The 57,671-nt window shown below is 69.8% G+C and carries 36 protein-coding genes and 6 pseudogenes; 29 read left to right on the top strand and 13 right to left on the bottom strand.

The features are described 5' to 3' along the window. Positions 1–191: 191 nt before the first annotated feature. Positions 192–518, bottom strand: a complete 327-nt coding sequence (locus tag ACZ6R9_RS13700) for a MarR family winged helix-turn-helix transcriptional regulator (protein ID WP_465538300.1) — start codon at positions 516–518, stop codon at positions 192–194. A gap of 247 nt (positions 519–765) precedes the next feature. Between ACZ6R9_RS13700 and ACZ6R9_RS13695 the strand changes: the two genes are divergently transcribed. Then, positions 766–1,728, top strand: a complete 963-nt coding sequence (locus ACZ6R9_RS13695; RefSeq protein WP_465538299.1) for an ABC transporter permease — start codon at positions 766–768, stop codon at positions 1,726–1,728. Here ACZ6R9_RS13695 and ACZ6R9_RS13690 read toward each other — a convergent pair. Further along, positions 1,686–4,343, bottom strand: a pseudogene (locus ACZ6R9_RS13690) (SpoIIE family protein phosphatase); the annotation flags it as partial. The gene ACZ6R9_RS13695 and the pseudogene ACZ6R9_RS13690 sit on opposite strands and share 43 nt — an antisense overlap. 525 nt (positions 4,344–4,868) lie before the next feature. On the opposite strand from ACZ6R9_RS13690, the gene ACZ6R9_RS13685 reads away from it, so the two are divergent. From ACZ6R9_RS13685 to ACZ6R9_RS13670, 4 genes and pseudogenes are all read left to right on the top strand, one after another. Then, positions 4,869–5,219: a BP74-related protein gene (locus ACZ6R9_RS13685; protein ID WP_465538298.1), complete on the top strand. Its 351-nt coding sequence runs from the start codon at positions 4,869–4,871 to the stop codon at positions 5,217–5,219. Positions 5,220–5,514: 295 nt separating this feature from the next. Further along, a complete protein-coding gene (locus ACZ6R9_RS13680) occupies positions 5,515–6,204 on the top strand; it encodes a CocE/NonD family hydrolase (protein WP_465538297.1) in 690 nt (229 codons plus the stop codon). A 37-nt stretch (positions 6,205–6,241) separates the two neighbouring features. Next, entirely contained in the window at positions 6,242–6,949 is a 708-nt protein-coding gene (locus ACZ6R9_RS13675) for a CocE/NonD family hydrolase C-terminal non-catalytic domain-containing protein (protein ID WP_465538296.1), read from the top strand. Positions 6,950–7,189: 240 nt separating this feature from the next. Continuing rightward, a pseudogene (locus ACZ6R9_RS13670) lies at positions 7,190–7,348 on the top strand (IS110 family transposase); the annotation flags it as partial. Between the two features lie 1,764 nt (positions 7,349–9,112). Here the strand turns inward: ACZ6R9_RS13670 and ACZ6R9_RS13665 are convergent. Next, a pseudogene (locus ACZ6R9_RS13665) lies at positions 9,113–9,883 on the bottom strand (AfsR/SARP family transcriptional regulator); the annotation flags it as partial. A gap of 416 nt (positions 9,884–10,299) precedes the next feature. On the opposite strand from ACZ6R9_RS13665, the gene ACZ6R9_RS13660 reads away from it, so the two are divergent. The 12 genes and pseudogenes from ACZ6R9_RS13660 to nrtS all read left to right on the top strand — a co-directional run. Beyond that, the gene (locus ACZ6R9_RS13660; RefSeq protein ID WP_380478249.1) at positions 10,300–11,064 is read left to right on the top strand and encodes a hypothetical protein; all 765 of its coding nucleotides are present in this window, start codon (positions 10,300–10,302) and stop codon (positions 11,062–11,064) included. After that, positions 11,061–12,089 carry a GNAT family N-acetyltransferase gene (locus tag ACZ6R9_RS13655; protein WP_380478250.1) on the top strand — a complete coding sequence of 343 codons (1,029 nt, stop codon included), beginning with the start codon at positions 11,061–11,063 and terminating at the stop codon, positions 12,087–12,089. The genes ACZ6R9_RS13660 and ACZ6R9_RS13655 overlap by 4 nt, the downstream gene beginning before the upstream one ends. A gap of 477 nt (positions 12,090–12,566) precedes the next feature. After that, positions 12,567–13,328, top strand: a complete 762-nt coding sequence (locus tag ACZ6R9_RS13650) for an ATP-grasp domain-containing protein (protein ID WP_465538295.1) — start codon at positions 12,567–12,569, stop codon at positions 13,326–13,328. Positions 13,329–13,389: 61 nt separating this feature from the next. Beyond that, positions 13,390–14,622, top strand: coding sequence for an ATP-grasp domain-containing protein (locus ACZ6R9_RS13645; protein WP_380478252.1), 1,233 nt, complete (start codon positions 13,390–13,392; stop codon positions 14,620–14,622). An 87-nt stretch (positions 14,623–14,709) separates the two neighbouring features. Next, on the top strand, positions 14,710–15,000 hold the full coding sequence (locus ACZ6R9_RS13640; protein ID WP_465538294.1) for a 7-cyano-7-deazaguanine synthase: 291 nt from the start codon (positions 14,710–14,712) through the stop codon (positions 14,998–15,000). 581 nt (positions 15,001–15,581) lie between these two features. Then, a complete protein-coding gene (locus tag ACZ6R9_RS13635) occupies positions 15,582–15,725 on the top strand; it encodes a hypothetical protein (RefSeq protein WP_465538293.1) in 144 nt (47 codons plus the stop codon). A gap of 228 nt (positions 15,726–15,953) precedes the next feature. Continuing rightward, positions 15,954–16,745 carry an alpha/beta fold hydrolase gene (locus ACZ6R9_RS13630; protein WP_465538292.1) on the top strand — a complete coding sequence of 264 codons (792 nt, stop codon included), beginning with the start codon at positions 15,954–15,956 and terminating at the stop codon, positions 16,743–16,745. 684 nt (positions 16,746–17,429) lie between these two features. Then, positions 17,430–17,840: pseudogene (locus tag ACZ6R9_RS13625) on the top strand (PAS domain S-box protein); the annotation flags it as partial. Between the two features lie 29 nt (positions 17,841–17,869). Beyond that, positions 17,870–18,490: pseudogene (locus ACZ6R9_RS13620) on the top strand (PP2C family protein-serine/threonine phosphatase). Positions 18,491–18,620: 130 nt separating this feature from the next. Further along, complete coding sequence (locus ACZ6R9_RS13615) at positions 18,621–19,280, top strand: DUF1326 domain-containing protein (RefSeq protein ID WP_465538291.1); 660 nt, start codon at positions 18,621–18,623, stop codon at positions 19,278–19,280. Between the two features lie 270 nt (positions 19,281–19,550). After that, on the top strand, positions 19,551–20,174 hold the full coding sequence (locus tag ACZ6R9_RS13610) for a DUF1326 domain-containing protein (RefSeq protein WP_465538290.1): 624 nt from the start codon (positions 19,551–19,553) through the stop codon (positions 20,172–20,174). Then, positions 20,171–20,422: pseudogene (gene nrtS, locus ACZ6R9_RS13605) on the top strand (nitrate/nitrite transporter NrtS); the annotation flags it as partial. The gene ACZ6R9_RS13610 and the pseudogene nrtS, both read left to right, overlap by 4 nt. Positions 20,423–20,453: 31 nt before the next feature. On the opposite strand, the gene ACZ6R9_RS13600 reads toward nrtS, so the two are convergent. Then, the gene (locus tag ACZ6R9_RS13600) at positions 20,454–21,254 is read right to left on the bottom strand and encodes a DUF2182 domain-containing protein (RefSeq protein WP_465538289.1); all 801 of its coding nucleotides are present in this window, start codon (positions 21,252–21,254) and stop codon (positions 20,454–20,456) included. Positions 21,255–21,636: 382 nt separating this feature from the next. Between ACZ6R9_RS13600 and ACZ6R9_RS13595 the strand changes: the two genes are divergently transcribed. Continuing rightward, positions 21,637–22,287 carry a DUF1326 domain-containing protein gene (locus ACZ6R9_RS13595; RefSeq protein ID WP_465538288.1) on the top strand — a complete coding sequence of 217 codons (651 nt, stop codon included), beginning with the start codon at positions 21,637–21,639 and terminating at the stop codon, positions 22,285–22,287. A 17-nt stretch (positions 22,288–22,304) separates the two neighbouring features. On the opposite strand, the gene ACZ6R9_RS13590 is transcribed toward ACZ6R9_RS13595, so the two are convergent. Continuing rightward, positions 22,305–22,616 (bottom strand): sulfurtransferase TusA family protein, encoded by a 312-nt coding sequence (locus ACZ6R9_RS13590; protein ID WP_465538287.1) that lies wholly within the window; start codon positions 22,614–22,616, stop codon positions 22,305–22,307. Beyond that, positions 22,613–22,894: a rhodanese-like domain-containing protein gene (locus ACZ6R9_RS13585; RefSeq protein WP_465538286.1), complete on the bottom strand. Its 282-nt coding sequence runs from the start codon at positions 22,892–22,894 to the stop codon at positions 22,613–22,615. Before ACZ6R9_RS13585 ends, ACZ6R9_RS13590 begins: the two co-directional genes overlap by 4 nt. On the opposite strand from ACZ6R9_RS13585, the gene ACZ6R9_RS13580 reads away from it, so the two are divergent. Then, positions 22,869–23,006 carry a hypothetical protein gene (locus tag ACZ6R9_RS13580; protein WP_465538568.1) on the top strand — a complete coding sequence of 46 codons (138 nt, stop codon included), beginning with the start codon at positions 22,869–22,871 and terminating at the stop codon, positions 23,004–23,006. The genes ACZ6R9_RS13585 and ACZ6R9_RS13580 overlap by 26 nt on opposite strands. Positions 23,007–24,034: 1,028 nt before the next feature. Then, positions 24,035–25,144, top strand: coding sequence for a site-specific integrase (locus ACZ6R9_RS13575; RefSeq protein WP_465538285.1), 1,110 nt, complete (start codon positions 24,035–24,037; stop codon positions 25,142–25,144). Positions 25,145–25,156: 12 nt separating this feature from the next. On the opposite strand, the gene ACZ6R9_RS13570 is transcribed toward ACZ6R9_RS13575, so the two are convergent. Further along, positions 25,157–25,474 carry a hypothetical protein gene (locus ACZ6R9_RS13570; RefSeq protein ID WP_465538284.1) on the bottom strand — a complete coding sequence of 106 codons (318 nt, stop codon included), beginning with the start codon at positions 25,472–25,474 and terminating at the stop codon, positions 25,157–25,159. Positions 25,475–25,533: 59 nt separating this feature from the next. On the opposite strand from ACZ6R9_RS13570, the gene ACZ6R9_RS13565 reads away from it, so the two are divergent. After that, positions 25,534–25,782, top strand: coding sequence for a hypothetical protein (locus ACZ6R9_RS13565; protein WP_465538283.1), 249 nt, complete (start codon positions 25,534–25,536; stop codon positions 25,780–25,782). A gap of 24 nt (positions 25,783–25,806) precedes the next feature. On the opposite strand, the gene ACZ6R9_RS13560 is transcribed toward ACZ6R9_RS13565, so the two are convergent. The 3 genes from ACZ6R9_RS13560 to ACZ6R9_RS13550 all read right to left on the bottom strand — a co-directional run bounded on the left by ACZ6R9_RS13560 (position 25,807) and on the right by ACZ6R9_RS13550 (position 38,315). Further along, positions 25,807–29,973 carry an Eco57I restriction-modification methylase domain-containing protein gene (locus ACZ6R9_RS13560; RefSeq protein WP_465538282.1) on the bottom strand — a complete coding sequence of 1,389 codons (4,167 nt, stop codon included), beginning with the start codon at positions 29,971–29,973 and terminating at the stop codon, positions 25,807–25,809. After that, the gene (locus ACZ6R9_RS13555; RefSeq protein WP_465538281.1) at positions 29,970–32,921 is read right to left on the bottom strand and encodes a helicase-related protein; all 2,952 of its coding nucleotides are present in this window, start codon (positions 32,919–32,921) and stop codon (positions 29,970–29,972) included. The genes ACZ6R9_RS13560 and ACZ6R9_RS13555 overlap by 4 nt, the downstream gene beginning before the upstream one ends. Before the next feature lie 123 nt (positions 32,922–33,044). Continuing rightward, positions 33,045–38,315, bottom strand: a complete 5,271-nt coding sequence (locus ACZ6R9_RS13550) for a DEAD/DEAH box helicase (protein ID WP_465538280.1) — start codon at positions 38,313–38,315, stop codon at positions 33,045–33,047. 223 nt (positions 38,316–38,538) lie between these two features. Here ACZ6R9_RS13550 and ACZ6R9_RS13545 point away from each other — a divergent pair, with 223 nt between their 5' ends. Together ACZ6R9_RS13545 and ACZ6R9_RS13540 are read left to right on the top strand one after the other, a co-directional pair. Then, a complete protein-coding gene (locus ACZ6R9_RS13545; RefSeq protein WP_465538279.1) occupies positions 38,539–39,552 on the top strand; it encodes a serine/threonine-protein kinase in 1,014 nt (337 codons plus the stop codon). 179 nt (positions 39,553–39,731) lie between these two features. After that, positions 39,732–41,783, top strand: coding sequence for an HsdM family class I SAM-dependent methyltransferase (locus tag ACZ6R9_RS13540; protein WP_465538278.1), 2,052 nt, complete (start codon positions 39,732–39,734; stop codon positions 41,781–41,783). A 28-nt stretch (positions 41,784–41,811) separates the two neighbouring features. Here ACZ6R9_RS13540 and ACZ6R9_RS13535 read toward each other — a convergent pair whose 3' ends face one another. Further along, on the bottom strand, positions 41,812–43,266 hold the full coding sequence (locus ACZ6R9_RS13535; RefSeq protein WP_465538277.1) for a serine/threonine-protein kinase: 1,455 nt from the start codon (positions 43,264–43,266) through the stop codon (positions 41,812–41,814). Positions 43,267–43,475: 209 nt separating this feature from the next. On the opposite strand from ACZ6R9_RS13535, the gene ACZ6R9_RS13530 reads away from it, so the two are divergent. The 4 genes from ACZ6R9_RS13530 (at position 43,476) to ACZ6R9_RS13515 (ending at position 53,374) form a co-directional block, all read left to right on the top strand. Continuing rightward, positions 43,476–45,221: a PD-(D/E)XK nuclease family protein gene (locus tag ACZ6R9_RS13530; protein ID WP_465538276.1), complete on the top strand. Its 1,746-nt coding sequence runs from the start codon at positions 43,476–43,478 to the stop codon at positions 45,219–45,221. Beyond that, entirely contained in the window at positions 45,214–46,482 is a 1,269-nt protein-coding gene (locus tag ACZ6R9_RS13525) for a pPIWI_RE_Y domain-containing protein (RefSeq protein WP_465538275.1), read from the top strand. Before ACZ6R9_RS13530 ends, ACZ6R9_RS13525 begins: the two co-directional genes overlap by 8 nt. Next, positions 46,475–50,245 carry a pPIWI_RE_Z domain-containing protein gene (locus ACZ6R9_RS13520; protein WP_465538274.1) on the top strand — a complete coding sequence of 1,257 codons (3,771 nt, stop codon included), beginning with the start codon at positions 46,475–46,477 and terminating at the stop codon, positions 50,243–50,245. Before ACZ6R9_RS13525 ends, ACZ6R9_RS13520 begins: the two co-directional genes overlap by 8 nt. Positions 50,246–50,326: 81 nt before the next feature. Then, positions 50,327–53,374: a pPIWI_RE module domain-containing protein gene (locus ACZ6R9_RS13515; RefSeq protein ID WP_465538273.1), complete on the top strand. Its 3,048-nt coding sequence runs from the start codon at positions 50,327–50,329 to the stop codon at positions 53,372–53,374. Between the two features lie 103 nt (positions 53,375–53,477). On the opposite strand, the gene ACZ6R9_RS13510 is transcribed toward ACZ6R9_RS13515, so the two are convergent. Together ACZ6R9_RS13510 and ACZ6R9_RS13505 are read right to left on the bottom strand one after the other, a co-directional pair. Next, positions 53,478–53,825, bottom strand: coding sequence for an IS3 family transposase (locus ACZ6R9_RS13510; RefSeq protein ID WP_465538272.1), 348 nt, complete (start codon positions 53,823–53,825; stop codon positions 53,478–53,480). Next, positions 53,822–53,962, bottom strand: coding sequence for a hypothetical protein (locus ACZ6R9_RS13505; protein ID WP_465538271.1), 141 nt, complete (start codon positions 53,960–53,962; stop codon positions 53,822–53,824). Before ACZ6R9_RS13505 ends, ACZ6R9_RS13510 begins: the two co-directional genes overlap by 4 nt. Before the next feature lie 1,031 nt (positions 53,963–54,993). Between ACZ6R9_RS13505 and ACZ6R9_RS13500 the strand changes: the two genes are divergently transcribed. Beyond that, positions 54,994–56,115, top strand: a complete 1,122-nt coding sequence (locus tag ACZ6R9_RS13500; protein WP_465538270.1) for a tyrosine-type recombinase/integrase — start codon at positions 54,994–54,996, stop codon at positions 56,113–56,115. Between the two features lie 726 nt (positions 56,116–56,841). Further along, the gene (locus ACZ6R9_RS13495; RefSeq protein ID WP_465538269.1) at positions 56,842–57,216 is read left to right on the top strand and encodes a VOC family protein; all 375 of its coding nucleotides are present in this window, start codon (positions 56,842–56,844) and stop codon (positions 57,214–57,216) included. Positions 57,217–57,671 lie beyond the last annotated feature (455 nt).

Genomic DNA, 57,671 nt, shown 5'->3' with positions numbered 1-57,671 from the left:
ACGGGCTCGGCGACGGTCCCCCGCGGGCAGCCGGGCGCCTGTCGACCACCCCGCTGTCCCGCAGGGTGAAAGTCACCGGGTTCGCCTGCGGCGACCGTCGCGATCGGCCGCGAGCCGCTGAGCTCGGAGGCAGACGCAAGCCATCGAATCAGGCCGTGACCTCGCCGTTCGCTCGGGCGTGTCGGGTCCGGTCAGGCGGCCGCGTTGTAGCGCTCAAGATGACGACTGAACTGCTGGAGATCCTCTTCCGCCCAATCCGCGAGGCGCTCCAGAAAGGCCAGGCGGCGGTACTCGTTGGCCTGCTCCCCGACCTTGCGGCCGACAGTCGAGGGGTGCAGGATCCGGCCCCGATGGTCGTCGGGATCGGTCTCACGAACCACCAGCCCCAGCTTCTCGAGCGCGCCGACCTGCCGGCTGACGGTCGATTGGTCGAGCATGAAGTAGGTGGCGAGGTCCGTCGCCCGGCAGTCGCCGCGCTCGGTCATGACGTCGAGCATGCTGCAGGCGACCGGCGACATTCCGGGGTGCAGGCCCCCGGCGCGGCCGCGGGAACGCCGGGCGAAGGCCGTCAGCTCCCGCTGGATCGACTGCAGGGTCTCCTCGAAGGTTGGGGCACATTGGTCTCATTGGTTGTATTTACCAACAGCACCTCGCCGCCAGGACGGACCGCCCGATCATGAAGACATCAGACGGGGCCGAATCGGCCCAGCCCACCGCCCCCACCATGCCGCACCGAACCGCTGGCACAGCATCGGGCACCTGGCCGTGCACCTGCTCACGCCGCTACTGATGTGCCTGGGCATGGCGCTCGCCTACCAGGGCGCCTTCCACCAGCCGGAGCCCCACCACCTGAAGGTCGCCGTGGTGGGCACCACCGCGCCGGACCAGGTGCTGGCGCAGACCCTCAAGGACCGGGCGGGCGACGTGCTCGACGTCACCACTCTGCCCGACCGGCAGAGCGCCGAGCAGTTGCTGCGCGACCGGGACCTCGTCGGCGCGTACGTTCCCGACGCCAACCGTCCGGAACTGCTCGTCGCCAAGGGCAACTCCGACACCTCCGCGATGGCCGCGGAGGCGGTGTTCCAGCCCGTCGCCGCGCACCAGGGCGTGCCGCTGGCCGTCACCGACGTGGCCCCGCTCGCGGCCGGCGGCCCGACGGGGCAGGGGATCTTCTTCCTCCTGGTCGCCCTCAGCATCGGCTCCTACGCCAGCGTGCCGGTGATCGGCACGGCAGGCGCGGCCCTCGGCATCCGAGTGCGCGCACTGGTCGGGCTGGCGACCTCGCTCGTCGTCAGCGCGATCGGGATCGTCACCGCGGGACCCGTGTTCCACATCGTCGACCACCAGCAGGTCTCGATCTGGGCGCTCGGCTGGCTCTACTCGGCGGGCATCGTCGCCATCGGCACCGGCCTGCACGCCTTCCTCAAGCGGTGGACCACGCTGACCATGACAGCAACCGAGTGGATTCCTCGACACCGGAGAATTCCCGGCGCGCAGCCCGCGGCACCCGCGGCACGGTCTCCTCACACCGACGCGTGCCGGCGTGCCGGGCGTTCGCGGGCTCACGGGTGCAGCTCGCCGAAGCCCTCGAACCGGAACTCCGGCGCGACCAGCGACTGTTCGGCCCAGATGACCTTGCCCCGGGCCGAGTACCTGGTCCCCCACCGTTCGGCCGTCTGCGCCACCAGGAACAGGCCCCGGCCGCCCTCGTCCGTGGTGGCTGCGTAGCGCAGGTGCGGGGCGGTGCTGCTGCCGTCCGAGACCTCGTGGACGAGGCTGCTGTCGCGCAGTATGCGGACCCGGACCGGCTCGGTGCCGTAGCGGATGGCGTTGGTGATCAGCTCGCTGAGGATCAGTTCGGCGGTGAAGGACAGGTCCTCCAGTCCCCACGCGGACAGTCGGTCGGCGCACTCCTTCCGGATGCGTGACACCGAGGCGAAATCGAACGGCACGTCCCAACTGGCCACCTGGTCGGCTTCGAGCAGCCGGGTGCGCGCGACCAGGAGCGCGATGTCGTCGGTGGGGCGCGACGGCACCAGCGCGTCGGACACGGCCTGGCAGATGTCGTCCGGGGAGTGCCGGACATCGGCACCGGCCAGGGAGCGGCGCAGTGCCTCCAGTCCGGTTCCCAGGTCGCGGTCGCGGTTCTCGACCAGCCCGTCGGTGTAGAGCACCAGGGCGGTTCCGGGGGCCAGTCGCAGCCCGGTGGTTTCGAAGGGCAGTCCGCCCACGCCGAGCGGCGGCCCGGCCGGCAGGTCGACGAACTCGGCGCTGCCGTCGGGCTCCACCAGCACCGGCGGTGGATGTCCGGCCCGCGCCATGGTGCATTCGCCGGACGTCGGATCGTAGATCGCGTACAGACAGGTGGCGCCCGTGACGGCAGCCCGCTCGCCCTGGCCCCCGATGTCCCGCTCTCCCCCGGAGTTCTCCGCCGGGTCGAGGCGGGTGACCAGTTCGTCGAGGCGGGCGAGCAGTTCGTCCGGGGGCAGGTCGAGGGCGGAGAGGTTGAGGACGGCCGTGCGCAGGCGGCCCATGGTGGCGGCGGCGTGCAGGCCGTGGCCGACGACGTCCCCGACGACGAGCGCGACGCGGAAGCCGGGCAGCGGAACGACGTCGAACCAGTCCCCTCCCACCCCGTGCAACGCCGGCAGGTAGCGGTAGGCCGCCTCCAGGGCGCTCTGCTCGGGCAGTGCTCCGGGCAGCAGGCTGCGCTGCAACGCCTCGGCCATCGTGCGCTCACGGGTGTACCGGCGGGCGTTGTCGAGGCAGACCGCCGCGCGGGCGGCCAGCTCGTCGGCGAAGGAGAGGTCGTCCTCCTCGAACGGTGGCGACCCCGCCCGCCAGAAGTGGACCGTGCCCAGGGTCGTGCCACGTGCCCGAAGGGGTGCGCAGATCAGCGAGTGGACCCCGTACGAGAGCACCCGGTCGGCCGCCTCCTGGCCGGGCGCCCGCCAGGCGTCGGACCGGCGCAGGTCGGCGACGAGCGCGGCGCGCCCGGTCTCCAGCGCGGTCTCCTCCGGGGTGCCGGGGCACGGATCGAGCCGCGAGCCGACGGGGAGGAACGGCCCGTCCTCGCCGACGCCGCCGACCGCGACGCGGCGGATCCGCGGGCCCTGCGCGGTGCCGGGGTCCGGGGGCTCCTCACCGTTCAGCACGGCGTCGGCCAGCTCGACCGTGGCGAAGTCCGCGAAACCGGGAACGGTCACGTCGGCCAGCTCCTGCGCGGTCTGCGCCACGTCCAGGGTGGTGCCGACCCGTAGCCCGGCGTCGTAGAGCAGTTGCAGTCTGGCCCGCGCGGTCTCGGCCTGCCCGGCCAGTGCGCGCAGTTCGGTGGTGTCGCGGACGGTCGCGACGCTGCCCGGCTCTCCGCCGAACGGTGCGGTGGGGCGGTTGTTGACGGCGAGCAGCCTGTCCCCGGCCCGGTGCACCTCGTCGGTGGCGGCCCGCCCGGACGCCAGCAGCTCGGCCAGCGCGGGATCGAGCCCGAGTTCGGAAGCGGCCCGCCCCTCCACGTCGGGCGGCAGTTCGAGCAACCGGTGGGCCTCGTCGTTGGCCAGCAGCACCTGTCCGTCCCCGCCGACGATCAGCACACCCTCGCGGACGGCGTGCAGCACCGCGTCGTGGTGCTCGTACATCCGCGTCATCTCGGCCGGGCCCAGGCCGTGCGTCTGGCGTCGCAGCCGCCGCCGGGCCAGCGCCGCCCCGCCCGTGCCGACCGCGAGCGCGGCCGCCGCACCGCCGATCAGGATCGGCAGCTGCCGGCCCACCGCGCTGCCCACGTGGGCGACGGTGATTCCGACCTGGACCACGCCGGCGACCGAGCCGTCCGGCCGGTGGACCGGCGCGCCGGACTCGACGACCCGCCCGACGGGCGTCCGGAAGCTGTCGGTGGTCGGCCCGGCGAGGGTGTGCTCGAACGGACCGATGACGTGTTTCCCGATCAGGTCGGGGCTCAGGGCCGTGTAGCGGATCCCGGCCGGGTTGGCGAACACCACGTAGTCGACGTTGCCCTCGTGCTCGACCTTGTCCGCCAACGGCTGCAGCACCGCGGTCGGATCGGGACCGTCCATCGCGCTCACCACGCCGGGGGCCCGCGACAGGGCGACGGCCACGGCCCGGGTGCGGCCCGCGGCCTCACCGGTGGCGGATCGCCGGGCCTGCAGCACGAGCGCCGTCAGCGCCACGCCGACCAGCAGCAGCACGACCACCAGCAGCACCACGAACACCTGCCCGGCAACGGTGCGCACCCGCAGCCGCGAGCGCACCCCGCTTCGGGCGGATCGCTGTCCGTCCGACCCGCCCGGTCCGGCACGCCGAGCGGCATTGCCGTCCGCTGCATTCATCCAGGCCATCCCCGCGCGTTCGGGTCCCAGCTCTCTCCACGCTGCCACCCCGCCCGATGTCGCGCACAGCGGGAGAAGGACCGGAGGTCCGACGAGGATCCCGACCGGGTCCGAGCCCAGGGTGCACGGCATCCTCGTCCCGGCCCGCGTACTGCGGGCCACGCCACCGTGCGCGGACGCCCTCGACGACCCTCGGGGGCGACGCGGCAGTTCGCGCAGCCCGGGTGACCGGTCGATCGCCATCCGCACCGGTCCCGAGTCGCCCCGCCGGCGCCGCGCGCTGTCCCCGGCCGCGGCTGGTTCGTCATTGTCCGCTTATACGGCCCCGGGAGGCCTTCTTCGATCGCCAGTACACCCCGGCGACTTCGAGAAGCTCCCGGCGTCCGGCGTCCGACCGGAGTGCCGCACTCGGGCCGGGGACCCGGCCGGGTGGTGTTTCGAGCCGATCCGCGATCCCGGAACGGCGCTGCGCTACTGTCCGGAGCCGAAGAAACCTCGTGACCAGTACTCGCACCGGAGCACCCCATGGCGACTGCCCGATTCGGTCTCGAAGCGGCCCCGGACGATGACGAGTTCGTCTTCCGGCTGGACGACGAGGAGAAGATCGGGCAGGCCCGGGCCATCCTCGCGGGTACCGAAAGCTCCAAGGTCCACGCCCAGGGCCGGGTCGTCGCGGAGACGGCGGACCACAACCCGGACTGGAACTTCCATCTGGACCCCGGCAGCATCACGTTCTTCCAGGAGGCGGACGCGGACTGCGACGCCTCGGCGCACTACGTCGCGACGCAGCTGGACGACATCGGCCAGGAGGGCTTCCTGCCGGACAACATCTGGGCGCCCGCACGCTCGAAGATCACCCGCGAGCTGGACGGCTGAGCACGCCCGCCACGCCGGTGCGACCTCGTGGTCTCGCTCCGAAGCCGGGTGGGTACGGGCGACTCCCACCGTCTGGCGATCGGCGAAGCGGCGGGCGTCCAGTTACGTCGTTACGTAGCGCAGGCGGGGCGGGAGCGCGCTTCGACCTCACTGCTTTCAGTGAATGCCGACGATGCGTCAGTTCCCTTCTCTGTGAGCCGACCATGATGCCGATCGGTATCCGTTCGCAGAGGAGGTGGTTCCGAAATGACCAGTGACCCGACTCCGTTGGTCACCGAAGCGACGCTCACCGACATTGCCAGCGCGGTACCACGTGCTGGCCTACTCGCCGCGCGGCATCGGCATCAAGGGCTGGCCGTCGACCTCCGAGGGCTTCGTCGACGTGGCCGGGCCCAACGACTGGGCCGACGGCACGTTCGTGATCGACTACGCGCAGCAGTTCTTCGAGCCCAGCAGGCTCGGGTTCCTCGGCGAGTCCTACGGCTCCGGGATCAGCCAGCTGGTCGCCGCGCACGACCCGACCGCCCGCGTCGCCGCCGTGGTCGCGCTGAGCACCTGGGGGAACCTCGCCACCAGCCTGTACAACAACGGCACCCGGCACCTGGAGGCCGTGCAGACGCTGATCGACTTCACCGGCGGCCCGCTGGAGGAGAAGTTCGACGAGGGGACGCAGCGAATCCTCGAGGACTTCCTGAGCGGCCGGAACCTCGACGAGCGGGTCGCGTGGGGCACCCAGCGTTCCCCGGAGGCGTACGTCGACCGGACGAACGCGCGGGGCATCCCGACGTTCCTCTCGAACACCTGGCACGAGACGCTGTTCCCGGTCAATCCGGTGGTCGAGCTCTTCGAACGGCTCACCGTGCAGAAGCGGATGAACCTGTGGATCGGCGACCACGGCGCCCCTGCGGGCCCCGGACTGGCCGACCTGGTGACCGGCCTGCCGTTCCCCGGGCTGGCGGAGCCGACGCGGGAGGCCTACGCGTAGCTGGACCACCACCTACGACGTGCCGAACTGGCCGGCCGTGAGCAGCCAGAGCCTGTTCACCTACCGGACGGCCACGGTCCCGGGCGGCACCGAACGGATCACCGCCCCGGCCCGCCGCGAGACGTACGAGGCCTGGCACGAGTTCACCACCAGCAGTGAGGACTGGTACCTCACCGGTGCCGGTGCCGGCGGCGACGGCGCGCTGACCGACAAGCCGACCGTCGGCTGGTCGCGGGACTTCGCGGCGGGCGCCCTGACCTCCTCCGTCGCGGGCGAACTGCTCAAGAGCGGGCAGCGGGAGTGGTTCGGCAACCCCAAGGCGTACGAGCCGGCAAAGTTCGAGCGGAACCAGCTGCTGGTCTGGTCGACCGAACCGCTGACCGGCTCCGACGAGGTGGCCCGGCGGATCCGGGGCGCCGCCACCGTGCATCTCACCGTGCGGAGCAGCACCGACGCCGCCACGGTGATCGCCTACCTGTACGACATCGCCCCGGACGGCACCGCCCGGATCATCACGCACGAGCCGTACACGGCCACCGACCTGACCCCGCAGGCCGGCGCCACCATCGCCTGGCTCCTCCAGGCCGTCTCCTACGACCTGCCGACCGGCCACCGCCTTGCCCTGGTGGTCAACAGCCGTGACCCGCTGTACTCGTACGCGGGCTCGGACCTCCCCGCCCTCACCACCACCACGGTCAGCTCCGTGAGCGGGAACGAGGCCCGACTGGAACTGCCGCTGGCCTGACAGGCCCCCCGTTACCTTCTTCGTGGCCCCGCAACGGGGCTCCCGGCCTCCGGCTCGGCATGACTGTTCCCCCCTGTAGTTCGCATGATCCGGGGGGTGGTGTCACCGGGCCGGAGGCACCGGTAGACCGCTGATAGAGGCAGGACCACCAGCTCGCTGGGAGGCTCTTCGTAACGTGGATGCCGGCAACTGGTGCCACGCCAACGAGGCCGGGACAGCACGACCTCGTAAGGGAACAGCGTGATCGACACCGGCGACGTGGACGTCTTCCTCGGCCTGGACGTCGGCAAGGGCGAGCACCACGGAACCGCCCTGACTCGGGCGGGCAAGCGGGTCTTCGACAGGCGGCTGCCGAACAGCGAGCCCAAGATGCGGGCCATGCCCGACAAGCTCGAAGCCTTCGGCGGAGCGACCCAGTTCCCTGCAGGTAACCCCGAGGTTGTTGTTGAGTGCCGCGCTCAGTTCGGGGTCGGAGAGGGTTTCCACGATGTCCAGCGCTGAACGGAAGCAGTGGTAGGCCTCGACGAAGTTCTCCTCGTTGACCTTCAGGACTCCGAGTTCGGTCAACTGGTACATCTCAGTGGACCGGTCACCCACGCGCCTGCTGATGGCGAGGGCGGCCTCCATGGCAGTGCGGGCGTCTGAGATTCGGCCTCGTTCCCGCAGGGCACCGGTCAGCCCCATGAGGCACAGCGCCTCACCGGGCTCGTCTCCCGCTGTTCGTGCTGCTTCGACGGCGCTCTCGAACAGTTGGAGTGCGATGCCGGCGTAGTTGGTGCGCCGCAGGAACGGCTGCATGGCGCAGACCAGCTGCCAAGCCACCTCCGGTGGGCCGTCCTTCAGAGCGGCCCGGGCGACCTCGACCAGGTTGGAGGCCTCCCCCGTGAGCAGTTCGATCGCCTCGGTCACCGAGGACGGCACCGGTATACCGGTGAACGAGTGAGTGATGTCCCGCACGGGACGGAAGGGGCCCTTCGCCAGCGGAGCGCACCAGGACCCGGCCAGCTGAAGGTGGTAGTCGATCAACCGCCTGCGAGCGCCGTCCCTGTCTGCCTCGCTGTCGTGTTCCGCGCACACGCGCACCGCATAGTCACGGACGAGGTCGTGGAAGTGGTAGCGGCCGGGCTTGTCCTGAAGCAGGAGGGCGTCGTCGAACAACGACTCGAGGATGTCCTGAGTCCGGTCAATCGGAAGGTCGGCAAGCACGGAGGCGGTTCGCGCGTCGAAGGCGGTCCCCGGGTGGAGGCTCAGCAGCCGGAAGAGTCGACTTCCGCCACCCGACAAGTGCCGGTACGACAGTGCGAGTGCGGCCGATACGCTCCGCTCCCCGAAGTCGAGGAACCTGGCTCGCCGCTCCTGGTCGTTGAGCTGCTCGATGAGGTACTGCACGGTCCAACTGGTGCGGTCGCGAAAGCGGGCGGCAGCGATCCGGATGGCCAGCGGCAGGCGGCCGCAGAGCTCGACGACCTCGGCGACTTCGTCCGGGTAGGGGGCCACGCGCCGGGCCCCGACGACACGGGTGAACAACGTGACCGCGTCGTCCAGCGGCATCAGGTCGAGGGACAGGGGTACGGCACCCTCCAGAGCCGACAGCCGGCGTCTGCTGGTGATGAGCACGAGCGGTCCGTTCGTACCGGGCAGCAGCGGCCGCACCTGCTGGACATCCACCGCGTTGTCGAGAAGGATCACCGCCCTCTTGCCGGCCATGGCACCGCGCCAGGCGACGGTCCTGCCCTCCAGGCCGGGGGGGATGAGCTCGTCGGGCAGACCGCACTGGCGCAACAGCATGCCGAGGGCGTCTCCCGGATCGAGTGGCTCCACGCCGGCGGCGAAGCCTCTCAGGTCGACGAAGTACTGCCCGTCCGGGTAGTCGGCCGAGACGGTGTGTGCGAATCGCACCGCGAGGGTGGTCTTGCCGATTCCGCCCATCCCGTTGATCGCCGAGATCACGAGGGACACCGAGTCGGACTGTCGGCCGTCCTCCATGAGCTGGAGCATCTCATCGTGACGCCCGGAGAACTCGCGCGGATCGTGCGGCAGGAACTGCCGCAAGGTCTCCCTCTCGGCAGTAGTGGTGTCCGACGCCCGCACAGGCGGCACCGGAACAGGCGACCACTTCGATGCAGATGTCTCCGCCACGGGAAGCCCGTGCAGGATGCGCTCGTGCAGAGCCTTGAGGTCGTCGCTCGGGTCGAGGCCAAAGCCCTCGGCCAACTGCTGCCGGCCTTCCTCGTAGACCTCCAGCGCGTCGGTCGTCCGCCCGGTCGAGTGAAACGCAGTCATCAGGGTCGCCCGGAGCGACTCGCGCGACGGGTTCAATGCAACCAGTTCGACCAAGTCACCCGCCACGAGTGCTCCGTCGCCTCGCCGTACGCGCAGTTCCAGCAGCGACTCGATCGCCGAGAGGCGCTCCTCCTCCAGCCGGGTGGCGACATTGCCGAAATAGTGCCCGTCGAGACCGGCCAGCGCCGCTCCGCGCCACAGCGCCCTCGCGCTCGTGAGCAACGAGATCGCCGTGGTCGTATCCCCTGACGCCACGGCTTCGTTGGCGCGCCCCACAGCGGACCGGTATCGGACAAGATCGATCAGGTTCTCGTCGAGGTCGATCCGGTAGCCGACCTGGCTTGTGACGATGTCCAGCTCCGGCACCTGCGCGACAATCCGACGCAACGCACCCACTGTGTTGTGGACCTGCTGGCGGGCCGATCGCGGGGCGACCTCCCACGTGACATCGATCAGCCGGTCCGTCGGGAACCATGGTGTTGGCGTTGAGCAGAAGCGTAGCCAGCAGACGGCATGAACGAAGGCCACCGATCGCCAGCAGCTCTCCCCCGGCTTCGACTTCCAACGGCCCCAACAGGCGAACGTCGAGCTCCATCCGATCCCCCCACATGTTCTTGTCCGCGCCGGTCGCGATGTCGACGACGTGTCCATCCCACCCGTACGACCACCTTGGTCCCACCCGGACCGCACGAAAGGTTCCGGCAACAGTGCAGCCGGAGGAAACTCCCAAGGTCAGCCGAACAGTAGTCGGGCAATAGCGGTGCTCAGTACGTTCGGCCACGTCCGGTGACGGACGCAACACCCGGAATGTGTACTACTTCAGATAGGGGAGATGTCGCATGCGTTTCGCAGCGATTGGCGCCGTCGTCGGTTTGGTCCTGATCGGAGCCGTATGGACCTCTACGGACAACTCTGCGCCGGTACGGCCCAACGCCACCTGTCAGTCGTGCGCGGTGTGACAGCACCCACATGGCACCGTCCGGCACGAAGCCGCCGCTGACTACGCACCGGGTCTGCCGGAGGGCATGCGCTGCTACGGCGCACACGCCCTGTCGCTGTGGTGTCGAATGACCGCGATCGTCCTGCTCACCGTCGCCGCGTCCGGATACCGACCCCGGTGGACGTGCGTGCCCCAGTGGTTCGTCACCTGGAGCCTGGCGGCCAGCATGACACTGCCCGACGGTGGCGACGAAGCCGCGCTCATCACAACCATGCTGCTCATACCGGTACTTCTGGGAGATCGCCGCGTCTGGCACTGGACCGGGCCGCAGGAACCCCTCGCTCCGGTGTGGGCCGGCAGCTCCTGTGCCGCCTGGTACGCCATTCGCTGCCAGATCGCGATCATCTACCTCGTCGCCGCCCTCTCGAAACTCTTCACGCCCCAGTGGCGGGACGGCACTGCGATGTATTCGGTCTTCGTCGACCCCAACTACGGTCTCCCGCTCGGGATCCGGCAGTTCCTCGGTCCAGTGATCGCCTCTGACGTGGTCGTCGGATCGCTCACTTGGGGTGTGCTCGCCATCGAGCTGGCCCTCGCCCTGTCCGCCCTGGCGCCGCGAAAGGCCCGTCGCGCGGCCGTCTGGCCAGCAGTCCTGCTCCACGGCGGAATCATCGCGACCATGGGCTTGTTCAGCTTCGGACTCACCATGATCGCGCTCGTACTCTCGCTGCGGATCGGCGACCGTGCATCGTCACTCACGCACCGGCGGACCGGCGCGCAGACAGTGGAAGCTCGTCCCGATGTTGTTCCCCGGCAGGCTCTGCGGCTTCCCGCACCCCGTTCCGACTCGTCCCCTCCGAACGACCCTACCGCCGACTTGGAGCTCCGTTGACCCTCGACATTCGACCACTGGATCCGCGAACCGCGTCCGAGCCGCTGCTGTCCGACTACCACCTGATGCGGGCGGCGGTCGTGGCGGAGGACTTTCCCGAAGACCCGCCGCTGACCTACGAAGGGGCAATCGGCCGCCTTCGCACACCTCCGGTCGAGGACGGCGTGTGCCGTTTCTGGACCGGCCACCTCGACGGAAGGGTGGCTGGCTCGGCCAGGGTGTCGCTGCCCGAGGACTCGAACAGCGGAATCGCCGGCGTCGAGGTCCACGTCCACCCGGAACTGCGCCGTCGCGGGATCGGCACCGCCCTCATCCGCACGGCACTGGCCGCGGTCCGGGAATCCGGGCGCGGCACCATACTCGGTGTTCCGATGAAGCCCGACTCGCCCGGCGCACACTGGGCGGCCCTGATGGGCTTCAGGGTGACCCACAGCACCGTGATGCAGGTTCTGCTCGTCGCCGAGGCCCCCCGGGCACTGTGGGACGTACCGGTCCCGGCCCGCTACCGCCTGGCTCACTGGAACGGCGCCACACCCGAGCAGTTCATCGACTCCTACGCGGTGGCCCGGCAAGCGATCCACGATGCCCCGTTGGGGGACACGAGTTACCGCGAAACGGTGTGGACCCCCGAACTGATCCGCGCCAACGACCGCGAACTCCTGGACGCGGGCGTGGAACAACGAGTCGTCATCGCCATCGACGACGCCGAGGACCGGGTCGCCGGCGTCCACGTCATCCACAACTACCCCCATCGCCGCGAGTTCGGCTACATCCACGACACCTCCGTCCTGGTCGGACACCGCGGCCACGGTCTCGGCCGAACCGTCAAGGCCGCCATGATGCGCTGGCTCGCCGACGAACGACCCGACGTGGAGCGCATCTTCACCACCACCGCCACCACGAACACCTTCATGATCGACATCAACCACTCGCTCGGCTACCGAACAGCCCGCACGATGAACTGGGTCGAGACCACGACAGCCGACCTTGCCAACCGGCTCGCCGCCTCCTCGCACAACCGCTGACACCTGACCGCCCCCCGGCCGACCGGCCACCACCGCGGCCTTCTCCCCTCGGAGACTTCCGCAACACGTTCCGACCCGACGATCTTTTGCACACAGAGGCGACGGCCCGCACCGCACGGTGCAGGCCGTCGCCTCTGTTGCAATCGACTTCTCTCGAAGAACTCGCCTTGCCCAGAAGCAAGTTCAGGAGGTGAGTGGAGAACCTGCCGCTACTTTCCCCCTACTGGCGGCCGGGTGCCCATGAGTATTCCTCGGGTATGGCAGTGCCTCATGTTTGACACAGGGACGATTCCACCGGGAAGCGCTCTCGAGTCGAGCCACTGCCCTGAAGGGGCGGCGCCGATTCCATGACTGGTGAAGAACCAAGGGGGGAACCAGGTGATCAGGCCATCGGCCGTCTCCAACGTGCTGTTCGTCGGGGGGAGGCGCACAGAGGCGATGGAAGCAGCGCACAGCGCGGGAATGACAATCGGCTACTTGGGCTCCAAGAGCGCCCTCTCCGAACGCCATCGGGAGCTGGCCGAGACCGTCCTCCTGGTTCCCGACGTCTCACCGGACCGAGTGGTACAGGCGGCAGTAGCCCTGCACGGTGTTCAGCCGTTCGACCTCGCGGTCACCATGAACGACACCTACCTGCAGGCGGTAGCCCAGATCAATCATGAACTGGGGCTCACCGCCAACCCGTTGGAGACCACCACAGCGGTCAACGACAAGGTGTTCATGCGCGAGCAGCTGCGCGGCGGTGAGGTCGGCCAGGTCGCCTTCGCTGAGGTGCGCAGCACGCAGGACCTCCTCGCGCTGGCCGGCGCCCTGGGCTTCCCGCTGATACTCAAGCCCTCCCGGGGCACCGGAAGCCAGCAGATCCACGCTGTGCACGACGAAGCCCGACTGCGGGAACTGGCCGAAGAGTTGGACTTCTCCGTCCCAGCCAGCGAGCCTTCGGCACCGTGGCTGGCGGAGGAGTTCCTGACCGGCCGCGAATTCAGCGTGGAGACGTTCAGCGCGGCCGGCGAGCACCATCTGCTGGCCGTGACCGAAAAGTTCAAGACGGCGACCTTCGTGGAGATCGGCCACCTGGTGCCGGCCCGGATCACCGCCGAGCAGCAGGACGTGATCGCCACCGAGGTACGGCGGCTGCTGACTGCGCTCGGCGTGCAGGAGGGCCCGGCCCACACCGAGATCGCCCTGAGAGTCGGCCTGTTCGCGGTCGAGGTCGCACCGTCCGCCGCTAAGGCCTGACGGCCACCAGCCTTCGCCTGGTGGCACCACCCGTATCCCCGCACATCGAACGGTGACCCACATGAACAACGGAGCCAAGCCCCTATTGCTGCTCATCGGCAGTGGGGCCCAGATCTGGCGCGAGTACATGCTGCGCGCCATGGCCACCCGGTACCGGCTGCACCTGCTGTCGCCGACGGCCCCCACTTGGGAGTCGCCCTACATCGCGGCGCACTCCGCGGTGAACACCCTGGACCCCGAAGCAATGGTCAGGATCGCCAAGGAGAGCCCAGAGGACTACGCCGGGGTGCTGACCTACGAGGAGACCCGCGTCGAGTCGGCCGCCGCAGTGGCCGCCGCCCTCGGGCTGCGGACAAGCCCGGTGGCGGCGGTGCATGCCTGCCGGGACAAGTTCGCCGGCCGGCAGGCGCTGAAGGCTGCTGGCGTCCCACAGGCCGAGTCGATCGCGGTCGCCGACTTCGAGGAGGCACGGCAAGCCGCCGAGCATCTCGGCTATCCCGTGGTGGTCAAGCCGCGGGCGCTGTCCGCAAGCAACGGCGTGTCGCTGGTGCGGGCCCCGCAGGACCTGGTCGAGGCGTACCGCGAGGCCACCGCCATCTGGTTCGACGAGGTCCCGACCTTCGACCGCCCAGTGCTGGTCGAGCAGTACCTCGACGGACCAGAGATCAGCGTGGACGCAGTCTGTCGGGACGGCCTGGTCACGATGCTCTTCGTGGCCCGGAAGCGAATCGGCTTCGCGCCGGGGTTCGAGGAGGTCGGCCACGTGGTCCGGGCGGACGACCCGCTGCTGGCCGACCCGATGCTGCTGCACGTCCTCCAGACCGCCCACACCGCCGTCGGCCTCACCGACACGGTGACCCACACTGAACTGCGGCTGACCGCGTCCGGCCCGCGGGTGGTGGAGATCAACGCGCGGGTCGGCGGCGACCGGATCCCCTACCTGGGAGGGCTCGCCACTGGTGTCGAGGTCGGGCTTGTCGCCGCCGACTTGGCAGCGGGCGCAGTCCCCAGGACCACGGCCTCCCGGCAGCAAGTGGCGGCCATCCGTTTCCTGTACCCCGAACACGACCTGACGGTGGAGTCCGTGGAGGTCGACCGGGACCGGCTGCCCGCCGAGATCCACGACGTACAGGTGCTCGCCGGGCCGGGCCGACAGCTCCGGCTGCCGCCGACCGACCACGTTCGCTGCCGGTACGCCCTGGTGGTGGCCGTCGCCGCCACCGAGCAGGAGTGCGAAGTGGCTCTCGACCGCGCCGCGACAGCGGTTGTCGTCCGTGGCATCCCGCTCACCTGAGCCGAATCCCAGCACCGCCGCGGCCGGACCAACGCTCGGCCGTGGCCATCGAACGAGACAAAGCACTGACACAACAGGGGGAACACGGTGTCGAAAATCATCGCCATCGTCTCGGGAGGCATGGACTCCGTCACGATGGCGCACCTGCTCAAGGGGCAGGGCCACGACCTGCACCTGCTCTCCGTCGACTACGGGCAACGCCACCGAGTTGTCCAGCACCGCCCACCATCAGGTAGCGTTCCCAGGCCGATCAGGGCGCGACCACCATGCGACCACCACCCTGCGACAAAAGGCGCTCCCATCATTTCGATGGAAGCGCCTTCCGACCTGCGAGAACTCGCGGTCGGGACGACAGGATTTGAACCTGCGACCCCTTGACCCCCAGTCAGGAAGGGTTTCCCTATTCCTGCCTGAAATGCGCTCACACACACGTCGTCCGTGTGCAGATGAGAGCGTTTCGCGCACCTCGTGCGGCAGCGCGCATGACGTGTGGTCCCCAGCTGGTCCCCAGGCCAGGGGCTTGACGGAGGGTCCGGACGATGCTCATGAGTCCAGGCTGGCGCCACTTTGGTGGAGAATCCAGCGATTCCATCCCGCAGCCATAAATCCCCGCCCAGGGATACCCACCGCCGCCGAGATAAACCATCGCCACCCCAACCGAAGGCGAGTCAAGAATATCCGCCACAACTCCCAGTCCAACCTGCCTTCGGCCAATTTCCGGAATCCAGGGAGCCGATGGCTGCGCATCTCAATCAACCGACCTTCGGCCCGATGCGGCCGCGCTGCACTTCAGTCAGGTTGTGCAAGCCCTACAGTTCATGGCCGTCCAGCAGTTCGCCTTCTCCAGCCGGGCACCGCTCATCGGGGCCAACTTCGCGGTGGCTGACGCTGCACGTCAAGCCGACCTACCCACTGCGGCTGCTTGGGGTCGCGAGCGACGGCCAGTCACGCACGAGCGCATGCACGAGGGCCTCGCGCCGTGCACGGCCACCATCGAGGTCTCGCTCGTGGCCGGCGGGACGACGTGGTTCCCAGCCGTGGACCACTCCACGCACAACACCGGAAGCACCGAGGTCCGCTCGCTGCTGTTCGAGCTGAAGTAGCGGCCCGCACCACCGACAGAACTGCATCCCGATCGCCCTCATGGCCGACACTCCGCTCTCCCCGGTCAACAGGGGTCGGTAATCTTCACGGACACCGCCACAGCTGTCACCTTGGTGCGGGTCGCGGTCATCTACCTGGGGCGGCCCCTTCACCCAGCCCATGCCTGCGCGAAGTCGGCACCCCGGTTACGTTGATGGGATCTGCTGTCAACCCGTCAGAGGTGGGCGATGAAACCGAGGGTCCTGGTCAACGAGGTGAAGGGCGAGGGATCGCCGATCGTCCTGGTGCCCGGCGGGCTCACCGGATGGGTGTCGTGGACGCCGCTCGCGGACGCCCTGTCGGCGAGACGGAGGACCGTCAGGGTGCAGCCGATCCACAACGAGCTCGGCTCGGCCGGCGAGCGCGGGGACGCCGGATACACCGCGGCGATCGAGCGTGAATCGCTGCTCATGACCGTGGACGCCCTCGGGCTCGAGACGGCCGACTTCGCGGGGTGGTCCGGCGGTGGGCGAGCCCTCATCGAGTTCGCCCTGGCCCATCCGGAGCGGGTGCGGACGCTGACGCTCGTGGAGCCCGCGGCGTACTGGATCCTCGACGGCCTCGGCGAGTCCGACCCCGAGGTCGCCCGGTTGAACCGGTTCCTGCATGCGCTGGCCGGTCAGGACGTGAGCGAGGACGACCTGGCCGAGTTCCTCGTACTCGCCGGACTCGCGCCATCGAAGGACCAGGCCCGCGACCATCCCGCCTGGCCGCGCTGGGTCCCGCACCGGATGGCCCTGTCCTGGAGCTCGGAGCAGGCCGACCGGCCCGACCGTGACGTCTCCGAACTCGCCGGCATCCGGTGCCCTGTCCTCCTGGTCCACGGCTCCGCGACCACCGACTGGCTCAAGCGGGTCGTCGCCACCCTCGACGAACGACTGCCCGATACCCGGGTTCTCGAACTGCCCGGCGACCACGCCTGCCACCTCGAGAACCCGGACGCGTTCCTCGCCGCGCTGGAGCGATACCTGGTCCGGTGAGCCGAGGTCGAACCACCGCTGGAGCCGAGGGAAGACGAACAGCACCGCGAACGGCCCCTGACTTGCGGCCGGATCGACGCATCAGGCGGCGCCCGCATACGGAGCCCGGGTCGCCCACGGTGTGGATGCTGCGGCTCGGCATGCAACCCGTCGATGCCACCGCTGGCGGGTCCGGCTGCAACTCCCCCACGAGCACAACCGGACCCTCCGGCTGACGGCCGGGCCCGGACGCAGCTCCCCCACGGAGCAGCAACTGGGCCCGCATACTGTTCGACCAACGACACGCAGCCCACATGCCATCTCCACGCAGCGCTACCACGGTGCCGATGCTGTTCTGGGGCGTGCCGGGGAATCGCCGGGAGGGGCCTGGCGGTGATCACCGCGTCGTCGCGGGTCATGTCATCTGCCGATCGAGGGTGCCGGTGGTGCGCCGCCGGCCGGCTTCGGCCACCTCGACGGGGCGTTCGGCAACTGTGCCGTCCGGGCCGGCGCCGGGTCCTCGGCCGGTGACCTAGACGGACCGGCCTGCCTACGGAACCGGACTGAGGGGCGATGGTGAGACCCCTTGCCGTTCGGACGCCCGTTACCGGGCAGGCGGGGGCGGCCTCCCATCTCCCAGCCGGGCGACCGAGCGGAGGGCAGCGGAAGGACGCCGCTGACGAGCTCAACGAAGGACCGACGCCGGTGTATCTCGGCCCGTCCGCGCCGGGCGGACTGCTGGACCTGCTGAGAGTGGCCGCGGTCGTCCTCGACAGTGACGGACAGATCGCGTTGTGGAGCCCACAGGCACGGGAACTGTTCGGCTGGACCTCCGAGGAAGCGCTCGGCCGGCCAGCGGCGAAGCTTCTGGTCTCCGAGGAACACGTGGGCCTGGTGCTGGAGCTGTTCGCCACCGTGATGGCCAGCGGGGGGAGCTGGGCCGGGGTATTCCCCATCCGGCACAAGGACGGCTCGACGCGCCTGGTGGAATTCCGCAACATGCGGCTTCGGGACAAGGACGGCGCGCGTTACGCGCTCGGGATCGCGGCCGACGAGGCCGTCGTACGCGGTGTGGAGCGCGATCTGGCCCTGTCCGCCCGCCCGGTCGCCCAGTCCAGGAGACCATCGCCACCTGCGTCTGCACCGTGTGCGACCCGGATGACGGACTGACCCTCGTCGCCCTCGCCGGACACCTGCCGCCCGTCCTCGACCGGGCGAGCCACCGCCCCGTCCTGCTCGACCTGCCCACCAGCGCTCCGCTGGGCACCTGAGGGCTGGTCCCCTTCACCACCACCCGCCACCACCTGGCGGCCGGGGACCGCCTGGCCCTCTACACCGACTGCCTCGTGGAACGACGCGGCCAGGCACTCGACCAGCGCCTCGCCACCCTCATCGGCATCCTCGCCGGCCCAAGGACAGACCTCGAAACGACCTGCGACCACCTCCTCGCCGCCCTCACCTTGCCCACCGGCGACGACGACGTCGCCCTCGTCATCGCCGAGGTCGAAATCCGCACACGGCTCCGGCAGCCGGTCCGCGCGGCAGCGGCTCAGCCTGGCCCGAACGTCCCGCCAAAGCCCTGCGATCGGGAGCACGCGACGATGGCCGCAGTTCCCAGGCAGGCCCGGGTGGTGGTGACCGAGAGAGCTCGGTGCGCGGGTCGACGGTCATCCGACACCCGTTCTACCTTCGCCCCCCTGGCTTTGGACCAGGTGACTTGGCGCGACGAACCGGGCGATCCGACCCATCGGCTCACGGCGGCGTGAGTCGGCGTGCCTTCCCCGAGCCGTCCGGAGAGGGCACGCTGGAAGGGAGGCCGCTCCGGTGATCCCGGGAGTGGACTCGGGACAGCGGCCTCGCCGGACCGACGCCCTCGGGTGGCGGGAGGGAAGCGAGATGACCGAACAAACCGCTACCACCGATACGCGCTGGCATGTCGCCGGTGATTGGTTCGACACCTGCAAGTGCGCCATCCCCTGCCCCTGCACGTTCGCCCAGCCGCCCACCTACGGCGACTGCGACGGCATCATGGCCTGGCACATACGTGAGGGCAGCTACGGCGACGTGCGGCTCGACGGCCTGAACGTCCTGATGGTCGTCACCTTCGTCGGCAACGTGTGGACCGGCGAGCACACCGACCCGTACGCCGCCGCGTTCTTCGACGAGCGTGCCGACGAACCGCAGCGGGCCGCACTGGGCGCGATCTTCGGCGGACAGGCCGGCGGATGGCCGGGCCAGTTCGTCGAGGCGTTCCACCCCGAGATGCGGGGCATGGAGTTCGCGCCCATCGAGGTGACCGTCGACGAGGACCTCGCCACCTGGAGCGCGGAGATCCCCGGCCGGGTCAGCGCGGCTGCGGAAGCGCTCACCGGGCCGACGACGCCCGAAGGCGCACGCGTCCAGGTCCACAACGCCCCCGGCGCGGAGGTCGGGCCGGGCCAGACCGCCACCTGGGGACGCGCCACCACCCACCGGGCGAACGCGTTCGGCTTCAGCTGGGACCGCACCGGAACGTCCAGCAAGCACTTCCCGTTCGACTGGAGCGGCCCGAACTGAGCGGCATCCCCTGCTCCGACGCTTCGAGGCGCGACTGCCCGGTGACACCGGCCGCGCAAGGTCCGCCGGAGTCGTATGGCCGACCGCGTGGACACCGGAGGTACTTACGGACTGCGCCGCCCCCGGCTAGCGTGGAAGTACGCCGCTCCTCGGCCGATCCCGCGGAGCGGAGTCGGCCATGAACACCTCCCGCTCACCACCGCCACCGCCAGCCCCGACGCCGTCCGGAAGGACCGGACGACGGGGCCGCGAGTGAAAGGGAGGAATTTCATGACGTACACAATTTCCGGAAACTACCTGGCTGCCTGCTCCTGCGCCGTGGTCTGCGGCTGCAGTGTCGACGCGCAGCCCAGGGACCCACAGGGCGGCACCGAGTGCCGCGGCGCTGCGGTGTTCCACATCGCCGAGGGGCGTCTGGACGACACCGACCTCGCGGGGGTCGACTTCGCCTTCTACAACGAGTTCCCCTCGCATCTGACCGCCGGCAACTGGAAGGTCGGCGTGGTGATCGACAGCGGCGCCAGCGACGCGCAGGCCGACGCGGTCGGTCGGATCCTCTCCGGTGGCGAGGGTGGTCCGTTCGGCGAACTGGCCCAGTTCATCGGCGAGTTCCTCGGCACGGAGCGTGGCGAGGTGTCACTCACGGACGGCGAGAAGCCGGGCGTGGAGGTGGCCGGGCACAGCCGGCTGTCGTACGAACCGCTGCTCGGTGTCGACGGCACCCCGACCACCATGAAGAACGCGATGTTCGGCTTCTCCTCCGAGTACGGGATCGGCAAGGCCAGCGGCACCTCCAGCGCGTTCGGCCTGACCTTCGAGCCGGTCTACGGCGAGAAGGCCGAATTCGTCTTCAGCAGCGAACAGGAGGCGGGAGCACCCAAGGGCCGGGTGTGAGCAGCCCCGGCGCACCGCGGAGGAGGTCTTCGCGGCCTCCTCCGCGGTCCGATCCGCCGCCGCGCCTGCTGGCGACCGTGTTCTCGCGGGAGTCACTGGCGAAGTGCGTACCGATCGCGCTGGTGGTCGGCACGCTGCTCTCACTGGTCAACCAGGGCTCGGTGATCCTCTCCGGTGATGCGACTGCGGTGACCTGGATCCGCGTCCTGGTGAACTACCTGGTGCCGTTCTGCGTCTCCAGCGCCGGCTTCTACGGCGCCCGCCGCACCCGGCGCCGAGCTACATCATGCTGCTCGGCGCCAGCCCGGGCAGCAGCCAGCTCTGGAACGGCGCCAGCGCCGCCAGCGCCAGGAACGCCACCCCGGCCACCCGGGCCAGCAGCGGCCCGCGCCGCCACAGCTTCTCCAGGAAGATCACCACCGCGATCCCCGCCATCGCCGCCACGTTCATCACCCCGAGCGGCACCAGCACCACCATCAGCGCCCAGCAGCAGCCCAGGCAGTACGCGCCGTGGTGCAGCCCGACCCGCAGGTCCCGCGCCGACGGCCGGAAGGACGCGTACCGCATCAGCTGGGCCATCGGGCTGCGGCAGTGCCGCAGGCACACGTACTTCAACGGACCCAGCTGGTACAGCCCCGCCAGGGCGAAAGCCGCCGCGCCGATCCACTTCCCGGCGTCCGGATCGCGCTGCACCAAGTGGCCGGTGAGCGCCAGCCCGCCGTACGCCAGCAACCCGAACGTCGTCCACACCAGCAGGTAGCCGCCCAGGAACTCCGTCGTGCGCACCGCCCGCTCCGCGCCGCTCGACTGCCGGCCGATGCCGCGGGCCCAGGTCACCGCCACTGGCGCCACCGAGGGCAGCATCATCGCCGCCATCATCGCCAGCCACAGCACCAGGAACAGCGGCAGCGCCATCCCCATCGTGCCGGACCCGATCCCCATGTCCCGGGCCTGCCCGACAGTGAACACCCAGGCCAGCGCCGCGATCACCACGATCAGCGCCCACGCCACGGCCAGATCCCTGACGGGCATCAGCACCCCGGTCCGTAGCGGCTGCTTCTCCACGGTGACGGTACGCATAGCGCTCTCCTGCCTGGTCCTTCCAGGACAGCACACGTGCGCCGACGGCAAAACCCGGTCGCGGTCCCGCACGGGGGCACACGGGACAGCGCCGATCGTGGGCGGCGAGTCCTCCGAGATCGAGTGCCACCGGTTCGGGCAGCTCCTACCAGTGCCGATCACCGAGACCGAGCACAGTGGTGAACGCTGGGCCCTGCATGGCCTCATCGGTGTCTCGGCCACGCGGCCACGGGCGTCGGGCCCGCGCGGGGATGCCGTGCCTTTCCGAATCGGCGCACGCTGGAGATGAGGCCACTCCGGCTACGGGGCCTGCGGGCCTTCATGCGGACAGCCACGTCACTCTTGGCACCATGCGACAGCGGGGGGTGAGGAGGTCGGAGAGATGACCGACGCAACCACCAGCCCGGCCTGGCACCTGGTCGGCGACTGGTTCGACACCTGCAAGTGCGCCATACCCTGCCCCTGCACCTTCGCCCAGCCCCCGACCGAGGGCGACTGCGACGGCGTGCTCGTCTGGCACATCCGCGAGGGCCGGTACGGGGATGTCCCGCTCGACGGGTTGAACTTCGTGATGCTCGGGTCCTTCACCGGCAACATCTGGGCGGGCGCCACGAACTCGCGTGCCGCCTTCTTCATCGACGAGCGAGCCGACGACCAGCAGCGCGCCGCACTCGGCACGATCTTCAGCGGCCAGGTGGGCGGGTGGCCGAAGCAGTTCGGCGATCTCGCCACGACCGAGGTGCGCGGCATGGAGGCCGCCCCCATCACTGTCGAGATCGACGACGACCTCGGGGCCTGGAGCGTCGAGATCCCCGGCCGTGTCACAGCCCGCGCCGAAGCCCTCACCGGCCCCACCACCCCCGAGGGCGCACGCGTGCAGGTCCACAACGCCCCCGGCGCCGAGGTCGGACCGGGCCAGATCGCCACCTGGGGCCGCGCCACCACCGACCACGCCGACGCCTTCGGCTTCAACTGGAACCGCAGCGGCAGATCCAGCAAGCATTTCCCGTTCGACTGGAGCGGTCCTGACTGACAACCGCGATTCAGGCGTCAGGCAGGCGCCGTGTGCCAGGGGCCGTCCGGGCGCGTCGGGTTGGGGCTCGCGGCCAGTTGGAGGGCGTACACGTCACGGTCGGTGTGGTCGGCGACGGGACCGAGGTGGCCGAGGTAGGTGTGGCCGGTGAGGTGGCACCGGGCCGGCAGGTCGAGCGGGGCTGCCGGGTCGGTGGCGATGACATGAACCACCGTGCCGGCCGGGACGTCCGCGACGCGCCTGCGAAGGTGAGGCAGCAGGGTGACGCAGAGCATGCCGGTTCCATCCACGACGACCGGCTCGCCGACTGGGGTGTGATGGTCGGTCATGTGGCGCCGGCCTCGAGGCAGGGCCGCGAGGCGCCATTCGAGCATGCCGTCGGCGAGCCGCTTCGCGGTGCGGCCATGGGCGGCGAGGAGGCGGACGCATCGTGGGCAAGGACGCAGTTGGTGCCGCGGCAGTAGGCAACGACCTCGATCTCGGCGGGCAGGTCGGCGAGGTGCGCTTCGAGTTCGTCGAGGGGGATGGAGATGGCGCCGGGGATGTGACCGGCTACGTACTCTTCGACGGGGCGGACGTCAATGACGGTCGTGGTGCCGGATCTCACCCGCTCCAACCCCGCCCGCACGGCCGCTCTACGCCGCCAAGCCGCCCGCGAAGCCGTCACCGCCCTCGCCGACGCACTCGACCACGCAGACCTCCCCCGCGAGATCAACTGACGGATCATCAGACGGTGCGATCACCTCGCACCCACCTCACCCACAAACCGCCAGGTCAGCGCGCCGGACGCGACCACCGTGCGACCACGCGCCCTCCGGAAACGAGTGAGAGCGGGCACCTGGTTTCCCAAGTACCCGCTCTCACAACCGACTTCACAGTCGGGACGACAGGATTTGAACCTGCGACCCCTTGACCCCCAGTCAGGAAGAGTTTCCCTATTCCTGCCTGAAATGCGCTCGCACACACGTCGTGCGTGTGCAGATGAGCACGTTTCGCGCACCTCGCGCGGCAGCGCGCGTGACGTGTGGTCCCCAGCTGGCCCCCAGGCCAGGGGCTTGACGGAGGGTCCGAGTAGCGTTCATGCCTCCAGAGTAGTGCCACTCCTACCGCGCATCCAGCGATTCCCGCGGATCTCTCAGAGAGTCATCAGACGGGGCTCCTGAGCGCCCAATCGAAATCAATCTGATCGTGGCCAAAATCCAGTCAAAAAATCGCCACCTTAAATCCCTCCATCACCCATTCTCCGCGCGGGCTGGCGAAATTCTCGGCGCTCGCCGTGACGCACTCCGAGGATCGCTTCGAGGCTCGCCGCCACCGCACTGCGCGTGCTCCGGGTTGTACGAGCCCAACAACCCACGGCCAACCGGCAGACCGCCTTCTCCTGGTCCCGCCGCCGCTCTTCGAAACGGCGCCCCCGTGCGGGCCGACGCTGCGCGATCAAGCTGCCTTACCCATCGAACGTGCGCCGTGACCACCCTCGCGGCGTGTCGCCAGCGCGCGTCCCGGCCAGTCGATCTTGGCTGTGCTCCGCGCCCCGCCTCGCACGCTCTGCCGCTGCACCTGCCACTCCCGCGACTCTGGACACGCCATCACCACTTGGTTCGAGGAGGAGCCCATGGCGCCGTGTCCTAAGCGTGGTCGGGTGTACCGCAGGTGCGGGTGCAAGGACGGGAGCAGCGGGAAGCAGTTGGGTTCGTGGTGTCCGCGGCTGGCCTCCGATGCCGCGCACGGGCGGTGGACGTATGCGGTGGATCTGGCTCGGGAGAACGGCAGGCGCCGAACTCGGCGGCGGGGCGGGTTCACCAGCCGGGCGGAGGCGGCCCGGGAGATGGCGCGGGTGCTGGATGCCGAGTACCGAGGCGTGTACGAGGACCGGACGCTTCGTGTCGGGCTGTTCCTGTACGAGTGGCTGGAGGCGAAGCGGCCGGCGCTGGCGCCGAACACCTGGGCGGGCTACCGGGCGTGCATCGAGCGCGACCTGGTCCCGGCGTTCGGCGGCATGCTGCTCCTCGAGCTGCGGCCCAAGCACATCGACGCCTGGGTGAGCAGGCAGCTCGCCGCCGGCCGCGGGCGCACCACCGTCCACCACGCGGTGGCCATGCTGCGAGGCGCCCTGACCCACGCGGTACGGACGTGGCGGCTGCGCTACAACCCGGCCAAGCACTCCGTGCCGCCCAAGCCCCGTGCGGCGGTGCGCACTTGCTGGACTCCCGACCAGGCGGCGGCGTTCCTCCGCCACAACGCGGAGCACTACGCGGACCGGCTCACCGACCTGTTCGAGGTCATGCTCGGCACCGGCATGCGCCGCGGCGAGGCCCTCGCCCTGCACTGGTCCGACGTCCACCTCATGGACCGCAAGCTCTACGTCCGCTGGACCCTGACCGCCGTGAACAACGGGAAGATCCACCTCGGCGAACCCAAGACCGAAGCCAGCCGCGCCTGGATCAGCCTCTCTCCCCGAGTGATGGCCACCCTCCACCGCCAGGCAGCTCTCCAGATGGCCGCCCATCCCAACAGCCGATTGGAAGGCTTGGTCTTCACCCGCCCAGACGGAGAGCCCCTGCGCCCCCAGTGGGTCCTCGGCCAACTCCGCAAACGCACCGCCGAACTCGACCTGCCTCGTATCGGCCTGCACGACCTGCGCCACACCGCGGCCAGCATCATGATCGCCGCCGGTATCCCCCTCGCCGTCGCCTCCAAGACCCTGCGCCACTCCAACCTCGCCATCACCGTCGACCTCTACGGCCACCTCCTCAAGGACTCCGCCGACGAAGCCGTCGTCGCCCTGGCCGCCGCGCTGGACCGCGCTGATGCCGGACTCGAGCGGATCCCTCGAAGCTTGTGCCGGGCTGCGTAGGCCACCTGAGCTTCAACCCAGTTGGCAGTGCGGCTGGTTGTACCAGGAGAACGCCGGAGCATGCAGGCCGATCCTGGGCGGAAGAGCCGTCCCGAGACCGCAGCCGACGCCGTTCACACAGTCCAGCTGATCCTCGAACAGCGAGGCATCTCCGCCGGCCAGAACGCGGAGGAGACCCGTCTGGCGGAGCAGGCCGCGCGCAGCGCCCTGGAAGGCAGGGTTCGTACCGTCCTGGAGAAGCTGCTGGAGATCCGCCGACACGTGACCACCAAGGAGGACCCCCGCAGCGGATGGCGACGTGTCGTCGTCACTGAGCACGGCCACGATCAAGAGACGGGAACCAACTCTGTCGGTGCCAAGACCTTCGCCAGGCGCTGTCCGATCTCGATGTGGCCATCACTTCCCTGGAAGACGACTTCAACGAGCAAGTCCAGACCGAGATCAAGGGAGTCGTCTTCTCCGAGCTCCGCAAGCACATCTATGTCCGGATTCACACAGCCGAGAAGATCGTCAAAGAAATCCGCACCACGCTCACGAAGGTGCGCACCGGCGTCGCCCGTGTCGGCGTGAAGCTGGACTGGAAGCCCAAGAACGAGTGGGCCGGGTTCGTCACGGACCTCGGGCGGGACGGCTTCTGACCGACCTGCCCGAGGTGGCCGTACTCAGACTTCGTGACGCGGGCCCTTGCCCGGCGGCGGGTCCAGAACGGTTCGGTACTCGTCGCCGGTTGCCCGGGACTCATCCATGCGGTCATAGACGTCAAGAATGAGGTCCTTGGTGCGGTATCTGCCGTGGGTGGCCTCCTCGTCGCTCTTGAGGCGGGAGAACGCGTCCATGACGTACTCCGCGTCATCGCGAGCCAGTCCATAGAGGTGGAAGAAGGCCGCGTCCAGCTCTGCACGCAGCAATCCGCGCCGCTCCTCATCCCACCGGAACGGGCGTCCTACCACGCCGACCGCCCTGGCGAAGGCCGCCATGTCACAAGCGGTATAGGCAAGTTCAGCCACTCTTGAAGCAACCCACTCCGCCACCGTTTCGCCGCTGCTCCATGGACACGGCTGGTCACCCGTCTCAGGGCTGGGCACTGGAAGCTGGTAGGCAGTGAAGAACTTCAGGTGTGTACCGCTGAACTTCTGACGCGCCACGAAGTCGAGCACGTACGAGGACAGCGCCGCCTGGAGCAGTGCAGGATTGCCGAAGAAAGGCAACATCAGCAACGTGCCGTCAGGAACGGCAGTGCGACGCAGAGCAGTGTTGATCATGGTTCGGCGATCCGAGGTTCGGCAGATATCACGCCACCCCAACAGCCAGTCCTCGTACCACTCCTTGTCCGCCAGCCGCGTCTCCACCCCCGCCCACATGATCCGGTTACCCTTCTTGTCCCGCTTGCCGGAGTCCACATCCTGCTCCGGCACCCAGTACCGCGGCATCGGAGCGAAGTCAGGATCGTCGTGCTGTTCCGGCGTCACGCGCGGGAGCGTGCCGACGTTGGCCTGGGCCTGAGTCTGGCCCTCGTACGTGCCGAGGCGGTGGTCGAAATGGTGGAGCATCTTCGCCTCGTACAGCGGGAGATAGCGGCGCGTCTTTCCCTCTTCGTCGACGCGCGTGAAGACGTTGCCCGTCAACTGCCAGCCCGCGTCCGCCAGTTCCTGCCTGCCCCGGAACAGGTGGGAGTCGGAGGCCATATTGAACAGGCCCTGCCGGAAGGTCAGCCCCCAGGGGTTGCTGCCGCCTCTGCCGTATTCGTCCGGCTCCTTGAGTAGAACCGGGACTCGGCTGTAGACACCGAAGGTGATCTCCGCGTCGCGCCGGGATTCGAAGACCGGGAGGTTCCCGGTGTTCGGGTTAACCAGCAGGATCTCCTCCAGCGGCATGGTGAACTGGCGCGCAGGCAGGTCCTCCATGTACCAGGTCCCGAACGCGAAAGAAGCCTCCCGGACCTGCTCCTCCCGGCCAGTGACCGTGAGCAGACAGAAGCGCGTCGAGTGGTGCACGTCCCGACTCAGCACCCACGCCTCGTTCTTAAAGTCCAGGAACGACACCAGCCGCTTCGAGCGCACCAAGTCGGAGAAGAACGGTGCCGTCGTTGCGTCCGTGGCGATGCCCGTCTGCAGGACCAGCCCGAACCGCCCTCGCAGGGCGATTCCGTGCGACGCCGCCTCCGCGAATAGCGGATACGTGTTCAGCTTGCCCCGCGCGGCCAGCGGGAACCGACCCGACCAGCGCGCGAGATGAGAGAAGCCGTCGGACAGCCGCTTGTCGGCGATGTACTCGGCGTGCAGCTCCCGGTCCGCCTCGTCCTCGCTCTCGGCGAGCTTGCCAATCAGGGTCTGCCGTGCCGCCTGGTTCGCGGCCTTGGCGATCTCCGGGGCGACAGTGGCGAAGTACTCCTCCGTCTTGAACTCAAGGGTCTCCCACGGCGGATTCCCCAGCACACAGCTGAACCCGCCTTTCCACCCGGTCCGCTCGTCCACTCCCGGCGCCTTCGCATCTGCCGGAACCCGGAACACCTCTGGGAACTCCAGGTGCCAGTGGAAGAAGTGGTACTCCTCCCGCAGCCGGACGACCTCCTCCACCGTGCCGTCCGGCAGGCTCGCGCCGCCGTCCTCGGAGTGCAGAGTCAGCAGGGACTTCGTGGTCAGCGCGGGCGGCGTCGCTGTCTTCGTCTTCTTCCAGACGAACGCCGCGCACCACGCGTCGGCCAGCTCAAGTGCCCGGATGTAGTCCGGGGAGGTGGTCAGCTCCCGATACGCCTTGGCCTGGTTCCGGACGTCCTCCAGCTCCTGCGAGTTCGTGCCCGTGATCGCCGAGACCTTCTCACCGAACTCCACGTTGGACTCGGCCAGCACTTCCTCCTCCGCGAACAGCGCGTCCTGGTTCACCCCGTGGCGCAGCGCGACCTTCCACGCCGTCCGCTCCGCGGCGTTGCGCTTCCTCAGGTCGGTGACGTGCTTCGGCTCGTCGCCCTCCAGCGGCTTGAACGCGTCGTCCGGCAGGCCCTCGGCCAGCAACTTCGGCGTCGTGCCCAGCAACCCGTTGCCGTGCTTGATGTGAGCGTCGAGGAAGGTGAGGGGCCGGCCCGGCTCCATCGCCTCGATCCACAGGGACACCTTGGCCAGCTCCACGGCCATCTTGTTGAGGTCGACGCCGTACACGCACCGCGCGATGACATCACGCAGCGCGTGCCGTACGTCCTCAGCGGTCGGTTCGGGATCGTCCGTACGGATCTCGGCGAGGCGGCGGGCGACACGGCGGGCGGCGGCGACCAGGAAGTGACCGGAGCCGCAGGCGGGGTCGCACACCGTCAGGGCGAGCAGCGCGTCCTCGCGCTCCTTCTTCGTCGTACCGGAGCGGACGGCCTGCTCGATGACCGGGTCGAGCGCGGAGTCGAGGAGGCAGTTGATGAGGGGGGACGGGGTGTAGTAGGAGCCGGAGGTCTTGCGGCCGTTGCCGTCCAGCTTGGCCAGCACGTACTCGTTGCCCTCGCCGAGGCGCGGCTCCAGCTCGAGCAGGGACTCGTAGACCGAGCCGAGCTCGTCGGCGCCGAGGTGTCGGTAGTCGACTTTGCGGGGGCGGCCCAGCTTGGCGTCGTACACCTCGGACAGGGCGTGTACGGCCTCGTAGAGGGACTGATTGGACAGACTGAGGCCGTCCAGAATCGCGTCCGTGGCGGTGGGCTCGAACAGGCCGCCCAGCGCCGGGAGTCCGAGTTCGGGGCGACCGCCGGGGGTGCCGAGGCCTTCGATGACCAACCGCAGCGCCTGCCACTGGTCGCCGTGGAGGGTGCCGGTGCAGCGGGCGACGCGGCGCAGGCGGGCCGTGGAGAAGTACTTCTCGTACGTCTCGCGGGCCTTCTCGGTGGCGTCGGGGTGCAGGAGCAGGTCGCGGTCCTCGGTGACGAAGAGGAAGAGCAGGCGGTAGGCGAGGCGCAGCAGAGCCGGGTGGAGGTCGTCGCGGACGTTCTTGTCGCGGGTGCGCAAGGCGTCGCGTAGGGCGGCGTTGTCGGGGTGGGCGATCAGGCCCGTGCCGATCACAGTCAGGGCCTTCTCGACGCCCTTGCGGAGTTCCTTCAGGGCCCGGGTGCCGCTGTCGATGGCCTCGGTGCGCCACTTCTCCAGCAGGCAGGTCGCGGCCGGCTCACCCTCGGCGCGGGGCTCGAAGCGGGTGCGGTGCAGCAGGCGCCACAGGAGGACGAAGTCGTCGGAGCGGTCGCCGTCGAAGATCGCCTGGAGGTCGAACTCGATGAAGGCGGCACCGGTGAGGGAGGCGGACTCGCGCAGCAGGCGCAGCTGGCGGCCGTTGGAGAGGACGCCCCAGAGGGTGGAGTCCGCCGAGCGGTTGAGGTACTCCTGCACCATCGACTGAGGTGCCTGCTTGGCCAGTTCGGTCGTGCGCGTGTCGAGGGAAACGTTCCAGCCGGTGAGATGTACGGGGACGTGCGCCCACTGGTGGCTGACCTCGAAGTCCTTCTCGCCGTCGTGGGAGGGCAGGCCGGGCGCGGGGACGGGGGTGAGGGCGCCGAAGCCGAGCTGCTCGAAGAGGGGCAGCAGCCAGCGCTCGGTGGTGACGCCGACCGCGTGCACACCGGGGTCGGCGTCGGCGCCGTCGCGGGCCAGGGCGTCCTGGTAGGCGGCCCACACGCCGCGCAGATAGCCCCAGGAGCGCTCGGCGGCGTCCCGTACCGAGTCGCCCTTGGCGTACAGGCGGTAGTCGGCGGGCTTGGAGCCGGTCTGCTCCTTGCCCTCCTTGATCCGGACCAGGAGGTCGTATGGCAGGAGGCCGCCGACGGTGGCGACGGTGTCGGTGACGAGGGTCCTGGCGGTGCTCATGCGCCCACTCCCTGGGAGAACGTCGGGGCCGGGCGGTAGTGGTACACGCCCAGGATGTCCGGGTCGCCCTGGGGGACGACCTTCAGGCCGGCGAGACGGGCGCGGGAGGCGGTGCGGACCCTGCGGTGCGAGGCCTCCAGGTTGCGACCCAACTCGGCCGACTGGTCTCGCAGTTCGGGCATGATCGCGGACAGGGCGGTCAGGATCTCGGCGATGTGCTCGGTGGCGAACTTCGGGTCGGTGTTCTGTGTGGCGCGGGCTTCGAGGAGGGCCACGGCCTCGTCCTCCGGAAGCCACTCGGGGGCGTCGGGCCTGCCGCGGTAAGCGACCACTCGGGCGTCCTCGGCGAGCTGCTCGCGCACCGAGCCGTCGCGGGCGGGCAGGTTCAGCTGGAAGCGGTGGCGCACCAGCAGGAGCGTGGTGTTCCGCTCCACGGCCTTCGTACGGATGACTCCGCAACGGCGCGCCGGGCGCTGCCACTCCGGGACCTTGCCGGCGTCGTCTAGGGCCGCGTCCAGGACGAAGCGGGCGACGGCGGCGACCACCGGGTCCGTGCGGGTGAGGGCGGCCTCGCCACGCGGGGCGCTGGGGGCGTCGTGGAAGACGACCGGGCGGGGATGGCGGAGGCCGAGCGCGTGCGAGACGGTGTCGCGCAGGCCCTGCGGGAGGGCGTCGGTGTGCGCGGTGAAGCCGCCCTGCTTCGTGGGGGCGGGCATGCCGCGCAGGGCGCCCAGGGCGCGGCGTGTGAAGTCCCGCACCTCCTCGCCGGTGCCGAGCGCGGCACGGACCTCGTCGACCTCGGCCGCCACCTCGGCCTTCTTGATGGTGAGCTGGGCGTACCGGGAGCGGTAGCGCTTCTCCCGCTCGGCGGAGGACTGCCAGGCGATCTCCAGCTGCTCGGCCACCTCCTCCTGCGCGAACAGCCCCTCCTGCTCGTACGCCGGCCGCTCGCCGCGCAGGATCAGGCCCTCGAACACGGCCTGCATGGCGCTCTCGGACTCCTGCGGCACGGGCACGGAGATGCCGGTGACGCGGCGGATCCGCTCGTGCTTGCGAAGCAGGACGTTGAGGACGATGCCGTCGACGGGGTTGTCGGCGCCGTAGAGAGTGAGCGCCTTGACGACGTCGGTGCGCTGGCCGAAGCGGTCCACGCGACCCTCGCGCTGTTCGTGGCGGGTCGGGTTCCACGCGAGGTCGTAGTGGACGACGGCGTCGAAGGACTCCTGGAGGTTGACGCCCTCGGACAGGCAGTCGGTGGCGACCAGCACGCGGCGCTCCGGCGCGGGGTTGCCCTCCTCGTCGGCGCCGGTCAGCTCGGCGATGCGGGTGACGCGCTGGTCGGGCGAGAGTTCGCCGGTGACGGAGGCGACCGCGACCGGGTGTTCGGTGCCCTTCTTGTTGAGGATTTTTTTGAGGTGGTCGGCCACGTAGTCGGCGGTCGCGATGTAGCGGCAGAAGACGATGGGCCGGTAGCCCTTGTCGAGGAGGTCGGAGACGGTGGTGATCAGCTTCTTCAGTTTGGCGTCGCGGGTCGGGCCGTAGAGCTTCTTGGCCGATTCGGCCATCGAGACCAGACGGGCCTTCTCCCCGTCGTCGGCCTCGCCGTCGACCTCGGCACCGGTGTCCGCGGGGAGGCGGGTGCCCGGTACGGCGTCCGCGGACTCGGGGGTCGAGCTGTCGGCCGGGTCCGAGACGGTGCGCTCTCCGGTGCGGTCCGCCTCGGCGGGGGTGTCCGCCTCCTCGACGCCGGCGCGCGTGTTCAGGGACTGCACGGCGGCGGCCGGGGAGGAGGACAGCGTGCGCAGCAGGGCGAGGGTCGACCACCAGCGCTGACGCTGCTGGAGGGCGCCGTCGGCCGCGCGTACGGTCTCGCGGGCGTAGGACAGGACCTCGTCGAGGAGCTTCTTGTAGTCGCGGTGCAGGGTGTAGGCGGTCTCGGCGGTGTCCCGGGAGGACGGGAAGTGCGCGCCGTCCTGGAAGTCCTCGCGGATGTCGGCGCGGCGGCGCTGCACGAAGAACTCGGCGAGCAGCCTGCGGCCCGCGTCGGTGTCGAGGGGGACGGCGGCCAGACGGTCGTCGAGCAGGCCGATCAGACGGCGGAAGGGCTCTTCCTTACCGCTGTGCGGAGTGGCCGTCACGAGGAGGAGGTGGCGGTCGGTCCGGTCGGCGAGGGCGCGCAGCAGCGCGTACCGCTGCTGGGAGGAGCGGGCGGACGCGCCGACCGTGGTGTCGGAGACGCAGGAGTGCGCCTCGTCGACGATCACCAGGTCGGGGCAGTTTCGCAGGAAGTCCTCCCGGTGGCGGGGGGACTTGATGAAGTCGGTGGAGACGACGTACGCGCCGTCGGGGCGGAACACCGACTGGCCGTACGGGGTCTCGCGCTCCAGACGGCCGATCGTGGACGGCAGCACGAGACGAGCGTCGACGCCGAACTTGCCGTACAGCTCGGCCCGCCACTGCTCGGCCAGGGCGGGCGAGCACAGCACGACCAGGCCTCGGGCGTCACCCTGCGCCAGCAGCTCGGCGGCGATCAGCCCGGCCTCCACCGTCTTGCCGATGCCGACGTCGTCGGCGATCAGCAGCCTGACGGTGTCCTGGCGCAGCGCCATCAGCAGCGGCACAAGCTGGTACGGGCGGGGATCGACGGCGATCGAGGCGAGCGACCGGAAGGGGCCCGCACCGGAGCGGAAGCCGATGCGCAGGGCGGTGCGCAGCAACCCGGCCGCCTGCTGGTCGCCCAGGTCGGAGGGAGTGGGCGGGGCGAAGGTGGCGGGAACGACGGTCTCCAGGCCAGGCAGGACGCCCGCGATGTCGTCGTCGGCGCCGCCGAGCGGGCGCAAGACGAGGAGGTCGGGTGTGGAGTCGGGTAGCACGACCCACTCGCGGCCCCGGGCGTGGACGAGGGAGCCGACGGCGTACTGCCGGGTCGGCTGGGCGGCGGTGGTCATGCGGGCCTTCCGGGGTCGGGGCAGTAGGGGTCGTTCGGGCGGGTCGGCCGGGGCGGTGGCCGGACCGCTCGTCGGCGGGCCGTGGGAGGGGTCGGGCCGATGGGGTCCGCCCCCTCCCCGAGGTCAGCGGCGTGCTTCGCCGAACACAGAAGGGTAGTCGGCGACGGCCTTCGACCAGTCGTCGTCGTAGCGGATGCGGATGACCTCCCAGCCGATCTCCTTCAGCCGTTCCGCGGCCTCCTCGTCGCGGAGGGTTGTCTCCGCGTGGTCATGGTGCGGGCCGTCGACGAAGACCGCGACGGGGCCGAAGGAGGTGTCGTAGACGAAGTCCGGCTTGGACAGGGCCGCGCTCAGCCTGACCTGCTGGTGGTCGGGCAGGCGGTGGCCGTGGGACCTAAGATAGGCGACGAACCGCTCCTCCAGGGAGGAGTCGGCGCCCTCGATGAGCGCGTCGGCCTGCTCGTCACGGCTGCGGCCCGCATGGCTGGAGCCGACCTCGCCGCCCGCGAAGTCCATCAGCAGCTGCTTCACTAGGTGGCGGTCGATCATCCGGTGGTGGCGCTGGTTGCCGAAGGAGAGCAGGCAGTCGTAGCAGCCCTTCTCGCACGGGTCGCCATTGCGCTTCTCGGCTCCCCGGTCGCGTCCGACCTGGTCGAAGTGCGCGATCTCCAGGGCCCGGCGGGCGGCGCGGGCGAGCGCGTCGGGTTCGGCCTGGAGGCGGCGCAGGACGCCCGCGCCACCCTCGGCGCTCTCGATGAACAGCAGCCGCTCGCGGGGCCCGTCATGCGGCGGCAGCTCCTCGGTGTCCAGCTCGGAGTCCTCCAGCTGGAACTCGGCCTCGATGCCCCGCTCCAGCGCGTACTGGAGGGTGATCGCGGTGTCCTTGTCGACGGGGGCCGCGAGCTTAAGGACGAGGATGTTGCGGGTGTCCTGGACGTACGGGATGACGGGGATCTTGCGCACGACCTTCTCCGCGTCGGCGAGGCCCTCGTCCTCCACCGGGGTCTCCCGGCCGGGCGTGCTCGCGCTCGGCCTGCCGGTGGAGCCGGCCAGCCACTGGCCGGTGACCGGGTCGAGCCAGAAGCCGACGTCGCCCTTGGCGACCGAGCGGCGGTAGCCCAGGTTGGTGAGCCGGACGGTGGCGCTGTCGCCGTAGACCAGTTCGGCGAGGAGGCGGCCGGCCGCGGCCTTCGCCTCGGCGCGCAGCGAACCGTCCCGGCCGTCCTCGTGCTGCTTGAAACGGTAGGAGATCTCCACCGCATAGCCCGTGCGCTGGCGCTCCTCCTCGTCGGAGGAGATCCGGTCGCGCCGGTGGGTGAAGACGGTGTGCAGGTGCAGCAGCCCGGTACGGGGGTCGCCGTACGAGGTGCCGCAGCCCAGGCAGGTGTCCTCGCGCCGCTCCTCGGGGGACAGATAGCCGCAGCCCTGGCACACCTTGGCACTCTCGGTGGTCAGTTCGCCGCTGGTGTCCGGCGGCAGCTGCACCCGGTCCACCTTGAACCGGCTGCCCTCGTGGTAGATCAGCGCGCCCGGCCCGAACTCGCGGATCGCGATGAACCGGGACCGCTGGAGGTAGTCGCCGTCGTAGCCGCGGCTGGTGCGGCCGGTGCCGGGGATGTACGCGGCGAGCGGCAGCCGGGGGAAGGAGTAGCCGGGCAGGAAGCCCTCGGAAGCGAAGTAGCGGTACGGGTAGAAGTCGGACAGCACCGTGCGCTCGCCTCCCTGCCTGTTCTCCAGAAGGGCGATCTGGTTCTCCGCCTGGGCGCGGCGGCGGACGGCCTGAGCTTGGGAGCGGCCGGTCACCGTGCGGATGCGGATGTTGTCGTGCTGGATCTCCCTCTCCTCCAGGGCCTTGCGGTAGAGGTTCCGCCAGCGTCCGCACTTCTCATCGAAACGGCCGGGGGCCTTGGCGACGGTGTTCTCCAGCCACTGCTCGTGCCACCAGGACGTCTCGCGCAGGGCGTCGACGCAGCCCGCGAGGACGGTGCGGGCCCGCAGGAGGGCGCGCTGCTGGGCGGCCGGGCCGCCGATTTGCTCCCGCACCTCAGGCAGCAGCTCCAGCGAGGGAGTCTTGCCGTCGGTGTCGAGGATCTTGGTCATGGTGCGGCCGAGTTCCAGTCGGGTCTCGGCGAGCCAGATGGCGTGCACGTGTGAGGCGAGCAGGTCCTCGTTGGCCAGGTCAAGGCGGGGCGCGGCGACGGTGCCCGCGACCATCTGGTCGGAGCGGGTGAAGTAGTACTGGTCATGGCTGTTGCCGGTCGCGCAGTACGTGGTGACCAGCGCGGGCTGGCCCGAGCGGCCCGCGCGGCCCGAGCGCTGGGCGTAGTTCGCGGGGGTCGGCGGGACGTTGCGGAGGTTGACGGCGTTGAGGCTGGCGATGTCGACGCCGAGTTCCATTGTGGGCGAGCAGTACAGCAAGGGCAGCGGCAGCCCCTTGCTGAACATTTTCTCCCGTTCCTCGCGGACGTCGGGGTGGACCTGGGCGGTGTGCTCGGCGGCGTGCAGTCCGGCGAAGGTGGACGCGACCTCCTTGTAGAGCCCCTTGAAGAAGGCGTTGACGCGGGGGCCCCGGCCGGTGCGGTAGGTGCGGCGCAGCCGATCCACCGCGCCGTGGTCGTCGTCGCGGGCGTGCCAGCGGATCACCGGGTGGTGGATCTGGTAGCCGGGGTCCTCGCCCCGGCCCTGGGTGATCCGGCTCAGGACACCTCCGTCGGCGAGGACCTCCAGCAGGTCGCGGATCACGTCCTGGGCGTCGTCGAGTGAGAGGTCGTGGCTCCAGTGCGGGAAGGTCGCCGGCTTGCGGACGTGGCGGCCGAAAGCGCCGCGGCCGGTGAGGTTCTTCTCGCTGCGGCTGCGGTCGGGCCGCCCCGCGCGCGGCAGGGCGACGGTCGGTGTGGGAGGCGCCGCCTCGGTGTCGGCGATCCCCCAGGCGTCGTTGAGCTTCGCCGACTCCTTGCGCAGCTCGTTGAACTTCGCCTCGGTGAAGTACGGGGTGTCCACGGCCCGCTGGCGGCGCAGCTCGTCCATGAGGACCCGGGCGAGATCGAGGCGGGTGGCGGGAGTGGCGGTGCGCAGCGGCCCTGCCGCCGGCTGCCAGCGCTCCTCGTCCTCGGCGATCTGGTCGAGCCCCGCGTACTCCAGCCCGAGCAGACCGGTCTGCTCCAGGTTGGGCATGGTGACCCGCCAGCCGCGCTCCAGGTCCAGGAAGAGCCGGTACTCGGCCACCTGGGCCAGCGCGTCCCGCGTCTCCTCGGCGAGCGCCTCCACTTCGGTGGGGTTGTTGGCGTACTCGTGCGGGGCCAGCCCCATGGCCTCGACGACCTCCTCGCCCAGCCGCTTCCAGCGCAGCCCCTTCTCCCCCGCCTTCAGCATCGCGCGGTACAGCGCACCCCGCAGCTGGGTGACCATCACGAAGTCGTTGAAGTGACCGGACTGCAGGCTGGCGTCCTGCCGGTTGTCGACGAAGGTGAGCAACTTGCGTGCGTCCTTGTCGAGTTCCTTCTCCGGCAGGCTCTTCAGGTGGCGCACGATGGAAGCGCTGACGACAGACGTGGCTGTGGACCGGCCCTCTTGGTCGAGCGTCATCAGCTTGGCGAAATCCCGCTCCCGCACCTCCTCGTAGCTGACCCCGCACTCAAGGCAGAACAGGAACGGGGCGGGCACGTAGGCGGCGTAGAGGCCGTCCCCGTCCTTGTTCACCGCCGTGCCGTCGGGCCTCACCCACACGGGCTGTGGGGCGCGCTTCTTGCGGCTCGCGGTGAGGACGGGCGTGCCCTTCTTCGGGTCGAGGGTGAGCCAGCTGTCGGGGAAGCGGCGCTGGTCGATCGCGTCGGCAACACGCTCGGGCCAGGGGTTGGCGGCCGAGAGGTAGAGGTAGCCCTGCTCGTCGTCCGCGTCCTCACGGGTGCGGAAGGAGACCGTGCCGTCGTCGCTCTGCTCGCGGGCCACGGTGAGGTACTCCTGGCCGCACTCGCGGCAGAAGGACAGCGGCAGCAGGAGCTTCTCCGGCTCTCCGGGCACCCGCTGCTGGTAGGTGCGGGTGATGTGGCGGCTGTCCGCCGGCTCCAGGGAGACGTACGCCGAGCCACCCTTGGAGAGGAACTGGTGGAGGCGGAACGCGAACAGCGCGCGGTCGTCGGCGTCGCGGACCTGTGTGCCGGCCCGGAGGGTGGACCGGATGGCCTTGGCGCAGGCGATGTACGGCTCGTCCTCGGGCGCGTCGCGCGGGATGTCGAAGGCGTCCTCGCGTAGGACGCGCGCGGCAAGCTCCACGGTGGTGGGCTTGGCGCGCACCAGCAAGCGGGTGCCGTCCTCGTCGGTGGTCTCGGTGAGGCCGAAGGCGGTCTCGACCCAGTGGGCCAGAGGGTCGGCCTTGAGTGCGTCGTATTCCAGCGGAGGGTTGTTCTCCATTACGCGGGCGGCGAGTTCGGCACGTGTGGGGGTCGTGTCGCCGGTCGCGCGGACCAGGGTCTCGCCCACCACCCGGTCTGGGGAGATCTCCGTGTCGAAGAGGGTGGAGGCGACCTCGGCGACCTCGCGGCGGCGGGCGGCGGGGGTGCCTTTGGTGGACATGGTGGCGGAGGTGCCGACGCACTGCAGGGCGGGCGACTCGCAGGCCTCGCGCACGCGCCGGACCAGCAGGGCGACGTCGGCGCCCTGACGGCCGCGGTAGGTGTGCAGTTCGTCCAGGACGAGGAAGCGCAGGCCCTTGGCCCGGCCGATGAGACGCTTGCGCTCCTCGGGGCGGGTGAGCATCAATTCCAGCATCACGTAGTTGGTGAGCAGGATGTCCGGGGGGGTGTCGAGGACCGCGTCCTTCTCGGACTGCTTCTCCTGGCCGGTGTAACGGGCGTACGTGACGGGCTCGTTGCCCTCGCCGTATCCGGCGGTGAGGAACTTCCTCAGCTCGCCCCGCTGACTGTTGGCCAGCGCGTTCATCGGGTAGACGATGATCGCCTTGATGCTCGGAGGGTCTCCGGGCCGCTTCTCGCTCAGGATCCGGCTGACGATGGGCACGATGTAGCCGAGGCTCTTTCCAGAGCCAGTGCCGGTCGTCAGGACGTACGAGTCCTTCGAGTCGGCGGCCTCGATGGCGTCGCGCTGGTGCTGGTGGAAGCGGATGGGACGGATCGTCGCGTCCCGATTGTCCTTGCCGGTGCGGAAGATCCGCTTGCACTCGGGGTGGAGGAGGCCGAGGTCGTCGGTGAGGTGGTCGACGGTGCCGCCGCTCGCGAAGCTCGGGTTGAGCGAGAGCCAGGGGTCGGGCCACTGGTCGCCGTCGGCAAGGGACTTGGACACCTTCTCGCCGATCCGCGGGTCGTCGATCACCACCGAACCGGACGTGTATTCCTTGTAGTCCTGGATGAGCCGACGGTGCACCTCGAAGACGTCCACGTGATCCTCACTAGCTCCCGACGTAATCCCCGCATCACCGTAGTGGGGGAGGCGCGCGAGACGAACCGCCCCGCCTTCACCCCATTAGAGCAATATCCTGTGAACTAAGTCAACGAACAAAGCGCCGCGCGGGCGGCATTCGAAGCACCACCGTGTCACACTCTTCCCGACACCAGCCCGGGCAGGGCACGGCAGGGCACGGAGGGGACGGGCCGCAGCGCGAATGGACACCGGAACACTGATCGCCGGTCGCTACCGGATCAAGCGCCTCATCGGCCGGGGCGGCATGGGAGTCGTCTGGCTCGCGCACGACGAGAACCTGGGCAGAGACGTGGCATTGAAGACCATGAACGTCGATCTGGGACTCACCGTGGAGCAGTGCGCCCGCGACGCCGAAAGGTTCCGCCGGGAGGCGCAGGCCGTCGCGCGACTCGACCATGCGGGCCTCGCCACCGTCTACGACCTCGGCGAGGAGAACGGCACCCGCTTTCTCGTCATGCAGTACGTGATCGGGCCCCCGCTCGACGACCGGATCGCCGAGGAGGGCCCGCTCTCCATCGAGGAGATCGCGTCGGTCGGCGTCCAGATCGCCTCCGTCCTGGGCTCGGTGCACGCTCGCGAGGTCGTGCACCGCGACCTCAAGGGCAGCAACGTCGTGATCCGCACGGACGGCGTGGTCAAGGTCCTGGACTTCGGCGTCGCCGCCTTCCTCGACCCGGGCACCACAGGCCTCACCACGACCGGTGAGCGCCCCGGCAGCCTGGAGTGCATGGCACCGGAACAGGTGCAGGGCAAGCCGGTCGACCCCCGCACCGATCTGTACGCGCTGGGCTGTCTGCTGTACGCGATGCTGACGGGCGAACCGGTCTTCACGCACGAGTCCGAACTGATGCTGCCCGGCATGATCCTTGAGCAGCCACCCGTACCGCCCGGAAGGCTCCGCGCAGGCATCCCCTCCGAACTGGAGGACCTGGTGCTCCAGCTGCTGGCCAAGGACCCCGACGAACGCCCCGCCCACGCCGGCGAGGTGTGGCGGCGTCTCGCCGTGTGGCTACCCGAGCGCCGTACCCCCGAGCAGGCACTCGTCCCATGGGCCGAAGTGGACCCGCTGCGGCCCTTCACCCACCCGATGGGGCCCGAAGCCCGGCCTGTGCGGGCATGGGCAACATCGGGGCGGAACAGCCGACCTGGGCGGACGGGGGCAACGCCAGGGCGGCACGGCCAGCCGTCGCGCTGACCCGCGCACCTGACCGACCAGAACGCGACGTACGCCCCCAAACCCGCCATGGCACATCTGTGAACAAAGTCAATGGTCATGTACGCTGACCGATGCAGTTCGGAGGAAGGGTGGCTTGATCACACACCCATGACCGAGGGGACAGTCCTCCCTCCACCAGAAATGCCCTGGGAGTGTAGATGTCTACGTCGCGCGCCGTACCGGTCACCTTGGCCGAAATCGCCCGCCTTGCGGGTGTGGGACGAGCCGCGGTGAGCAATTGGCGGCGGCGGCATCCGTCCTTCCCTGAGCGGATCGCCGGCACCGACACCAACCCTCAGTTCTCCTTGACCGACATCGAGGGCTGGCTGCGCGACAACAAGAAGTTGAAGAAGTCCGCCGAGAGGGAATGGCTGTGGCCCGGTTTCGAAGCGCTCGGCGGGCGTGACGAGACCGGGGCCGCGATCGCCGAGGTAGGACGGCTCCTCTCCGGGCGGGCGGGCGACGAAGGCGAGGAGATCCGTGCCGACACACGGGCGCTGATCGAACGGGCCGTGGATCTCGGACAGTGTGAAGGGGCCACGGAAACGTTCGCGTTTCTGCTGCGCCGTTGGCTCGACGTCCATGTGCGCCAGATCGCCACGACCCCGGAACCGCTGGCATCCCTCATGGCACAACTCGCCCTCAGGGCTGCCAGCGACGTGGCGGACAACAGCCCGGGCAGCTCCGGCGGCACAACGGTCATGGACCCTGCGTGCGGCCCCGGGCATCTCCTCCTGGCCGCGGCCGACGCCGTGAGGGCGTCCGGCGCCGGGGCACTCACGCTACTCGGCAGTGACCGGGACGCCGTCCTCGCCTCGCTTGCGGACTCCCGCGTGGCCCTCGCCGAGAGCGAGGGCCACGGGCAGAAGGAGAGGGCGCAGGTCTCCGTACGGGCTGCGGACTCCCTACGCGACGACCCGTTCTCCGGCACCTCCGCCGACATCGTCCTGTGCAACCCGCCCTTCAACGAACGGGACTGGGGATACGAGGAGTTGGCCACCGATGCCCGCTGGAGCCACGGCCTTCCCCCGCGCACCGAGCCCGAACTCGCCTGGGTCCAGCACTGCCTGGCACAGCTGCGGCCGGGCGGCACCGCGGTACTGCTGCTGCCGCCCGCCGTCGCGGCCAGAAAGGCCGGCCGCCGCATCCGCGGCTCGCTGCTGCGCACCGGGCAACTGCGAGCCGTCGTCGCGTTGCCGCCGGGCTGCGCCGCCCCGCACAGTGTCTCCCTGCACCTGTGGGTGCTGCGGATGCCCGCCCACGGGGAAGGTACACCGGTGGGCGATCGGCTGCTGGTCGCCGACGCCGCCTCGCGCTTCCCTCGGGACCCGGAGGAGAAGTGGACCCCCGACTGGGCAGCGATCAGCGCTTTCGTGCGCGAGGCCGTCGAAGAGGCCGACTCCCCGCAGGCCCCTGCCTACGTGCGACAGGTGCCCGTCATCGAACTCCTCAACGACGAGGTCGACCTCACCCCTGGACGCCACATCGCCCCGTCGCCGGTGGACACGGCACCCCGACTGGCCGAATCCTGGCGGGAATTCACCGGGCTCACCGCGCACGTGAACAAGTTGGCCAGGCTGCTCGCGGCGCTCGACCTCGCCACGGCCGAGGCGGACACACCGACCGCAACCACAGTCGCCGAGCTCGCCCGAGCCGGGGCGCTCACCCTGCGCGGCGGCCAGCAGCCGCCGGAGGAATCGATCCACGCCGGCCCGCCGTCCGACGACGACATCCCCCTCCTCACCGTCCCCGATCTTCTGGTAGACGGCGAACCCCGCAGTTGGCTCGCCCACGGCACCGCGGCGGCCGGAGAGGCCGTCATCGCCGAACCCGGGGACATCGTGGTGGTGGGCGTCGCCCGTGCCTTCTCCGCCTGGGTCAACGAGGGGCCGCCGACCGCCCTCGGTCCCCAACTGCATGCCGTGCGAGTACAGCCCGAACAGCTCGACGCCTGGTTCCTAGCCGGTTCACTGCGGGCTCCCGCCAATGCCCGGCAGGCCGGCACCCACACCACGAGCTCCTCCCGCATCGACGTCCGCCGTCTCCAGATCCGCCAGATCCCTCTCGGAGAACAGCGGCGCTACGGAGAGGCGTTCCGCGAACTCACCGCCTTCGAACGGCTCTTGCGTCGCGCAGCCGACCTCGGCACGAGCCTCGTCCGCGATCTCGGCGACGAGCTGGCGGCGGGGCGGCTGGCCAACCGGGCGTAGCACATCGGCTCGCCAACACCAGTCAGCGTCACGCCTCCCTGCGCCTGGGCTCGGCCAGGCGGGCCGTGAGCTGGGCGTCGACCGCGCGGCGTAGGGCCTCGACCTGAGCCGCGAGTTCTGCTGGCAGGCCAGCGGCCGTGCGGCCCGCCGTGTCGACCGCCGCGATGACCGCCTCCAGTTCCCCGAAGGCGAGTCGACATTCAGCCATGCGCAGCCGAATCAGCGCGCGATCGGCCTGCTCGGCCGGCCCGCCCCCATGAATGAGACCGTCGTCGACGGCCTGATAGAGGCGGGCCGCAGCGCCGAAATTGCCGGAGAGGCGGAATCCGTCCGCAGCCCCCTGCCACACGCGACGCACCAGAGGGCGCTTCTCACCCCACTCCTCGCGGACCCGTTCTGTCAGACCGTGCAGCCGGTCGATCGCGTCGCCCGGCTCACCGGTCGCGATCTCCGCTTCGGCCTGCGCGCAGAGCTGTTCCACGACGCGGGCGTCCAGCCACTCATCTGCTGGTGCGGACGCGACAGGCAGCGTGAGAGCGACCGGGCGCAGACGAGCAGCCCGGTCCCGCGGCCGACGCATGGGGGCTGTGGGGTCGGGGTGGGTGCGGGGCCGGGGCTCGGGATCGCCAACCCCCGGGGCGAACGGGTCGAGGACTTCCAGGACCTCGTCAACGGCCGGGCGCTGCTCGGGCTTCTTGGCGAGCATGCGCAGCACCAGATCGTCGATCGGCTCCGGGATGCCCGCGGCGTACGTGCTCGGTGGCAGCGGCACCTCGTTGAGGTGCTTGTCGGTCAGGCCGGACTCCGCGCCGAGCGGGAATGGGGGCCGCCCGGTGAGGAGCTCGTAGAAGATGCAGCCGAAGCAGTAAACATCCGTGCGCGTGGTGGGCTCGCGCTCCAGGAGCTGCTCCGGCGCCAGATAACCGCGGGTGCCAAGCGTCGAACCGTGCGCCGTGTAACGGGTGACGTCGGCGTGCAGCGGCCTGGCGATGCCGAAGTCGATGAGGACGACCCACCCCTCTTCATCGATCATGAGGTTCGCGGGCTTGAGGTCCCGGTGTACGACCGGGAGAGTATGTGCGCAGGCCAATGCCCCTGCCACCTGGACGGCGACGGCGACCGCCGTGGCCAGGGGCAGGGGGCTGTGCTCGTCAAGGAAGGTCCGCAGACTCACTCCGGTCACCAGGCGCATGGCGATGTAGGGGACACCCTGGTGCGATCCGCTCCCGTACAGTTCGGTGATTCCCCGGTGGTCGAGCGTGCCCAGGAGGTTGGCCTCGCGCCGGAACCGGGCGTTCCTGACGGCGAGTTCGGCATCTCGCTCGTACGGGTCGAGGCAGTACAGGGCCTCGGAGTCGTGGCGCAGGAACTTCACCGCCACCTCCCGCCCCCCGGACACCTCTCGGGCCCGCCAGACCTGGGCCATCCCGCCCTTGCCCAGAGAGTTCTTCAACTCGTAGCGCCCGTCGACCAGATCACCCACGCCGGGCTTGTACGTATCCGCGTCCACCACTGTGCCCCTTCGCACCACTGCGCATCAGACCCACCAGCGTAGCGTGAAAGATTCTGGACGCGGGACGTCCATGGACTCAGTTCACAAATCTATGCCATGCTCAAGTGGTGCCCGGACGTCCTCGGACTCCCGTTGCCCTGGGCACCCTCCTGCCCATACCGCCTGCCACGGAGGTCACCATGCGAAATCCACCCGGCGTCGCCGGCCACGACTGGTTGATCAGGGCGAGCCCCCGGATGGCCCGGCCCGACGACGCGGCCTGTCCCACCCACCGACGCACCGCCATGCGGCCCCTGCTCGTCGCCGACCCGACCGTGCCGTTCCGGCGGCCACCCCGCGAGGAGTTCGGGTTCGGCCCGCTCTTCACCGCCCTCGACCTGGTGGAACACGACGGATGGCCCGTGGAGCGGGTACGCGAGGAACTCCGGGGCACCGGCGGTCCCTTCCGGGGATGGGGCGCCCCGGTCCACCCCGCCCACCTGGCCTGGACCGCCCACGCCCTGGAGCGCTACGTAGCCGCCCGTACCCGCGAACAGGCAGCCGCCGTCGAGGCCGGGCTGCCTGAGACCAAGCCGGTGAAGCAGGCATGGACGTGGCGCACCCCCCGCACGGACACTCCCGACGTCCGTGGCGCCCGGCAGTACGAGCACACCCTCTGGGGCCGCATGTACGCCTCCTCCGACGGAAGGGTGCGCGACCTGTGGCTGCCTTCCATGGGCCGGGCCAAGACCGGCCGCCCCGACGCGGAACTCGGGGCCGTGGCGCAGGTGATGGCCTTCGGCGCGCCCACACCTCGCCGCAAACAACGCGCCCAGCCCCCGCCCACCGCGACCGAAAGCACCTGCCCGCCCGAATTGGTCCGTGTCTTCGACATCGGGTGCGCCGACGGGTCCGTGGAGGAGCTGCTCTCCGAAGGCCCCGACGCGGCGAGACAGCGGTTCAGGACCGACGCTGCGCCTGCCTTCGTCACGGCTGCCACCGAACCCGGCGTGCGGCCCGGGGAGAGCTGTGTCAACTGCAAGGCCATCGCCGGCTGCGCGGATCTGAAGCGCACCCCACGGCTGTGGGGCGGGCGCCCTCCGGCTCTCGCACGCGAACGCCGCTCCGTCTCCGTCTGGGACCTGCGACTGCACGCCGAGTGCCCCGCCCAGTATCACCTGGTGCGACGACTGCACCTCAACGACCTCTCGGCCGAGGACCGGGGGGCACGGCGCGGCAGAGCCGTCGACGCCTGGCTCGACGCAGAGCACGCCGAACGCCCGGTGCGCGGCTGCCGGGACCGCGAGATCCCCGAGCCGATGGCGGTACGGGCCAGGGCCGGGCTCGACGACACCTCCGCACGCGAGGCTGCCGGGATGCTCGCGGAACATCGACTGCTGTGCCCCCTCAACGGACTTGACGCCGACGAGCAGGTGCTCGTACAGCATCGGGTCACGGCCTACGTGCCAGAACTCGACATCGTCGTCCTCGCTGTACCCGACCTGGTGTACACCCACCGCGGCCGATGGATCTGGCGCGAGACCAAGACGTCGGCCCGACCGCTGTGGGAACGCGATTCCCTGCTCCGCACCTATCCCCAACTCGCCCTCGGTGTCCTGCTGTTCCACGCGGGCGCGCTCGGCGACGACCCGCGCCGCACCTGGGTCGAACTGGAGCATCTGCGTGAGGTCCGTGGGGAGAGTCGACTCGAACCCATCGACCCCGGCCGCGCCGAGATCGTCGACGAAGCCCGGGCCGTCATCGCCGAACTCGCCCAGCCACTCCTGGACGACACCACCTACGAACCGAGGACCGGACGCCACTGCCACGGTTGTCAGGCCCGGACGTGGTGTCGGCCCGGCACCGCCTACGTCATTGACCATCCGCGCCCGTCGAGCCCCGACACGCAGACCTCGCCGCGAGGGGACACCCCGCCCCATGCCTGACCAACAACTCGTACCGGACTGGCTGTCCAACCCCGATGTCGTCCTCCTGCGGGACGTGGCCACCGCCGTTCTGCACCTGGCGGCCGTCGACCGTCTTGACTCCTTCGCTCTGCCCTACCCGGCCGGCGCGCAGCGGGCCCTGGATGCCCTAGTGCTTCAGTGCCTGCGCAGCGGTGCCAAGCCCCCGGCCGGTGTGCCCGAGATGATGCGCTGGGCCCGCGCCCGTCCCTTGGGCAGTTGGCCCCTCGACCGGCTGCCTGCGGACCTGTTCGACACCGCAGACCGAATGATCGACGAGGATTCCGGAGAGCCCACGCAGCTCTGCCACGAGCTCGCCGTGCGGGGATATGGGGACAGCACCGGACGGCAGTACGACCGCCTGGTGATCCATGAGGCCCTGCGCGCCTGCCGGGCCGTGTCGTCACCCGAGTCGTACACGGCCTTCCGTCGCCTCCTGGTGAATCGGCCCGTCCTCACCGAAGCCGACTGGGCCGAGGTGAGCACTGACCTCTTCCTCGATCCCGTGCGCTTCCTCATCGAGGAGATCTACGCCCCCGTCCCCCTCGGGTTCCGCCGGGACGGCGCGTACCTGTGCTGTCACCGCTGCCTGACCCTGCTCCATCCGGTGTCCGACACCGAGTGGTGGTGCGAGCGCGACCAGTGTCGGCACCAAGGTCCCCCGCCGCACGGCCGGGAACTCGTCGCGTCGGAGGTGGGCGAGCTGCGTCAACTGCGGAAACCTCTGAGGCAGTTCGTCACCGGGCCGGGACGCGCCGAGGTCTCCCTGGAGGACGAGCTACGCGCCTTGGGCCTCACCGTCGAGATGTGGCCCGGCTTCGACGCGTACGACCTTCGCATCACCTTCCCCGACGGTCACGTGTGGGCCGTCGACGTCAAGGACTGGGCACACCCCGCTTTCCTCGGACGCGCCGCTACGGCCGTCCGCCCCGAGCCCCCGTACGACGAAGCCTGTTGGGTGGTGCCCGCATTCCGGGTGCGTGCCCGCCGCGACTACCTGGCCATGTATGCCAGGGAGCGGGGCCCGGGGGCTTGCGGTCTGCGGCTGCTGACGGACGACCAGCTGAAACGGGCCGCGCGGCTGCGGCTGTCCGGCGAACGCGGGCCGGACGCGTCCATCGCGCCCCTGCACACCGTGCCTCCGACAAGGGAGCACGACGGGGCCCGCACGGCGTCGTCCCGGTCCGAAAGTCAGACGGCGGCGACCGACGGCGCCGGGAAGAAGGGAGCAGACCATGCGTGACCGCAGCAGCTGGTACCAGCCGGTCGTCGCCGCACTGAGGCCTTGGCCCGAAGAACACGCCGGGACCCGGCCCGCTCTGCTCTGCCAGGTCGAGCTCGCTCTGCGGCTGATGGAGACCGTGGCGCCCGGTCACGCTGCCGACGGGGCGTGGACGCTCCTCGGCGGCTACGGTCTCGCCTTCGCGCGGGCCTCGAAGCTCCCCGCTGACACCACCGAACAGGTCGCGCTGGCCGCGGCCCGACACTTGCTCTGGCCGATGCGCCGCGGCCGGATGTGGCAGCAGAGCCTGGAGGCCTACCTGGAACTGCCCGAACGGCTGCGTGCGTACCGCGTCCCGGCGGCCGGGGAGCCCGCCCATCGGGTCCCTCTCAAGGTGGCGGCCGACCGCTTCACCACCTACGACGACGCGCTCGCGAACCTCCCCGGCTTCGCCACGAAGGTGCTTCCCCCTGCGGAAGCGGGTGAACACCGCTTCATGGACCGCCGCCACCGGCGCACTTCCGTCACGGTCCCCGCCGATCTCGTGCGGGACCCCTTCCCCGGCCACCCCCTCACCGCCGAACGCCCGGCCACCGCCGGCCCCCTCGACGTGCCACTCGACGAACTGGCTGACCTCGCACGGTGGATGGATGCGGAGGAGCAGCGGCGGGGGCTCAAGGCGGGGAACTGGGAGCAGCGTCTCGCCCAGCTCGACCTCGACACCCGTACCCCGGACGGGACAGCCTTCGAAGCCGCGTCCGCGCTACCGCTCGATCGGCTCACCCACCTCGTCGGTATGGTCGGCGCCGGCAAGTCGACCTTGATGACCCTGCTCGCCGTCTGGGCGTACCACAACGGCCTGCGCATCACTCTCGTCGTCGGCGATGTGGCCGAACAGCTGACACTGACCGAGCTGTTCCGCACGCTCGGCCTGAGCGCCGCCCTGGTGCAGGGGGGCACGACGCGGCCCCAGCACACCCAGCGGCTGCACCGCCGACTCGCCGCACGGGGAGAACACTCCCTGCTGGCTCACACCGAACCCGTCTTCGCCCACCTCAGCACCGCCTGCCCGCTGGACGCCCTTCGCGCACTCGACACGTCCGAGCCGCTGCGCTACACCGACGCGCCGTGCGGTGCCCTTCACCCCGCTCGGCGCCAGGAGACCGCCGAGGAGCCCGCGGCCGAGCGGGCGGTACGCGAGCTCGAACGAGCCCGAGGCGCCGTCGACAGGGAGGGCGCCACGGACAACACCGAGGCCGACGAAGAGGACCTGGGCATCCCGCACGCCTGCCCGCTGTGGAGCGTCTGCCCCCGACACTCAGCCGCGCGTGACCTCGTGGACGCGCTGATCTGGGTGGCCAATCCGGCCAGTCTCGTCCAGACCGCGGTTCCGCGTCAGCTCAACGCCGAGCGCCTGCGCTATCTGGAGCTGGCCTGCCTGCGCAGCGACATCATCGTCGTCGACGAGGCCGACCGCGTACAGATGCAGCTCGACCAGATGTTCGCCCCGTCGGCCACCCTCGTCACCACCGGTGTCTCCGACTCTTGGCTCGACCAGCTACAGACCCACGAAATCGCCGAACTCGCCCGGCAGGGACGGCTGCAGCTCTCCAACCAGGACGTGGAACGGTGGTCCGCCGCCCTGGACGTCGTTGGTTCCGCCGCGGACCGGCTGTACGCCATGCTCATCGACGACGGAGCGATGCGGGACTGGGCGCAGATCGACTACTTCAGCGCGTGGACGCTCCAGGAGAAGCTGCTGCACGCCTGGTACCCGCTGACGCGAGGCCAGGCCGCCGGGCGACCGGACAGCACGAGCGAAGGGGACATCGAGGACGAGAGCGCACTCTACGAGGATGAGGAAGGGCTCGGGGCCGATGGCGGCTCCCCGGTCCCCGACGCTCCCTGGGCGCAGCGACGCACGGAGATCACCGGGTTCTTCGACACGTTCCGCGACGATCCGCTCGGCGGACGCGGCCCCTATGGAACCCCTGCCGACGAGCTCACCGCCCTCGCCCACGACGTCCTGCACACCCTCGACGAGAAACAGACACGGCGCCGTGTACGCGCGCTCCTCGACTCCTTCCTCGTCGGAGCGCCGAGCCCGGAACAGCGCCCCGTGCCCGCCGCCGAGCGAGGCAAGAAGCCTGCCCCCGAGGACGTACCGCTCACTGCGGAGTGGCGGGAACTCAACGCACGGCGCCTGGAGTTCACTCTCGTCCTCGCCGCCCTGCATCAACGCCTGGACCGGGTGACGTTCTTGTGGCCCCAGGTGGAGGCAGCGCTACGGCTGGACTCCGCGGCCCACGAACTGACCCGCCGCCCGCCCCTCGACTACGCGCCACTGCTGCCCGAAGCGCCCATGGGCAACGTCCTGGGCTTCCAGTACCTGGTGGACGAACGGGCCGCCGCCCGCGACAAGGACGGGCACCGCACCGGCACCCTGCGCTTCTTCCGGTGCGCGGGCGTGGGCCGGGAACTGCTCCTGGGTCTTCCCCAGCTCGGCGCCGACCCAGGCCTCGGCAAGGCAGGCCCACACGTGCTGCTGATGTCGGGCACCAGTTGGGCCGGCACCTCTACCCGGGCCCATGTCCTCGCCCCCGTCCGTGCCGTACTGAAACCGCAGCGCAAGGCTCTCGCCGCCATCCGGGAGACCGTGTTCCGCACCGAGTTCCTCTACGACGCCGCAGGACAGCCGATCCGGCTCTCCGGCCAGGACCCCGACCAGCGCGAGGACGTCCTGCGCCTGATGATCGACCGGCTCGCCCGATCCCGGAGCGACGGCAACTCCTCCCCTCTCCAGAGCGAACTCGCCCGAATCTCCGACCAGCGCCGCAAGCGTGCTCTGCTTCTGGTGGGCAGCTACACGGAAGCCAAGGTGGCCGCCACAGCCCTGAACGAGATCCCGCGCTGGCGTGGCCGGGTACGCGTTCTGGTCGCCGACGACGCCGAACTGGAGGCCGCCGTCGACGGGGCGGCACCGACGGGGCGCCAGGCGCCGGGCACGGGATCAGGTGCGGGAGCGGTCCGGCGTGGGGACCTCGCGTCCTTCGCCGACGACCCGGACGCCGAACTGCTCGTGGCACCCCTCCTGGCCGTGGAACGAGGACACAACATCCTCACCGTCCCCCAACGGCCCGGCGAGGAAAAGGTGGCGGCGTTCGGAACGGTGTTTTTCCTGGTCCGCCCGCACCCCCGCCCTGACGACCTCTCCCTGGCGGTCTTCGCCATCAACGACTGGGCGACGCGGTTCGTGCGCGGTCAGCTGAAGCTGCCGGACGAAGGGACGTTCAGCGACATGGTCACCCAGGCCGGGGACCTGAACGCGGCAGGTAGTGCCTTCAGGACCACCGCACGCGGCGTGTGGCGGCACGTACTGTCACGGCCCTACATCTACTCCTCGCTCTCTGATGACGAGAAGAAGTCCTTCGTCTGGGACCAGCTCGTCACCATCTGGCAGGTCATCGGGCGCCTCGTCCGCGGTGGCGTACCCGCCCGCGTCGTGTTCGTCGACGCGGCCTTCGCACCGCGACTCGCCGAGGCACAGGCGCCCTTCACCGGCCAGAACCGGCGTCCACGCCGCGCAGGCGACCCCGGGCTGCTGGTCAGGCTACGGGACGTTCTGGCGCCGTACTTCGCGCACACCGACACGGACACTGGCACCGTCGGGTACGGCGCGCGCACCGATCCCGCCGACGCCGCACTCGTCAAGCTGCTCTACCGCCCGCTGTACGAAGCACTGTGCGCCATGGGGACGTCACCCAGCCCGCGATCGGTCGACTGAAGCACGCCAACCACCGCCCTGGGCAGCACTGTTAGCGGGCAACCGCACCCGCCACGTACGGACATCGCAGGGAGAACCCACATGTACAAGAACATCCGCCGATCCGCGTACCACCTGGCCGAGGAGGGCACCCCCTGGACCGAGGACTTCCACGCACTCCCTTTCCCCGAACACTGGCACGCCGGACTCCTCGAACTGCACAACCACGGGCGGGACGAGGAGAAGCGGCAGCCGACGCTGCCCACCCGCCGACTCGACGGTGTGCTCCAGACCCTCGCCCCCGACGTGATCGTCCGCCCCCGGCCGCGGACCCCCGTGGAACCGGGGCCGCAGGCCCCCGAGGACTTCTGGATGTATGTACCGGCCTCGGCGCCCGACCCCCTCCCGGGCCGTTCCATGCAGCAACTCCTCGACGCCTGGCTGCGTACCCTCGGCCCCAAGGACTCTGCACAGGATCCCAGGTTCCGCTCGCTGTTGCTCGCGAGCAGCACCGAGCTGAAGCAGAACCTGCCTAAGTGGCAGCCCGTCAAAGGCGTCGACCTCCTCACCACCCCGACCACCCGGGGCGGCACTGCCGCCCCGGAACCGCGCCAGTTCCAACTCGCCACCGACGCCCTGGCACGCCGCATCCTGACCCTCGACCCCTTCCCGTTCGAGGGCGGGGAGCTGCGGTTCCGGGCACTGCCCCGCGGACCTCGCGACCAAGGCGCGGAACTCATGTCGCAGCCCCTGTGCCGGACCGTCAAACGCAAGGAATGGTGGTTCTCCGTCCTCCTGAACATCTCCCTGCACACCACACCGTTCGACCCCAGGCCGCGTCTCCACCTGCACTGGGGTGTACGCCGCTGGGCGACCCACCCTCGGACCACCACCAAACGCCTCAACCTGCCCTACCGAGAGGCCACTACCGTCTACCTGCGGCCCACCATCCCCTGGCTGCCCGGCGCACCGGCCACCGAACGCTACGCACTGGCACGCCTGCGCCGCGACCGGGCCGCCGACACCTTCGTCTGGTCGGAGAACGACACCGCCGGCATCCTGCGCGGACTCAGCCTCGCCGGCAACTTCCCCGACCCCGAACAGCTCCTCACCGAACCGGTCTCCTGGATCGGCGAGGGCCGCGGCGTCCGCGCCGCCGTGGTCCACAGCACCAGAATGGGCAAGCACGAGATCGGCACCGGCTTCATGCCCAACCAGCGGGCCCAGCTCACCGAATGGGCCGAGCAGGCCCTTCCTGAAACACTGGCCCGGGTACCCGACCTCACGCGCGGACGCGGCAAGGGCATCGGCGCGCCGGAGAACCGGCGGCCCAAGCCCAGGACCGACGAGGCCAAGAAGACCGAGCTGCTGCGCGAGACCCAGGCACGGCGCGTGACACTCGCGGCACAGGCCCGGATCGCCTCCCACGGCCCGGAACAGGCCGGCCCGCCCGTGGTGGAGGCCCGGCTGCTGTGGCAGTCGCCCGAGGTACGCGGCGAGGCAGTGGAACAGTTCGCCAAGGCCCTGGGGCTCGACGGCGACGGCGGCGCCAGTGCCGCCCACGTCACGGACCGGGACTTCGACGAGGCCACGCCCGGAGCACCGGTGGTCCTGGAGTGGCGGACGGCGGAGGTCACACTCCGGCTGCGCTGCCTGCCCCTCGCCGACGGACTGGGCGACCGGCTCGTGCCCGACCTGGCGGTCAAGGGCAAAGGCGCGGCGCTCGCGGCGGCCGTCGCCGAACGGCGCCGCGCCCTACGCGCCTGGCTCCGCGCGGACGGCGCGGACCCCTCCCGCCCCGGACTCGCCCTCGTGGAAGTCGCACACCGCAGTACATTTCGCCCGGCGTCGACGGACCCCAAGTTCGCCATCCGCCTCGGGTGCGCCGACGCAGGCCTGCTGACTCAGTTCGTAGTCACCCCGTCCACCGATCGGCAGATCGATAATGCGGAAAGCCTCGACCACCGCACGTACAGCTCGTGGCTCGACGGACTGCGCCAGCTCGGTGTCCGCGTCCTGCCCCAGCACACCCTCGGTGACGATCTTCCGGACTCGCTGCAATACGCGGCGGTGTGGATGGTGAAACGTCGCAAGGACGGCCCGACCCGGTTGCCCAAGCACCTGCCTGTGGCCGTCCTCGTCACCCCGCTCCCGGCCGGGGAAGGCCTTGCAGCCGTACGCGGCTGGGATGACACCGCGGGGGAATGGGTGCCCTACCCTCAGTTCCTCCTCGGTCTGGTGAAACAGGCGGAGATCGGCCCCGAAGCGTTCACGGAACCCGAGACTTCAGACGATGACGCACGCCCCGATGCCCCTCGGGTCACCGGCAAGCAGTGGCGCAGTAACCTCGCCCAACAGCGCAGGGAGACCGCGGCCTTCCTCCAACGTGTGCTGCACTCCCTCCGAGGGCAGCCCACCGCACTGATCACCCATGCTCAGAACAGCCGACTCCACTGGCCATGGCTCCAGGACGGCCAGATCGAACGCGACCTGATCAAGCCCGGCCACGCCCCTGCAGGCCGACTGGACGACGAACTCCGCCTCGTGCGCGTGCGCGGGTGCGGCGGTCGCGAGAGCGCCCAGTGGTGGGGCCTGGCCGACCCGGGCAAGCCCCACGGGCAGCCGGCCGGCTTCTGGACACAGAATCCCCAGCAGCGGTACGGGGACGGGGCTTCGTCGCGCGAGCGGGTCTTCTACAGCACCACCGAACGCCCCAGAACCCATGCGATCTCCCCCGCACTCGACCGCCTCGCCACCCGGGTCAACGCGGCAGGCAACCTCACCTCACAGGCGGGCACCAGCGCCTGGAACCCGACCCTGGTGGAGATCGCGGTACTGGGCTGCCACGAGGACGACGACTCCGCAGCCCCAGTACTGGAAAAGTCCGACGACCCCGAGGCGCTGGCCCTCGCCATGCACCAGCTCCGCCAGGCCCCGGATTACGCCGCCGCCCTGTCTCTCCCCCTCCCCCTCCACCTCGCGGGGCAGGCCCAGGCATACGTCCTCCCGACACTCGCCGACGGCGACCAGACTTTGAACGAGGAGTCGCACACACCCGCCGGAGACCAGATCGGGGAGGATCCAGACCTCGCCGACGCGGCCGGACTATCCACGACGCCGGACGACGAGGCCGAGACGGCCCACGGCTGACGAGGGGATCGACAACTACGCAGTGCTGACGATGGAGGACACCGTATCCACGAGACCTGTGTTCTGACTGGGCGTTTCGCCGTGATGACGGGGTTCAGGTTCCTCACCCGGTCGGGGTGGTTTCCCTGGTGAGGCGGCGGATCATGAGGCCGATCATCGCGACATGGATCGCGGCTTCCGAGCGGGCGGGTAGGGCTTCGTAGTGGTTGATCCGAGTTCCGGTCCCGCGCAGTTCCGCGGTCACCCTGGGCGAGCCGTAGGCGCCGCCGGAATCGGCGTGGATCCGGCGGATCCGTTCGGCCAGGACCTCGTCCTGGTACCTGCGGACGGCGCTGGCATCAGCACCGCTGAGCCACTTGTAGTAGCTGGAGCGGTTGACGTCCAGGACCTGGCACAGCCGCTTCACCTCATAGGCGTCTCTGTGGTCGTGGACGAACTGGAAGCGGCTCACCAGTTCGTCTCGCCGGCGAAATACTTGGCCGCCCTGCGCAGGATGTCCCGCTCGGTGGCCAGCTTCCGCTCGTTGGCCTCGAGCTCGGCCACACGGGCCTCCAACTGCCGGGTCCGCTCGGCCGGATCGGCGGCCACGGCCGACTGTCCTGCCAGGGCCGCCTTCCCGCCCGACCTGGGGACGGTGGGGACGACACCGCGGCGTTCGCGGTCCCGCAGCACCCACTCACGCAGCGTCGCCCTGTTGATGCCCAGGTCAGCGGCAATGTCCTTGTACGTCGCTCCGAGCGTGGACTCGTACGGTATCGGCCCTGAACTCGTCCGAGTAGTCCTCCATCGCTATCGGCGGTGTTTTCGCTTCCTCCGGATCAAGCAGATCCAGTATCAGCATGTCCCCCCCATCAGGGCGAAGGCCCGAGCCGCGGAAGCGTTCGCTGTCGCACAGGCTGCTCGATCACAAGCACAACTGTGCAGTGCTGGGCGGCGATCGCCGATGCGCGATTGCTGGCGCAAGAAGTGAAGGTAGACAACCTCGCGTGGCGCTGCAACGGGCGACCCATTTCAGACTGGGCAATATCAATATCGGATCGTTAACCGTCGGAGTCTGCCTCGCCCACTCCTCTTCATTCCCACATTGGTGATGGTGGCGTCATAGCCGCCAACTACTGCTTGTTCGATGGCTCGACCAGATCGAGGCGTGGCTCCAGATGGGCTCGGGCCCGTGCGGAACGCCGACGCCTGGCGGCGCTGTACCAATGCCGACAACGCAGCGTAACGGGAATCGGCCAGGGCACGCCTTCGTAGGCGACATCAGCCACCGAGGGTGACAGGGCGCCAGCGTTGACCTGCCAGGAACCGCGCCGCGCTGCACGAGGCGCAGCCATCAAGTCCAGGTGCGGGTGCTCACCGGAAGTCGCAGGTCAGGCCACAAATTCCGTGTTGGTGATCGCATGGTGGTCGCAGTCGGCCATCCAGACGTGAAATCTGTAGCCTCGCGGGCTGATTGAAAAAGTCAGGACCGCAGGAGGCAGGAGAAAGTGGTGCGCAGTTCGGGGCGGCGGCGGGGTCGGGTCTACCGTCGGTGCGGGTGCCGCGACGCGGCTCGGCGCCGGCTCGGCGCCGGATGCCCGCGCCTGGTCGAGGAGGGGCACGGCACGTGGACCTTCGCCGTGGACATCCCCTCGCTCAGCGGTCGCAGGCGCACGGTGCGGCGCGGCGGTTTCGAGGACGACTTCGCCGCCGAGACGGCGCTGCGACGCTTCCTCGAAGGCCGCCAGCTGGGCTTCGACGCAGACCCGCACGAGACGGTGGCCGCCTACCTCACCAAGTGGCTGAAGTCGATGGAGTTCCTGCTCAAGCCCACCACGTACGCCCGCTACCGCACCTACGTGCTCTGCGAGTTGATCCCCGTGTTCGGCAAGATGCGCCTGGAGGAGCTCGCCCACGACCACATCGCCGCCTACGCACACGAGCAGCTCGAGTCCGGCCGCGGCCGCCAAGCCGTCTACCACTGCCTGGCCACGCTCTCCAGCGCCCTGGGGACCGCCGTCCGCACCCACCGGCTCCCCTTCAACGCGGCTCAGCCCCTGCCCATGCGCCGGCCCCGCGCCGACGAGCGCGTGCCCTGGAACGCGGAGCAGGCCGTCACCTTCCTTGCCCACTGCCGCGACGTCGACCCCGCCTTCGCCGACCTCTTCGAGGTCATCATCGGAACCGGCCTGCGCAAGGGCGAGGCGCTCGGGCTTCAACGCCAGTGCGTCCGGATCGAGGACCGCGTCATGTACATCCGCCACACCCTCTCCGCCATCGACAACCACGAACTCGTCCTGACCGCACCGAAGACGAAGAAGAGCCGCAACTGGGTGCCCCTGTCGGAGCGCGTCGCCGCCGCCCTCCAGCGCGCCATGGCCAGGAGCACCTCCACCGGCAATGACCACGTCTTCCAGGGCGCGGACGGCAAGCCCCTTCACCCGGCCGCGGTCCGCCGGCGCTTCCACGAGCTGCGCGAGCAGGCCGGCCTGCCCCACGTGACCATCCACGACCTGCGGCACCTTGCCGCGACCCTCGCCCTGGAGGGCAACGTCTCCATGGCGGTCATCTCCAAGACGCTGCGGCACTCCACGCTCTCGACCACTGCGAACATCTACAGCCACCTGACCTGGGAAGTGGCGATGGCCGCGGTCCACACCATCGAAGCCAGGCTCTGCCTCGTCGAAGCCCGCGCGCGCGGCGTTGACGTCCTCGCCCTCAGCGGCCCGGCACCGAATCCGCTCTTCAGCCACGCCGCCTGACGGCGCTACAGCCACGCCCTTCGCCAAGGGGGCGCACAACACCGGTCAGCCGGCCCACGGCTGACGTCCACTCAAGCAGCCGCTCACAGACGGCTGCCGCGGGTCTCACAAGCATGCCCGCCCACAGAAGAATCAACGTCACTCCGACGCGGAACCGCGTCCGAACGGCCTGCCAGCCGCGCTCAACTCGCCAACGAAGGAGGAACCAGGCACCCTGAGACGCCCCCGAGTACAGGTAGCGCCCTCCGAGTGCGACGTGAACGGGCGTTCACGACCACACTGCGACCACCAACCACGAAGGCCGTCTCTGCCATCCGGCGGAAACGGCCTCTGACCTGCAGTGATGCAAGTCGGGACGACAGGATTTGAACCTGCGACCCCTTGACCCCCAGCGCTCAACTACCATGAGGTGCAGGTAAATTGGAGGCTTCCAGCAGGAGTGGCGCCGCAGGCTGCTGACAGTGGCTCACTGTTTACTTCGCACACAAGTGTCCGTTTTCGCCCATCAGCATTCACGGGCGCCCATCGGGCGTGGTCCCAAAATGGTCCCCAGGCTGACCACCCCGCCCCAGCTACTGCCGGTGACCGAGATCTGTCGACCCTTCAGCAAACACCACCGTGCGACCCCGACAGCTGCTGCATCGATGGCGTCGACCGGCCCTCTGGGCCGCCGCCTGCGGGCGGATCGCGGTCCGCTTACCCACCAGCTACGAATCGTGATCTTCCATGCAGTGTGTCGTCTTGAGCGTGTCCTCGCCGACTGGTTCTGACGTGCCTCGCGCACCGCCCCGCACGCTCCGCCGCCACACCCGACACGGCAGCCGCCCTTGGCCCAGAGTCACCACCCAGTCCGAGAGGAGGGGAAGCTCATGGGACAGCGTGCGTAGCGGGGCAGGGTCTACCGGCGGTGAGGTTGTTCGGACTGCATGGCTCTGTACGGTCTTCGTCACCGACGCTTCCCACCAACCGGGGCCGGGCGTCCGGATCACCGGCCTGGACCACATTGTGCTGACCGTCACCGACATCGAACGGATCGTCGGATTCTACCGACGATCCCTGGGCATGACCCGGTCTCCTTCGGCGAAGGACGCCACGCGCTGACCTTCGGACCAGCAAGATCAACCTCCATGAGGCCGGCCGCGGACTCCTCCCCCGCGCCACTCATCCCCGCCGGGTCACCGATGCCTCGCAGGAACAGACCCTGGGCCATCTGTCCGCCTGCGGCGTTCCCATTCCGGAAGGCCCTGTGCCGCGCACCGGCGCGCGGGGGCCCATCAGCAGCATCTCCTGCGCGACCCGGACGGCAACCCGATCAAGATCAGCACCTACAGCGCTGGCCCAACCGATGAGAACTCGGCCACCTGATCACGACGAGTGCAACCCGCGTAAAAACGTCAGCCCCGACGCAGAAGCGTCGGGCCTTTGCCCCGAGTAGCGGTGATCACTGTCGCCGGCGGGCTTAGTGGCTGTTGTCGTTCCGATCTTGAGGGGTGCTGGTCGAACGGGAGTCTCGATCGGGTGAGTATGACGGCCGGCGCGCATGAAAGCAGGGCCTC

Source organism: Kitasatospora sp. NPDC048662, from assembly GCF_055587065.1.
The sequence above is the reverse complement of the archived record's forward strand: the minus strand, read 5'-3'. Positions and strand labels throughout refer to the sequence as shown.

Excerpts from the sequence above, each read along its gene's own strand:
- ACZ6R9_RS13700 (WP_465538300.1), bottom strand. The coding sequence starts at position 518 with ATGTCGCCGGTCGCCTGCAGCATGCTCGACGTCATGACCGAGCGCGGC.
- ACZ6R9_RS13645 (WP_380478252.1), top strand. The coding sequence starts at position 13,390 with ATGAACAACGGAGCCAAGCCCCTATTGCTGCTCATCGGCAGTGGGGCC.
- ACZ6R9_RS13685 (WP_465538298.1), top strand. The coding sequence starts at position 4,869 with ATGGCGACTGCCCGATTCGGTCTCGAAGCGGCCCCGGACGATGACGAG.
- ACZ6R9_RS13525 (WP_465538275.1), top strand. The coding sequence starts at position 45,214 with ATGCCTGACCAACAACTCGTACCGGACTGGCTGTCCAACCCCGATGTC.
- ACZ6R9_RS13615 (WP_465538291.1), top strand. The coding sequence starts at position 18,621 with ATGACCGAACAAACCGCTACCACCGATACGCGCTGGCATGTCGCCGGT.
- ACZ6R9_RS13595 (WP_465538288.1), top strand. The coding sequence starts at position 21,637 with ATGACCGACGCAACCACCAGCCCGGCCTGGCACCTGGTCGGCGACTGG.
- ACZ6R9_RS13545 (WP_465538279.1), top strand. The coding sequence starts at position 38,539 with ATGGACACCGGAACACTGATCGCCGGTCGCTACCGGATCAAGCGCCTC.
- ACZ6R9_RS13635 (WP_465538293.1), top strand. The coding sequence starts at position 15,582 with ATGCACGAGGGCCTCGCGCCGTGCACGGCCACCATCGAGGTCTCGCTC.
- ACZ6R9_RS13515 (WP_465538273.1), top strand. The coding sequence starts at position 50,327 with ATGTACAAGAACATCCGCCGATCCGCGTACCACCTGGCCGAGGAGGGC.
- ACZ6R9_RS13540 (WP_465538278.1), top strand. The coding sequence starts at position 39,732 with ATGTCTACGTCGCGCGCCGTACCGGTCACCTTGGCCGAAATCGCCCGC.
- ACZ6R9_RS13660 (WP_380478249.1), top strand. The coding sequence starts at position 10,300 with ATGACCGCGATCGTCCTGCTCACCGTCGCCGCGTCCGGATACCGACCC.
- ACZ6R9_RS13600 (WP_465538289.1), bottom strand. The coding sequence starts at position 21,254 with ATGCGTACCGTCACCGTGGAGAAGCAGCCGCTACGGACCGGGGTGCTG.
- ACZ6R9_RS13630 (WP_465538292.1), top strand. The coding sequence starts at position 15,954 with ATGAAACCGAGGGTCCTGGTCAACGAGGTGAAGGGCGAGGGATCGCCG.
- ACZ6R9_RS13610 (WP_465538290.1), top strand. The coding sequence starts at position 19,551 with ATGACGTACACAATTTCCGGAAACTACCTGGCTGCCTGCTCCTGCGCC.
- ACZ6R9_RS13555 (WP_465538281.1), bottom strand. The coding sequence starts at position 32,921 with ATGACCACCGCCGCCCAGCCGACCCGGCAGTACGCCGTCGGCTCCCTC.
- ACZ6R9_RS13520 (WP_465538274.1), top strand. The coding sequence starts at position 46,475 with ATGCGTGACCGCAGCAGCTGGTACCAGCCGGTCGTCGCCGCACTGAGG.
- ACZ6R9_RS13560 (WP_465538282.1), bottom strand. The coding sequence starts at position 29,973 with ATGAGCACCGCCAGGACCCTCGTCACCGACACCGTCGCCACCGTCGGC.
- ACZ6R9_RS13580 (WP_465538568.1), top strand. The coding sequence starts at position 22,869 with ATGACGGTCGTGGTGCCGGATCTCACCCGCTCCAACCCCGCCCGCACG.
- ACZ6R9_RS13590 (WP_465538287.1), bottom strand. The coding sequence starts at position 22,616 with ATGACCGACCATCACACCCCAGTCGGCGAGCCGGTCGTCGTGGATGGA.
- ACZ6R9_RS13495 (WP_465538269.1), top strand. The coding sequence starts at position 56,842 with ATGCAGTGTGTCGTCTTGAGCGTGTCCTCGCCGACTGGTTCTGACGTG.
- ACZ6R9_RS13530 (WP_465538276.1), top strand. The coding sequence starts at position 43,476 with ATGCGAAATCCACCCGGCGTCGCCGGCCACGACTGGTTGATCAGGGCG.